The 57,671-nt window shown below is 35.5% G+C and carries 60 protein-coding genes, 1 tRNA gene, 3 rRNA genes, 1 other RNA gene and 1 riboswitch (2 of these 66 only partly in view); of the genes, 11 read left to right on the forward strand and 54 right to left on the reverse strand.

Annotated elements, in window-relative coordinates; genetic code table 11:
• The 12 genes from KFV12_RS12920 to KFV12_RS12975 form a co-directional block, all read right to left on the reverse strand.
• Positions 1-58, reverse strand: partial view of a GIY-YIG nuclease family protein gene (locus tag KFV12_RS12920; protein ID WP_111717432.1) — the beginning only. The gene continues 197 nt to the left of window position 1, outside the view; only the first 58 of its 255 coding nucleotides appear in the window; its start codon is at positions 56-58; its stop codon lies beyond the left edge, outside the window.
• A complete protein-coding gene (locus KFV12_RS12925) occupies positions 51-779 on the reverse strand; it encodes a tRNA1(Val) (adenine(37)-N6)-methyltransferase (RefSeq protein ID WP_254256923.1) in 729 nt (242 codons plus the stop codon). The genes KFV12_RS12920 and KFV12_RS12925 overlap by 8 nt, the downstream gene beginning before the upstream one ends.
• 37 nt (positions 780-816) lie before the next feature.
• Complete coding sequence (gene yabA, locus KFV12_RS12930) at positions 817-1,149, reverse strand: DNA replication initiation control protein YabA (protein WP_254256924.1); 333 nt, start codon at positions 1,147-1,149, stop codon at positions 817-819.
• Between the two features lie 10 nt (positions 1,150-1,159).
• On the reverse strand, positions 1,160-1,960 hold the full coding sequence (locus KFV12_RS12935) for a PSP1 domain-containing protein (protein WP_111717437.1): 801 nt from the start codon (positions 1,958-1,960) through the stop codon (positions 1,160-1,162).
• Positions 1,960-2,880 carry a DNA polymerase III delta subunit-related protein gene (locus KFV12_RS12940; RefSeq protein WP_111717439.1) on the reverse strand — a complete coding sequence of 307 codons (921 nt, stop codon included), beginning with the start codon at positions 2,878-2,880 and terminating at the stop codon, positions 1,960-1,962. The genes KFV12_RS12935 and KFV12_RS12940 overlap by 1 nt, the downstream gene beginning before the upstream one ends.
• 48 nt (positions 2,881-2,928) lie before the next feature.
• Positions 2,929-3,258 (reverse strand): cyclic di-AMP receptor DarA, encoded by a 330-nt coding sequence (gene darA, locus KFV12_RS12945; RefSeq protein ID WP_099577248.1) that lies wholly within the window; start codon positions 3,256-3,258, stop codon positions 2,929-2,931.
• Positions 3,259-3,292: 34 nt separating this feature from the next.
• Complete coding sequence (gene tmk / locus KFV12_RS12950; RefSeq protein ID WP_254256925.1) at positions 3,293-3,907, reverse strand: dTMP kinase; 615 nt, start codon at positions 3,905-3,907, stop codon at positions 3,293-3,295.
• 9 nt (positions 3,908-3,916) lie between these two features.
• Positions 3,917-5,269, reverse strand: a complete 1,353-nt coding sequence (locus KFV12_RS12955; RefSeq protein ID WP_254256926.1) for an Orn/Lys/Arg family decarboxylase — start codon at positions 5,267-5,269, stop codon at positions 3,917-3,919.
• A 195-nt stretch (positions 5,270-5,464) separates the two neighbouring features.
• Positions 5,465-5,579: ribosomal RNA gene (gene rrf / locus KFV12_RS12960) — 5S ribosomal RNA — on the reverse strand.
• A 93-nt stretch (positions 5,580-5,672) separates the two neighbouring features.
• Positions 5,673-8,598 (reverse strand): 23S ribosomal RNA (locus KFV12_RS12965).
• A 242-nt stretch (positions 8,599-8,840) separates the two neighbouring features.
• Positions 8,841-10,394, reverse strand: a 16S ribosomal RNA gene (locus tag KFV12_RS12970).
• The 16S, 23S and 5S rRNA genes sit together here, the layout of an rRNA operon.
• Before the next feature lie 323 nt (positions 10,395-10,717).
• The gene (locus KFV12_RS12975; RefSeq protein WP_254256927.1) at positions 10,718-11,569 is read right to left on the reverse strand and encodes a patatin-like phospholipase family protein; all 852 of its coding nucleotides are present in this window, start codon (positions 11,567-11,569) and stop codon (positions 10,718-10,720) included.
• Positions 11,570-11,698: 129 nt separating this feature from the next.
• Here KFV12_RS12975 and KFV12_RS12980 point away from each other — a divergent pair, with 129 nt between their 5' ends.
• The 5 genes from KFV12_RS12980 (at position 11,699) to phnE (KFV12_RS13000) (ending at position 16,087) form a co-directional block, all read left to right on the forward strand.
• Positions 11,699-12,586: a phosphate/phosphite/phosphonate ABC transporter substrate-binding protein gene (locus KFV12_RS12980; RefSeq protein ID WP_111717015.1), complete on the forward strand. Its 888-nt coding sequence runs from the start codon at positions 11,699-11,701 to the stop codon at positions 12,584-12,586.
• Positions 12,587-12,723: 137 nt separating this feature from the next.
• The gene (locus KFV12_RS12985) at positions 12,724-13,653 is read left to right on the forward strand and encodes a phosphate/phosphite/phosphonate ABC transporter substrate-binding protein (RefSeq protein ID WP_254256928.1); all 930 of its coding nucleotides are present in this window, start codon (positions 12,724-12,726) and stop codon (positions 13,651-13,653) included.
• 78 nt (positions 13,654-13,731) lie between these two features.
• On the forward strand, positions 13,732-14,505 hold the full coding sequence (phnC, locus tag KFV12_RS12990; RefSeq protein ID WP_111717012.1) for a phosphonate ABC transporter ATP-binding protein: 774 nt from the start codon (positions 13,732-13,734) through the stop codon (positions 14,503-14,505).
• Positions 14,505-15,284 carry a phosphonate ABC transporter, permease protein PhnE gene (gene phnE / locus KFV12_RS12995; protein ID WP_239242241.1) on the forward strand — a complete coding sequence of 260 codons (780 nt, stop codon included), beginning with the start codon at positions 14,505-14,507 and terminating at the stop codon, positions 15,282-15,284. Before phnC ends, phnE (KFV12_RS12995) begins: the two co-directional genes overlap by 1 nt.
• Positions 15,281-16,087 (forward strand): phosphonate ABC transporter, permease protein PhnE, encoded by an 807-nt coding sequence (gene phnE / locus KFV12_RS13000; protein ID WP_111717008.1) that lies wholly within the window; start codon positions 15,281-15,283, stop codon positions 16,085-16,087. Before phnE (KFV12_RS12995) ends, phnE (KFV12_RS13000) begins: the two co-directional genes overlap by 4 nt.
• Positions 16,088-16,161: 74 nt before the next feature.
• On the opposite strand, the gene recR is transcribed toward phnE (KFV12_RS13000), so the two are convergent.
• The 8 genes from recR to treP form a co-directional block, all read right to left on the reverse strand.
• Positions 16,162-16,758, reverse strand: coding sequence for a recombination mediator RecR (gene recR, locus KFV12_RS13005; RefSeq protein ID WP_096077803.1), 597 nt, complete (start codon positions 16,756-16,758; stop codon positions 16,162-16,164).
• Between the two features lies 1 nt (position 16,759).
• Positions 16,760-17,080, reverse strand: a complete 321-nt coding sequence (locus tag KFV12_RS13010; RefSeq protein WP_096077802.1) for a YbaB/EbfC family nucleoid-associated protein — start codon at positions 17,078-17,080, stop codon at positions 16,760-16,762.
• Positions 17,081-17,098: 18 nt separating this feature from the next.
• Positions 17,099-18,760, reverse strand: a complete 1,662-nt coding sequence (gene dnaX / locus KFV12_RS13015) for a DNA polymerase III subunit gamma/tau (RefSeq protein WP_254256929.1) — start codon at positions 18,758-18,760, stop codon at positions 17,099-17,101.
• Positions 18,761-18,878: 118 nt separating this feature from the next.
• Positions 18,879-20,579 carry an immunoglobulin-like domain-containing protein gene (locus KFV12_RS13020; protein ID WP_254256930.1) on the reverse strand — a complete coding sequence of 567 codons (1,701 nt, stop codon included), beginning with the start codon at positions 20,577-20,579 and terminating at the stop codon, positions 18,879-18,881.
• Between the two features lie 181 nt (positions 20,580-20,760).
• An RNA gene (ffs, locus tag KFV12_RS13025) (signal recognition particle sRNA large type) lies at positions 20,761-21,026 on the reverse strand.
• Between the two features lie 47 nt (positions 21,027-21,073).
• Entirely contained in the window at positions 21,074-21,811 is a 738-nt protein-coding gene (gene treR / locus KFV12_RS13030; RefSeq protein WP_111717003.1) for a trehalose operon repressor, read from the reverse strand.
• 48 nt (positions 21,812-21,859) lie between these two features.
• Entirely contained in the window at positions 21,860-23,497 is a 1,638-nt protein-coding gene (gene treC, locus KFV12_RS13035; protein WP_239242237.1) for an alpha,alpha-phosphotrehalase, read from the reverse strand.
• A gap of 96 nt (positions 23,498-23,593) precedes the next feature.
• Positions 23,594-25,066 (reverse strand): PTS system trehalose-specific EIIBC component, encoded by a 1,473-nt coding sequence (treP, locus tag KFV12_RS13040; RefSeq protein WP_111717000.1) that lies wholly within the window; start codon positions 25,064-25,066, stop codon positions 23,594-23,596.
• Between the two features lie 180 nt (positions 25,067-25,246).
• Between treP and KFV12_RS13045 the strand changes: the two genes are divergently transcribed.
• Positions 25,247-25,975, forward strand: a complete 729-nt coding sequence (locus KFV12_RS13045; protein WP_254256931.1) for a serine hydrolase — start codon at positions 25,247-25,249, stop codon at positions 25,973-25,975.
• On the opposite strand, the gene KFV12_RS13050 is transcribed toward KFV12_RS13045, so the two are convergent.
• The 4 genes from KFV12_RS13050 to KFV12_RS13065 all read right to left on the reverse strand — a co-directional run bounded on the left by KFV12_RS13050 (position 25,954) and on the right by KFV12_RS13065 (position 28,594).
• Positions 25,954-26,862: a C40 family peptidase gene (locus tag KFV12_RS13050; protein ID WP_111716997.1), complete on the reverse strand. Its 909-nt coding sequence runs from the start codon at positions 26,860-26,862 to the stop codon at positions 25,954-25,956. The two genes, KFV12_RS13045 and KFV12_RS13050, sit on opposite strands and share 22 nt — an antisense overlap.
• The gene (locus KFV12_RS13055; RefSeq protein WP_254256932.1) at positions 26,846-27,943 is read right to left on the reverse strand and encodes a dipeptide epimerase; all 1,098 of its coding nucleotides are present in this window, start codon (positions 27,941-27,943) and stop codon (positions 26,846-26,848) included. Before KFV12_RS13055 ends, KFV12_RS13050 begins: the two co-directional genes overlap by 17 nt.
• Before the next feature lie 116 nt (positions 27,944-28,059).
• Positions 28,060-28,152, reverse strand: a tRNA-Ser gene (locus tag KFV12_RS13060).
• Positions 28,153-28,225: 73 nt separating this feature from the next.
• Positions 28,226-28,594, reverse strand: coding sequence for a nuclear transport factor 2 family protein (locus KFV12_RS13065; RefSeq protein ID WP_111716993.1), 369 nt, complete (start codon positions 28,592-28,594; stop codon positions 28,226-28,228).
• Positions 28,595-29,101: 507 nt separating this feature from the next.
• On the opposite strand from KFV12_RS13065, the gene spn reads away from it, so the two are divergent.
• Complete coding sequence (gene spn / locus KFV12_RS13070; protein ID WP_111716991.1) at positions 29,102-29,410, forward strand: SPIN family peroxidase inhibitor; 309 nt, start codon at positions 29,102-29,104, stop codon at positions 29,408-29,410.
• 194 nt (positions 29,411-29,604) lie between these two features.
• Here the strand turns inward: spn and KFV12_RS13075 are convergent, their stop codons facing one another.
• The 12 genes from KFV12_RS13075 to KFV12_RS13130 all read right to left on the reverse strand — a co-directional run bounded on the left by KFV12_RS13075 (position 29,605) and on the right by KFV12_RS13130 (position 37,663).
• Complete coding sequence (locus tag KFV12_RS13075; protein ID WP_254256933.1) at positions 29,605-30,651, reverse strand: hypothetical protein; 1,047 nt, start codon at positions 30,649-30,651, stop codon at positions 29,605-29,607.
• The gene (locus tag KFV12_RS13080; RefSeq protein WP_254256934.1) at positions 30,641-31,084 is read right to left on the reverse strand and encodes a Panacea domain-containing protein; all 444 of its coding nucleotides are present in this window, start codon (positions 31,082-31,084) and stop codon (positions 30,641-30,643) included. The genes KFV12_RS13075 and KFV12_RS13080 overlap by 11 nt, the downstream gene beginning before the upstream one ends.
• Positions 31,085-31,475: 391 nt before the next feature.
• A complete protein-coding gene (locus KFV12_RS13085; RefSeq protein WP_254256935.1) occupies positions 31,476-31,847 on the reverse strand; it encodes a hypothetical protein in 372 nt (123 codons plus the stop codon).
• Entirely contained in the window at positions 31,834-32,322 is a 489-nt protein-coding gene (locus KFV12_RS13090; RefSeq protein ID WP_254256936.1) for an encapsidation protein CP3, read from the reverse strand. The genes KFV12_RS13085 and KFV12_RS13090 overlap by 14 nt, the downstream gene beginning before the upstream one ends.
• A gap of 95 nt (positions 32,323-32,417) precedes the next feature.
• Entirely contained in the window at positions 32,418-33,116 is a 699-nt protein-coding gene (locus tag KFV12_RS13095; RefSeq protein WP_254256937.1) for a hypothetical protein, read from the reverse strand.
• A 2-nt stretch (positions 33,117-33,118) separates the two neighbouring features.
• On the reverse strand, positions 33,119-33,676 hold the full coding sequence (locus KFV12_RS13100; RefSeq protein ID WP_254256938.1) for a terminase small subunit: 558 nt from the start codon (positions 33,674-33,676) through the stop codon (positions 33,119-33,121).
• 321 nt (positions 33,677-33,997) lie between these two features.
• A complete protein-coding gene (locus KFV12_RS13105) occupies positions 33,998-36,304 on the reverse strand; it encodes a VapE domain-containing protein (RefSeq protein WP_254256939.1) in 2,307 nt (768 codons plus the stop codon).
• A 25-nt stretch (positions 36,305-36,329) separates the two neighbouring features.
• Complete coding sequence (locus tag KFV12_RS13110; protein WP_254256940.1) at positions 36,330-36,611, reverse strand: hypothetical protein; 282 nt, start codon at positions 36,609-36,611, stop codon at positions 36,330-36,332.
• A gap of 71 nt (positions 36,612-36,682) precedes the next feature.
• Positions 36,683-36,979 (reverse strand): hypothetical protein, encoded by a 297-nt coding sequence (locus KFV12_RS13115; RefSeq protein WP_254256941.1) that lies wholly within the window; start codon positions 36,977-36,979, stop codon positions 36,683-36,685.
• Between the two features lie 12 nt (positions 36,980-36,991).
• A complete protein-coding gene (locus KFV12_RS13120; RefSeq protein ID WP_254256942.1) occupies positions 36,992-37,267 on the reverse strand; it encodes a hypothetical protein in 276 nt (91 codons plus the stop codon).
• On the reverse strand, positions 37,268-37,429 hold the full coding sequence (locus KFV12_RS13125) for a hypothetical protein (RefSeq protein WP_254256943.1): 162 nt from the start codon (positions 37,427-37,429) through the stop codon (positions 37,268-37,270).
• Positions 37,430-37,444: 15 nt separating this feature from the next.
• Positions 37,445-37,663, reverse strand: coding sequence for a BetR domain protein (locus KFV12_RS13130; RefSeq protein WP_254256944.1), 219 nt, complete (start codon positions 37,661-37,663; stop codon positions 37,445-37,447).
• 188 nt (positions 37,664-37,851) lie between these two features.
• On the opposite strand from KFV12_RS13130, the gene KFV12_RS13135 reads away from it, so the two are divergent.
• Both KFV12_RS13135 and KFV12_RS13140 read left to right on the forward strand, forming a co-directional pair.
• Entirely contained in the window at positions 37,852-38,229 is a 378-nt protein-coding gene (locus tag KFV12_RS13135) for a helix-turn-helix domain-containing protein (protein WP_254256945.1), read from the forward strand.
• 3 nt (positions 38,230-38,232) lie between these two features.
• Positions 38,233-39,468: a tyrosine-type recombinase/integrase gene (locus KFV12_RS13140; RefSeq protein WP_254256946.1), complete on the forward strand. Its 1,236-nt coding sequence runs from the start codon at positions 38,233-38,235 to the stop codon at positions 39,466-39,468.
• A 707-nt stretch (positions 39,469-40,175) separates the two neighbouring features.
• On the opposite strand, the gene guaA is transcribed toward KFV12_RS13140, so the two are convergent.
• The 4 genes from guaA to xpt form a co-directional block, all read right to left on the reverse strand.
• Positions 40,176-41,717: a glutamine-hydrolyzing GMP synthase gene (gene guaA / locus KFV12_RS13145; protein WP_254256947.1), complete on the reverse strand. Its 1,542-nt coding sequence runs from the start codon at positions 41,715-41,717 to the stop codon at positions 40,176-40,178.
• A gap of 62 nt (positions 41,718-41,779) precedes the next feature.
• Complete coding sequence (gene guaB / locus KFV12_RS13150; protein ID WP_239242230.1) at positions 41,780-43,249, reverse strand: IMP dehydrogenase; 1,470 nt, start codon at positions 43,247-43,249, stop codon at positions 41,780-41,782.
• Between the two features lie 45 nt (positions 43,250-43,294).
• Positions 43,295-44,563 carry a nucleobase:cation symporter-2 family protein gene (locus KFV12_RS13155; protein WP_254256948.1) on the reverse strand — a complete coding sequence of 423 codons (1,269 nt, stop codon included), beginning with the start codon at positions 44,561-44,563 and terminating at the stop codon, positions 43,295-43,297.
• Position 44,564: 1 nt separating this feature from the next.
• A complete protein-coding gene (xpt, locus tag KFV12_RS13160) occupies positions 44,565-45,140 on the reverse strand; it encodes a xanthine phosphoribosyltransferase (protein WP_111716985.1) in 576 nt (191 codons plus the stop codon).
• Between the two features lie 98 nt (positions 45,141-45,238).
• Positions 45,239-45,340, reverse strand: a riboswitch (purine riboswitch).
• A 369-nt stretch (positions 45,341-45,709) separates the two neighbouring features.
• Between xpt and KFV12_RS13165 the strand changes: the two genes are divergently transcribed.
• Together KFV12_RS13165 and KFV12_RS13170 are read left to right on the forward strand one after the other, a co-directional pair.
• Positions 45,710-46,729, forward strand: coding sequence for a YsnF/AvaK domain-containing protein (locus KFV12_RS13165; protein ID WP_111716983.1), 1,020 nt, complete (start codon positions 45,710-45,712; stop codon positions 46,727-46,729).
• A gap of 128 nt (positions 46,730-46,857) precedes the next feature.
• Positions 46,858-47,466: a GNAT family N-acetyltransferase gene (locus KFV12_RS13170; protein ID WP_111716981.1), complete on the forward strand. Its 609-nt coding sequence runs from the start codon at positions 46,858-46,860 to the stop codon at positions 47,464-47,466.
• Positions 47,467-47,527: 61 nt separating this feature from the next.
• On the opposite strand, the gene KFV12_RS13175 is transcribed toward KFV12_RS13170, so the two are convergent.
• The 14 genes from KFV12_RS13175 to mnmE all read right to left on the reverse strand — a co-directional run.
• Positions 47,528-48,076, reverse strand: coding sequence for a YfbU family protein (locus KFV12_RS13175; RefSeq protein WP_254256949.1), 549 nt, complete (start codon positions 48,074-48,076; stop codon positions 47,528-47,530).
• A gap of 230 nt (positions 48,077-48,306) precedes the next feature.
• On the reverse strand, positions 48,307-48,549 hold the full coding sequence (gene rpsR / locus KFV12_RS13180; protein WP_096077771.1) for a 30S ribosomal protein S18: 243 nt from the start codon (positions 48,547-48,549) through the stop codon (positions 48,307-48,309).
• 33 nt (positions 48,550-48,582) lie between these two features.
• Positions 48,583-49,113: a single-stranded DNA-binding protein gene (ssb, locus tag KFV12_RS13185; RefSeq protein ID WP_099581623.1), complete on the reverse strand. Its 531-nt coding sequence runs from the start codon at positions 49,111-49,113 to the stop codon at positions 48,583-48,585.
• A 24-nt stretch (positions 49,114-49,137) separates the two neighbouring features.
• Entirely contained in the window at positions 49,138-49,428 is a 291-nt protein-coding gene (gene rpsF / locus KFV12_RS13190; protein ID WP_096077769.1) for a 30S ribosomal protein S6, read from the reverse strand.
• Between the two features lie 123 nt (positions 49,429-49,551).
• The gene (locus KFV12_RS13195) at positions 49,552-49,875 is read right to left on the reverse strand and encodes a hypothetical protein (RefSeq protein WP_111716977.1); all 324 of its coding nucleotides are present in this window, start codon (positions 49,873-49,875) and stop codon (positions 49,552-49,554) included.
• A 21-nt stretch (positions 49,876-49,896) separates the two neighbouring features.
• Positions 49,897-50,997, reverse strand: a complete 1,101-nt coding sequence (gene ychF, locus KFV12_RS13200) for a redox-regulated ATPase YchF (protein ID WP_111716975.1) — start codon at positions 50,995-50,997, stop codon at positions 49,897-49,899.
• Between the two features lie 12 nt (positions 50,998-51,009).
• Positions 51,010-51,201 (reverse strand): DUF951 domain-containing protein, encoded by a 192-nt coding sequence (locus tag KFV12_RS13205; RefSeq protein ID WP_111716973.1) that lies wholly within the window; start codon positions 51,199-51,201, stop codon positions 51,010-51,012.
• A complete protein-coding gene (locus tag KFV12_RS13210) occupies positions 51,191-52,078 on the reverse strand; it encodes a mechanosensitive ion channel family protein (RefSeq protein ID WP_436970151.1) in 888 nt (295 codons plus the stop codon). The genes KFV12_RS13205 and KFV12_RS13210 overlap by 11 nt, the downstream gene beginning before the upstream one ends.
• Before the next feature lie 9 nt (positions 52,079-52,087).
• Positions 52,088-52,936 (reverse strand): ParB/RepB/Spo0J family partition protein, encoded by an 849-nt coding sequence (locus KFV12_RS13215; protein ID WP_239242225.1) that lies wholly within the window; start codon positions 52,934-52,936, stop codon positions 52,088-52,090.
• Positions 52,929-53,690: a ParA family protein gene (locus KFV12_RS13220; RefSeq protein WP_111716969.1), complete on the reverse strand. Its 762-nt coding sequence runs from the start codon at positions 53,688-53,690 to the stop codon at positions 52,929-52,931. The genes KFV12_RS13215 and KFV12_RS13220 overlap by 8 nt, the downstream gene beginning before the upstream one ends.
• Before the next feature lie 112 nt (positions 53,691-53,802).
• Complete coding sequence (noc, locus tag KFV12_RS13225) at positions 53,803-54,648, reverse strand: nucleoid occlusion protein (RefSeq protein ID WP_111716967.1); 846 nt, start codon at positions 54,646-54,648, stop codon at positions 53,803-53,805.
• Between the two features lie 47 nt (positions 54,649-54,695).
• On the reverse strand, positions 54,696-55,412 hold the full coding sequence (gene rsmG, locus KFV12_RS13230; RefSeq protein ID WP_254256950.1) for a 16S rRNA (guanine(527)-N(7))-methyltransferase RsmG: 717 nt from the start codon (positions 55,410-55,412) through the stop codon (positions 54,696-54,698).
• Positions 55,413-57,287: a tRNA uridine-5-carboxymethylaminomethyl(34) synthesis enzyme MnmG gene (gene mnmG, locus KFV12_RS13235; RefSeq protein WP_254256951.1), complete on the reverse strand. Its 1,875-nt coding sequence runs from the start codon at positions 57,285-57,287 to the stop codon at positions 55,413-55,415.
• 12 nt (positions 57,288-57,299) lie between these two features.
• On the reverse strand, positions 57,300-57,671 hold the end of the coding sequence (mnmE, locus tag KFV12_RS13240; protein WP_111716962.1) for a tRNA uridine-5-carboxymethylaminomethyl(34) synthesis GTPase MnmE. 1,011 nt of this gene lie beyond the right edge of the window; the window shows 372 of its 1,383 coding nt (coding positions 1,012-1,383); its start codon lies beyond the right edge, outside the window; its stop codon occupies positions 57,300-57,302.

Here is a 57,671-nt window from a genome sequence, read left to right on the forward strand (position 1 = left end):
AGCCTGTATACAGTGTACCATCACTACATTCTAATATATAAATATAATGACTACCCATAATAAACCTCATTCATCGATTTAGAATAAGTACCATCCGTATCATAAATATAAAACGGCGGCATAACCTTCACATCTGGTTTACCACCTTTTATACCAACGACAACAACTGTAATCGCATCGGGTTTAGTAGGTGATGAATAGATAGGATAAATAACTTTAGGTTCAATGCCAACTGTTCTCATATCAGAAAGCACATCAATCAACCGATCAGCACGTTGAACAACAATCATTTTTCCTCTTTGCTTCAGTAAATGGTTTGCAGACTGGACGCAATCTAAAAATGTACAAAGCACTTCAGTTCGAGCAATACGATGAGCTTCCTTTAAATGCTGATACTCCTGATTTGCTCTAAAGTAAGGAGGATTACATGTTACAACATCAAATTGACTGGGTATAAAATTTTGTTTCACGCACTTTATGTCCATCTCGTGCATACAAATCTGTTCTTCCAGTTTGTTATATTGAACAGATCGCCTTGCCATATCCACAAGTTGTGACTGAATTTCGATTGCTTCTATCGGCATGTTTGTACGATGAGATAATAATAAAGGAATAATGCCATTCCCTGAACAAATATCTATCACTTTGTCTTTTTTCTTTAAAGGCGTAAGGTGTGCAAGTAGCAGTGCATCTGTTGAAAAAGAAAACACATCATCATTTTGAATGATGGATAAATTTTCTTTAATTAATTGATCAAATCTTTCATTTTCTAACAACATCATAATTCCTCCAATAAAAAAAGGCTTACGCCTCTTTTTATTCTTTATCAGATAGTAAGCTTAAACAAAAAATACAGTCGCCACCACCACGGTGTTTGCCAAATAAATCTGTCGGACAAATATGAAAGCCTTCTGCGTAAAGCATCGCTAAATTATCTTTACTTTGAAGAACTTTATTATTCTTTTTAGGTTCCTCTTCTTCTTTAGGTACCTGAATGAAACGTTGCAAATTATCATTTTCTAACTTTAAAGCAACATTTTCTTCGACTAAAGCAACTGTCAGTTCTTTTAATGTTTCATAACTATCATTTATATTAATGATTTGTTTCTCCAGCTTAGTTAAAGCATTGAATAATTCATCGCGGTTCATGATAAACCTCCTAAACTTGTACCTCGTCGATATGATAAACGATTGGTGTTTCCATACTCTTTAATTTTACTTGCATCGTCACATCTAATATATTTAAACCGATAACACGACCAGGTCCTTCAGGTGTTTGAATTTCTTCCCCAATATCAGGTAATCTTCTTCTTGTTTCTTCGTAATAATCATTTTCGTATTTCAAACAACACATTAAACGACCACATGCACCTGAAATTTTAGTAGGATTTAATGATAAATTCTGATCTTTTGCCATTTTTATCGATACGGGTTCAAAATCACCTAAATAAGTTGCACAGCATAAACTACGACCGCAAGGACCAATGCCGCCTAGAATCTTCGCTTCATCTCTTACACCGATTTGACGTAATTCAATGCGTGTTTTTAGATCATAGGCTAAACTTTTAACTAATTCACGAAAATCTACACGCTCATTAGCAGTAAAGTTAAAAATAATCTTTGCTTTATCTAATGTATAAGTTGCATTTACTAAGCGCATATCGAGTTCATGATTTTTAACGTGTTGTTTACATAGCTCTAATGCACGGTCAGCGTCTAACATATTTTGTTCATACTTTAAAATATCATTTTCTGTTGCTTTACGACTAATCATTGGTACCGGCATCACTACGTCTTCAATCGGCACTTCTTTATTTGGAATAATAACACGGGCAAGTTCAACGCCACGCTTTTTATTATCAATTACTACTAATTCATTGACTGAAAATTGTTCATCACCAGGTTGATAATATTCTGTCTTACCTGATTTCTGAAATTTCACACCTATTATTTCTATCATTATTTCACCTCATTGAGCATTTGAATCGCTAAAGCTTCATACACTAATGTTATATTAACATATTGTAACAATTGCTGTTTCGCTGTAAGTGTATGGTCTATCATTGCTAAACATTTATCAATTGTCAGTAGATTTGCCTGCTGTTGAATATGTTCTTCCATTTCAGGATAACTTACTACATTATCACCAATGAGTACATACATCAAATCCTGTAGATACAGTTGAATCATGTCTATTCCCATCAATTGTTTCTCTCGCGAATCGAGTGTATCCAAAATGTTGACAATTTGAATTAATCCCATTGTATCACTGTTTAGTAAAGTTTGGCACCACTTAATTATTACACCCTTTAAATCATTAAATTGTTGTGTCTCATACCATTCCACTGCTTCTTCTTTACTTAAGTTAAGAGCATTCATCGTCGCCAGAACAGATTTTGGAATATCCAGATCACTATGCTTGGTCAAATCATCTTCACTAGCTTGTATAAAGATATGCTGACATCTTGAATGGATGGTCGGTAAGATGGATTTTGGTGCAGTTGTTACTAATATTGCTACAGTATTTACTGGGGGTTCCTCTAAAAATTTTAATATACTATTTTCACCTTGCACCGTTACTTTATCGAAATCCATAATAATATAGACTTTATGTGTGCCTTCAATCGGTTTTTGATTCATACGATGTAACAAATCTTCTATTAACTCTTTTTTTATCGTGGCTTCACTTGTTTCTAGAAGAATGAAATCCGCGTGATTTAAATTCTGAACGCGACTTTGACATATATCATTATTACTACAAAGTATTTGTGCCGCAAAACGCATTGCTTCATCTTTTAACTGGCCTCTATTTTGTCCATCAAACAAATATGCATGACTTAATTTATTATTATCGATAAGATGCTGCAGTTGCTTAAGCATTCAATCTACTCCTTTATATAATCAAAAAGCTGCACATGGCAGCTTATGTTAGAACTGATGAAATTGTTCAATCGGCATTACAAAGACTGTTGCGCCACCAACTTCGACTTCAACTGGATATGGAATATAAGCATCCGCATTGCCACCCATTGGCGTCACAGGTGTAACAACTTGTTCTCGGTTACCACAAGTACCATTGATTAAAGTTAATAGTTCATTTACACGTTCATCTTCCACACCACATAGAAATGTCGTATTACCAGCCCTTAAAAATCCGCCAGTAGAAGCGAGTTTTGTTGTTCTAAAATTATTTTTAGTAAGTACATCAGATAGACTTTGACTGTCCTGATCTTGTACAATTGCAATTATCATTTTCATATGAAACACCTCTTATCATCAATTATATCACAAACTAGTTAATGCTCTTATTAATTGCTTCTAAACAATCATTAACTACTTCCAACAAAGGTTTCGAAGCATCGATCAATTTAATTCTCTCTGGATGTAAATGAAGTAATTCATCATATCCTTTTACAACACGTTGGTGGAAATCAATCTGTTCTTTGTCTAATCGGTTTGTTTCACGTGAATTATCTTTAATACGTAATAAACCAATTTCAGGTTCAACACGCAAATATAACGTTAAATCCGGATATTTACCTTCAATCGCAAATTCATTGATAGCACGAATTTCATCAACCCCGATACCGCGCGCATAACCTTGGTAGGCTAATGAACTATCAATAAAACGGTCACACAATACAATCTTACCCATTTGAAGTGCTGGTAATACTTTTTCTACAAGATGTTGTCTACGGCTTGCAGCAAACAATAACGCCTCTGTTCTGTAATCCATTGCACTCGCATCATCTAAAATGATATTACGGATATCTTCACTAATTTTTATACCACCAGGTTCTCTCGTAGTAACTACTTCAAAATCGTTACTTAATTCATTCGCTAATGCTTTAATAACCGTACTTTTACCTGAACCTTCCGGACCTTCAATTGTAATAAAATAACTCATTATTTACTCCTACTCCCACACACGAATTTTATAATCATAGATACCATGTATTTTTCCACCATCAGAAATAAATGATTTTACATGTTGAACATGCACCTCCGTAATCATTTCTCCCTCTAATATGTAAGGAATACCTGGAGGATACGGAATAATATGTTCTGCACATACACGACCTATACTTTCATCTAACGTTATATTGATAATATTATTTGAAGTTTGGGCAATATAACTTCCATCTAATTGATTATATAACATCTCACTTTTAACTTCATTACTATCTCTGTTACTATCTAATTTTATATTATTTATTCTATCAATCAAGAACTCAAATAAATAACGATCATTCTCATGCCATAATGGCAATACACATAATACAAACTTTTCATTACTCAACTCAGTAAATATACCGTATCTCTCTAATAAATGCGCTAATTCTATACCACTATAATGCTCGTGCATCAACATTATCTTCAGTGGATCCTCCGCTTCTATAACATCAAAGACTTTGCGCAGTGCTTTTAGTAATGTCGTTCTACGCTTAAAAAATAATCTATCTTTATAATGCTTATAAAAGGTATCTGCGTGTTCTAAACCTAACATTAGCATATACGAAGGACTAGAAGATTGTAGTATCGAAAGTAAATGATTTATCTGGTGTTTTATATCTTCAGGAATAGCATGATTTATATGAATAACTGAACTCATTGTAAATGCAGGTAATGTCTTATGATAAGACTGTACTACGAAATCAGCTGCGTATTTTAATGAACTTACAGGAAAATGCTCTGAAATATTAAAATGCGCGCCATGCGCTTCATCAATTAATACAGGAATATGATAACGATGAAAATACTCAATTGCCGCTTTAATATCATATGTTTCACCAAAATAATTAGGATATGTTAATACCGCTAATTTAATATGAGGCAACACATCTTTATCAATAGCTCCTATATCAATTCCACTATACTCTTTTGTAGTATATGAAACATTTGTCGGTAAAATATATGCGCTACCTTTTCCCAATGCAATCGCATTATAAATTGATTTGTGCGCATTTCTCATAATAGCAACACTCGGAACTTCACCAGCCTCTATAAAGGAAAGAATCACTGCCAGTAAACCAACAGTTGTACCGTTTACTAAAAAACGTGAATCATATCCCTCTTTGTCAATCGATAATTGACTATTCTTTATAATATCATCAGGATGATGATAATCATCCATACCTGAAATTTCTGTAACATCGTATTTTAATTCTAAGTTATCAAGATGTCCTATCGTTTGATAATGGTGACCAGGAACATGCAGTGAAATTGGAATTTGTTTAAAATGTTCAATCATAGCATTATACATTTTCATAGAAAGAACTCCTTTAATTTTACAAATCATTTCTATATGTTAAACATTTTCATTACTTCTATCTATTATTGTACCAACATTTTTAAAACTAAGTATCTAATAATAAAAACACTTAAAAAAATGCAAAAAAAAGAGACCTTAACAGGTCACTCGTTTGCGGCTCATCGCATCCATTTAAGGTATTACTATAAATCTGCCCGGCAACGTCCTACTCTCGCGGATCGTAAGACCAACTACCATCGGCGCTAGAGAGCTTAACTTCTGTGTTCGGTATGGGAACAGGTGTGACCTCTCTGCCATCGTCACCAGACAAAGTATATTAAAGGTATTGTACCTTCAAAACTAGATAAACTTAAGAAGAAATATGATGTACCAAACATCACCGTGCAAAAAATCTATAAAATTGATTAAGTCTTCGATCGATTAGTATTCGTCAGCTCCATACATTACTGTACTTCCACCTCGAACCTATTAACCTCATCATCTTTGAGGGATCTTATAACCGAAGTTGGGAAATCTCATCTTGAGGGGGGCTTCATGCTTAGATGCTTTCAGCACTTATCCCGTCCATACATAGCTACCCAGCTATGCCGCTGGCGCGACAACTGGTACACCAGAGGTATGTCCATCCCGGTCCTCTCGTACTAAGGACAGCTCCTCTCAAATTTCCTACGCCCACGACGGATAGGGACCGAACTGTCTCACGACGTTCTGAACCCAGCTCGCGTACCGCTTTAATGGGCGAACAGCCCAACCCTTGGGACCGACTACAGCCCCAGGATGCGATGAGCCGACATCGAGGTGCCAAACCTCCCCGTCGATGTGAACTCTTGGGGGAGATAAGCCTGTTATCCCCGGGGTAGCTTTTATCCGTTGAGCGATGGCCCTTCCATGCGGAACCACCGGATCACTAAGTCCGTCTTTCGACCCTGCTCGACTTGTAGGTCTCGCAGTCAAGCTCCCTTGTGCCTTTACACTCTGCGAATGATTTCCAACCATTCTGAGGGAACCTTTGAGCGCCTCCGTTACTCTTTAGGAGGCGACCGCCCCAGTCAAACTGCCCGCCTGACACTGTCTCCCACCACGATAAGTGGTGCGGGTTAGAAAGTCAACACAGCCAGGGTAGTATCCCACCAACGCCTCCACGTAAGCTGACGCTCACGCTTCAAAGGCTCCTACCTATCCTGTACAAGCTGTGCCGAATTTCAATATCAGGCTGCAGTAAAGCTCCACGGGGTCTTTCCGTCCTGTCGCGGGTAACCTGCATCTTCACAGGTACTATGATTTCACCGAGTCTCTCGTTGAGACAGTGCCCAAATCGTTACGCCTTTCGTGCGGGTCGGAACTTACCCGACAAGGAATTTCGCTACCTTAGGACCGTTATAGTTACGGCCGCCGTTTACTGGGGCTTCAATTCGTAGCTTCGCGAGATGCTAACCACTCCTTTTAACCTTCCAGCACCGGGCAGGCGTCAGCCCCTATACGTCACCTTACGGTTTTGCAGAGACCTGTGTTTTTGATAAACAGTCGCTTGGGCCTATTCACTGCGGCTCTTCAAGGCTTGCACCCTAAAAAGCACCCCTTCTCCCGAAGTTACGGGGTCATTTTGCCGAGTTCCTTAACGAGAGTTCGCTCGCTCACCTTAGAATTCTCATCTTGACTACCTGTGTCGGTTTGCGGTACGGGCACCTAATTTCTAACTAGAGGCTTTTCTTGGCAGTGTGAAATCAACGACTTCGCTACTATAATTTCGCTCCCCATCACACCTTGACCTTAAGAGTACCGGATTTGCCTAATACTCAGTCTCAGTGCTTGGACGTACATAACCAACAGTACGCTTCGCCTATCCTACTGCGTCCCCCCATCGTTCAAACAATCTTAGGTGGTACAGGAATATCTACCTGTTATCCATCGCCTACGCCATTCGGCCTCGGCTTAGGTCCCGACTAACCCAGAGCGGACGAGCCTTCCTCTGGAAACCTTAGTCAATCGGTGGACGGGATTCTCACCCGTCTTTCGCTACTCACACCGGCATTCTCACTTCTAAGCGCTCCACATGTCCTTGCGATCATGCTTCGACGCTGCTTAGAACGCTCTCCTACCATTGTCCATTGGACAATCCACAGCTTCGGTAATATGTTTAGCCCCGGTACATTTTCGGCGCAGCGTCACTCGACTAGTGAGCTATTACGCACTCTTTAAATGATGGCTGCTTCTAAGCCAACATCCTAGTTGTCTGGGCAACGCCACATCCTTTTCCACTTAACATATATTTTGGGACCTTAGCTGGTGGTCTGGGCTGTTTCCCTCTCGACTACGGACCTTATCACCCGCAGTCTGACTCCCGTGTTAAATTATTTGGCATTCGGAGTTTGTCTGAATTCGGTAACCCGAGGGGGGCCCCTAGTCCAAACAGTGCTCTACCTCCAATAATCATCACACGAGGCTAGCCCTAAAGCTATTTCGGAGAGAACCAGCTATCTCCAGGTTCGATTGGAATTTCTCCGCTACCCACACCTCATCCGCTCACTTTTCAACGTAAGTCGGTTCGGTCCTCCATTCAGTGTTACCTGAACTTCAACCTGGACATGGGTAGATCACCTGGTTTCGGGTCTACGACCTGATACTCATTCGCCCTATTCAGACTCGCTTTCGCTACGGCTCCACATATACTGCTTAACCTTGCATCAAATCGTAACTCGCCGGTTCATTCTACAAAAGGCACGCCATCACCCATTAACGGGCTCTGACTACTTGTAAGCACACGGTTTCAGGTTCTATTTCACTCCCCTTCCGGGGTGCTTTTCACCTTTCCCTCACGGTACTGGTTCACTATCGGTCACTAGAGAGTATTTAGCCTTGGGAGATGGTCCTCCCGGATTCCGACGGAATTCCACGTGTTCCGCCGTACTCAGGATCCACTCAGGAGAGAACAACTTTTCGACTACAGGGCCTTTACCTTCTATGGCTGACTTTTCCAAAGTCATTCGTCTAAACTGTTCCTTTGTAACTCCGTATTGAGTGTCCTACAACCCCAGAGAGCAAGCTCTCTGGTTTGGGCTCTTCCCGTTTCGCTCGCCGCTACTAAGGGAATCGAGTTTTCTTTCTCTTCCTCCGGGTACTTAGATGTTTCAGTTCTCCGGGTGTGCCTTCTCATATACTATGTATTCATATATGGATAACATGACATAACTCATGCTGGGTTTCCCCATTCGGAAATCTCTGGATCAAAGCTTACTTACAGCTCCCCAAAGCATATCGTCGTTAGTAACGTCCTTCTTCGGCTTCTAGTGCCAAGGCATCCACCGTGCGCCCTTAATAACTTAATCTGTTATTAATAATTGTGATGTCTGCATAAATGCAGACGCGCGATTTTTTTAAGAATTCAAAAATGAACTCACTCGGTTTTGCTTGGTAAAATCTTTTATTTCTTCTTACTTTATCTAGTTTTCAAAGTACAATTTGAATGACTTACTGGACCGAAGGTCCGATAAACATTCAAAACTGAATACAATATGTCAATGTTAATCCCTATCAGACCTAAAGGTCTGATTTCCGTAATTATCCTTAGAAAGGAGGTGATCCAGCCGCACCTTCCGATACGGCTACCTTGTTACGACTTCACCCCAATCATCTGTCCCACCTTCGACGGCTAGCTCCTAAAAGGTTACTCCACCGGCTTCGGGTGTTACAAACTCTCGTGGTGTGACGGGCGGTGTGTACAAGACCCGGGAACGTATTCACCGTAGCATGCTGATCTACGATTACTAGCGATTCCAGCTTCATGTAGTCGAGTTGCAGACTACAATCCGAACTGAGAATGGTTTTATGGGATTTGCTTGACCTCGCGGTTTTGCTGCCCTTTGTACCATCCATTGTAGCACGTGTGTAGCCCAAATCATAAGGGGCATGATGATTTGACGTCATCCCCACCTTCCTCCGGTTTGTCACCGGCAGTCTCTCTAGAGTGCCCAACTTAATGATGGCAACTAAAGATAAGGGTTGCGCTCGTTGCGGGACTTAACCCAACATCTCACGACACGAGCTGACGACAACCATGCACCACCTGTCACTTTGTCCCCCGAAGGGGAAAGCTCTATCTCTAGAGTTGTCAAAGGATGTCAAGATTTGGTAAGGTTCTTCGCGTTGCTTCGAATTAAACCACATGCTCCACCGCTTGTGCGGGTCCCCGTCAATTCCTTTGAGTTTCAGTCTTGCGACCGTACTCCCCAGGCGGAGTGCTTAATGCGTTAGCTGCAGCACTGAGGGGCGGAAACCCCCCAACACTTAGCACTCATCGTTTACGGCGTGGACTACCAGGGTATCTAATCCTGTTTGATCCCCACGCTTTCGCACCTCAGCGTCAGTTACAGACCAGAGAGCCGCCTTCGCCACTGGTGTTCCTCCATATCTCTGCGCATTTCACCGCTACACATGGAATTCCACTCTCCTCTTCTGTACTCAAGTCTCCCAGTTTCCAATGACCCTCCCCGGTTGAGCCGGGGGCTTTCACATCAGACTTAAGAGACCGCCTACGCGCGCTTTACGCCCAATAATTCCGGATAACGCTTGCCACCTACGTATTACCGCGGCTGCTGGCACGTAGTTAGCCGTGGCTTTCTGGTAAGGTACCGTCAAGGTACGTTCAGTTACTAACGTACTTGTTCTTCCCTTACAACAGAGTTTTACGATCCGAAAACCTTCTTCACTCACGCGGCGTTGCTCCGTCAGACTTTCGTCCATTGCGGAAGATTCCCTACTGCTGCCTCCCGTAGGAGTCTGGGCCGTGTCTCAGTCCCAGTGTGGCCGATCACCCTCTCAGGTCGGCTATGTATCGTTGCCTTGGTGAGCCGTTACCTCACCAACTAGCTAATACACCGCAGGTCCATCTATAAGTGACAGCAGAACCGTCTTTCACTATTGCTTCATGCGAAGCTAAATATTATCCGGTATTAGCTCCGGTTTCCCGAAGTTATCCCAGTCTTATAGGTAGGTTACCCACGTGTTACTCACCCGTCCGCCGCTAAAATCGAGAGGTGCAAGCACCTCTGTCAATTCGCTCGACTTGCATGTATTAGGCACGCCGCCAGCGTTCATCCTGAGCCAGGATCAAACTCTCCATAATAGTTTGTTTGATAAAGCTCTTTGATTGCTTATGGCAATCACTCTTGGGAGTGAACGAAGTTCACTCAAATTATTGGAATTAACGTTGACATATTGTCATTCAGTTTTCAATGTTCATTTTGTTTGTCTTTCTGTCTCACAAGATTTAATTATACTCTCTTGTGTTTTGAAAGTCAACAACTTTTTTAAAAAAGTTTTTTTGTTGTCTTTCGAAGTGCTTGCCCCGTATGAGTTATCTCTACCGGACAAGATATAACTATACAGGGTTTCAAACACTATAACAAGCATAAAAATTACACTTTTGCTGCTTTTTTTAAACTTTTTTTAATTTTCTTTTGTATTAAGCCATTCTTTTATCTTCGGCAGTTGTTCTAAAGCATCTTGATAACCTAAATCATACATTGCTGAAAGCTTATCTCGATTCTTTTCCATACGATCAACTTTTAAATCTTTAGATGGACGAATTACAATTGCATGACCATTCTTTTCCTGGTTATCGACATATTGCAGTGTTTCATTATAAACTGCAGGACGTTTTTGCATCGCTTCATCTACTTTCTTATAACCCTTCACTTTAAAGTATTTAGAAAGTCGACTCGAACGTTTTACATATCCTTTCGGTCTCGTAAGTACAACAACATTATTGGTCATGCCATCACGTTGTGCTTTTCTTAAAGGTATCGGATCTGTAACACCACCATCCAGTAGCTTCTTACCATCGTATTCTACAATGGGTGCCATTAGCGGTAATGAACTTGATGCACGCAGAATCGTCATTAAGTCTTTCCTTAAATATGCTTTATTAAAGTATTCCGTTTCTCCTGTTTCACAGTTTGTGCACGCAATGACATATTCGCCTTTATATTGAAGAAAGTCTTCCATATTAAACGGCACATGCTCTCTCGGGATTTCATCAAAGATAAAATCCATTCCAAACATCTCTTTATTCTTTATATAGTTAGAAAAAGATAAGTAACGTTTATCATCTAAAAAATCTAAAGATACTTTCTTATTTCTTCCTTTCTGTTTAGAAAGATAAGATGCTGCCATGTTTCCCCCAGCTGAAACACCGATTACATAATTAAATTGAATATCATGTTCTAAAAAACAGTCTAATACTCCTGCAGTATATATCCCTCTCATACCGCCGCCTTCTAATACTAATCCAGTTGTCATTTTATTCACCTCATTATATTTAATAATTATAACAGGCTATATAGAAAATTTCTTATTGTAGAAGCAACAATTTTCTAATACATTAAAATAGCAATAAAAATATATCAATTAAACTCGAGGAGCAAATCAATGAAAAAATATTTATTATTACCGTTACTTATTTTAGTCCTATTTGGATGTAGTAACAACGAAACGCAAGAAACCTATCACCCAAAAACATTAAAGGTTCAGTTTGTACCTTCTCAAAATGCCGAAACTTTGGAAGCAAAAGCAAAGCCGTTAGGTAAACTACTATCTAAAGAACTGAATATGCCTGTAAAAGTATCGATCGCCACAAGCTATAATACTATAGTAGAAGCAATGCGTTCTAAACAAGCTGATGTTGCTTTCTTACCACCTACTGCATATGTTATGGCTCACGACCAGGGCGCTGCAGATGTGATTCTAAAATCACTCCACGAAACTGAAGTAAATGGTAAAAAATCAGTTACAGACTATTACAGAGGGCAATTTGTTGTTAATCGTGATAGTAAAATCAAGAATATTGAAGATATCAAAAATAAACGCATCGCATTACAGGAATCTACTTCAACATCAGGTTATCTTTATCCAGTTGGATTATTACAAGATAAAGGCATAGATATCGAAAAAGATTTAAAAACAGTGATGGTAAAAGGTCATGATAAAGCAATTACTGCACTTATCAATAACGAAGTGGATGTCGCAGCAACTTTCCAGGATGCGCGTGATTATTTAGAGAAAGACTATCCTCGTGTTAAAAAAGAAACACGTATCATTGCTGTAACGAAAAAAATTCCAAATGATACGATATCAGTGCAAGCTGATTTAGATAAAAAATTAAAAGAAGATATTAAAGGTGCATTTATCAAACTTTCAAAAGATAAAGCATCTAAAAAAATTATTAAAGAAATATATTCTCATGATGGATATGCACCAACGAATGATAAGTCGTACGACACAATTCGAAAATATGTTAAGGCACAAAGTAAGGAATAATATTTATGTATGTAAAAAATATATGTTTTGTTAATTTAGTGTAAATGGATTAACAAAAACTTAACTGTTCTCTTTTCTCATTTTTGCTAATATTAGTACTGTAGTTAAAAACAAAATTTCAAAGGAGCTTTAAAACTATGTTCACAAACACATTAAAGACAGCTGTTCCTGTAATTTTAGTAGCAACAGTACTAGGTGCATGTGGTGGAGAAAAGACAGCTGAGAATAGCAAAGAAGCGAGTAAAGGTTACACACCTGAAAAATTAACAGTTCAGTTCGTTCCTTCTCAAAATGCTGAAACATTAGAAGCAAAAGCAAAACCTTTAGAAAAATTACTTAAAAAAGAAATTGGTATTCCAGTAGAAGTTTCAGTTTCTACTAACTACAACACAATCGTTGAAGCAATGAAGTCAAAAAAAGTCGATGTTGGCTTCTTACCTCCAACAGCTTATGTATTAGCACATGATCAAAAAGCAGCGGAGGTATTATTACAAGCACAACGTTATGGTGTAAATGATGACGGTACACCGACAAAAGAATTAGTAGATTTCTACAAATCTCAATTTATCGTTAAAAAAGATTCTGATATTAAAAGCTTAAAAGATATGAAAGGCAAGAAAATTGCCATGCAGGATGTAACTTCAACAGCAGGTTACGTTTTCCCGGCAGTTGATTTAAAGAAAGAAAATATCGATCCACTAAAAGATATGGAAGTTACAACAGTTAAAGGACACGATCAAGCTGTTATCTCTTTATTAAATGATGATGTCGATGTTGCAGTAACTTTCCAGGATGCACGTAATATCGTAAAAGGTGATCAACCTAACGTATTTAAAGATACTAAAATCGTTAAGTACACAGAAAAGATCCCGAATGACACAATCTCTGCTCGCTCAGATATGACGGATGAGTGGAGGAAGAAATTAACAGATGCTTTCATCAAAATCGGTAAAGATAAAGAAGGTCAAAAAATCATTCGTGAAGTGTATTCTCATGAAGGTTATGTGAAGTCTGATGATTCTAAATTTGATATCATCCGTGAGTACGACAAAAAAGTTAAAGAATAACCCCTTCTTTAATTTGAATAATTAAATTAAGCTAAACTCAATTGATGAGTTTAGCTTTTTCTGTAAAGGAGCATTACAATGACACAAATTATTTTTAAAGGCGTAAATAAAGTTTATCCCAATGGACATGTTGGTTTGGATAACGTCAATCTAGAAATCAATAAAGGAGAATTTATTGTCATTGTCGGTCTATCTGGTGCAGGTAAGTCTACTTTATTGCGTTCGATTAATCGATTACACGAAATTTCATCAGGTGATATATCAATTGACGGTGTTTCCATCACTCAGGCAAAAGGCAATAAATTGTTAATGATGCGCAGGAATATCGGGATGATCTTTCAAAGTTTCAATTTAGTAAAACGTTCTTCTGTTATTCGTAATGTACTTAGTGGTCGTGTGGGATATCATCCAACATGGAAAATGGTGCTTGGATTATTCCCGAAGAAAGATAAACAAATTGCATTGGAAGCTTTAGATAGAGTAAATATCGTTGAAAAAGCATATAGTCGTGCAGACGAACTATCCGGTGGACAACAGCAGCGTGTCTCTATCGCACGCGCCTTAGCTCAAGAACCAAAGATTATATTAGCTGACGAACCTGTTGCATCATTAGATCCACTTACTACGAAACAAGTAATGGATGACTTAAAACGTATTAATCAAGAACTAGGCATAACTATTATCGTTAATCTGCACTTTGTAGATTTGGCAAGGGAATATGCTACACGTATTATTGGATTACGTGCAGGTAAAGTTGTGTTTGACGGACCGGTAGAACAAGCAACCGACAATGCATTTTCACATATCTATGGTAGAGACATTAAAGACGAAGAGTTGATGGGGGTTAAATAATGAAAAATCCCGATATCAAATCTACCGGTCACATAAAAGCGACATTTACAATACTATTGATATTATCATTGATTATCTGGAGCGGATGGAAGACCAACTTCAGTTTGTCCGTGCTAGCCTTAGGTGCGCCAGAAATGATGAACTTAATACGAGAAATGTTGCCACCAGATTGGAGTTACTTTAAAGAAATTGTTGATCCGATGCTGGACACTATTCGTATGGCGGTTCTTGGTACTACATTTGGATCATTACTCGCTATTCCTGTAGCACTATTATCTGCAAGTAATGTATTTAAATCAAAGTGGATTAATATACCAGTACGTTTAGTGCTCAATGTCATTCGAACAATCCCAGATTTATTACTCGCTTCGATATTCGTTGCAGTGTTTGGTATCGGCGCATTACCCGGGATATTTGCTTTAACCGTATTATCATTCGGTATTGTGGCAAAATTATTTTATGAATCTTTAGAGAATATCGATGATGGTCCGTTAGAAGCGATGACTGCTGTTGGTGCAAATAAATCAAAATGGATAACTTTCGGTGTTTTACCTCAAGCTATTGCACCGTATCTTTCATTTGTATTATTTACATTTGAAATTAACATTCGTGCTGCAGCTGTACTCGGTTTAGTAGGCGCTGGTGGTATCGGATTATTTTACGATAAGACACTTGGCTACTTTGAATATCCAAAAGTAACAACTATTATTATTTTCACTTTGTTTATTGTTATGGTCATCGATTACGTGAGTACGAGAGTAAGGGAGCGTTTACTATGAGCAAAAACTACGATTATTTGAAACCTAAATCATCCGTACCCACTATTATTCGTACAGTTCTTATTATCATAATATTACTTACTATCTATATTTGGGCGTTTAGTGGAATGCCTAAAATTGAAATTAAAGAAAAGTCTTTTGAAATTTTATCAAATATCTGGAATGGTATTATCCACCCTGATACAGGATACATCTACATGCCTGAAGGAGAAGATTTATTACGCGGCTTATTAGAAACGTTTGCTATCGCTTTTTTAGGAACGATGATTTCGGCTGTACTATGTATTCCTCTAGCTTTTCTTTCAGCCCGAAACATTTCGAATCGATTCTTATCTGAAGTAAGTAAATTTTTCTTGAGTTTAATTCGAGTATTCCCTGAAATTATTATGGCGCTACTATTTATTAAAGCAGTGGGACCAGGTGCTTTTGCCGGTGTACTTGCCGTAGGTATACATTCTATAGGAATGCTCGGAAAGTTATTTGCTGAAGATATGGAGAATTTAGATATGGGACCATCAGAAGCTTTAATGGCAACTGGTGCCAATAAAACAAAAACTTTAATGTTTGCCGTTGTCCCTCAAATATTACCTGCTTTCTTATCATTCGTGTTGTACCGCTTCGAGATTAACTTACGAAGCGCCTCTATTTTAGGATTAATTGGCGCAGGTGGCATTGGAACTCCACTAATATTTGCACTCCAGGGACGCACATGGGATCGTGTCGGAATGATATTAATCGGTATCATCATTATGGTTATAATCGTCGATACTTTATCAAGTGCTATTCGAAAAAGACTAGTTTAAGCATTAATATTAATAGATATAAAAATAAGCATCGTCAATCAATGATTGACGATGCTTATTATTTTGAATGAACGTTATATCTCTGTTCTACCAGATATCGCTTTAGATAAAGTTACTTCATCTGCATATTCTAAATCGCCACCAACAGGTAAACCATGTGCTAAACGCGTTGTTTTAATACCAATCGGTTTAACGAGTCTTGAAATATACATTGCAGTAGACTCACCTTCAATATTTGGGTTGGTTGCCAGAATTAATTCCGTTACTTCTTCATCTTTTAAACGCGTTAAAAGTGATGGAATATTAATATCTTCCGGACCTACACCTTCCATCGGTGAAATTGCACCATGTAACACATGATACATCCCTTTATATTCGCGCATCTTTTCCATTGCAATAACATCTTTCGTCTCTTCAACAACACAAATCATAGAACGATCACGTGTTGTATCACTACAAACGTAGCAAGGATCCGTATCAGTAATATGACCACAAACTGAGCAATATGTCAGTTCGCGTTTCACGTCTACTAATGCTTTCGCAAAATTCATCACGTCATCTTCTTTCATATCTAACACATGAAAAGCAAGACGACTTGCAGTCTTCGGACCTATACCAGGCAACTTCATAAAACTATCGATAAGTTTCGATATTGGTGCAGGATAATGCATATTACATCATTCCTGGAATGTTTAATCCTTTAGTATGTTGTCCTAAACGTTGTGCAGTAACATCATCTGCTTTTGCTAATGCATCGTTTGTTGCAGCTAATACTAAGTCTTGTAACATTTCGATATCTTCTGGATCTACTACTTCTTCTTTAATGATGACATCTAGTACTTCTTTATGTCCAGAAACAACAACAGTAACCATACCACCACCTGCTGTCCCTTCAATTCTTTCTTCTTTTAACTTTTCTTGCTCTTCAGCCATTTTCTTTTGCATCTTTTGCATTTGTTTCATCATTTGTTGCATATTTCCGCCACCGCGCATATTCATTTCCTCCTAAGTTTAATCAATAATATTAATTGCATCTTCACCAAATAAATTTGCTGCTTCTGATACAATATCAACTTCTACAGGTTTCTCTTCCTGTTTTGGTTGTTTTCTATTCTCAATATAAGTATGTCGAACTTGTAGCCATTGAGAATCTGGTACTCCTACCATTTTAACTTGTTTTTTAATAATTGTGTATACTATTGCTTCAATCTGTTCTCTTTTTGCATCATCATTATTGACCATATCACAATGAATCTCTTCTCCAAATTTAATAAGCACATGCGTACTACTTGCCGCGACAGGCTCTGAATGTTTCAGCAAGCTCACTAATGAACGCTGGCCTTGTGATTCAACGTGAGCAAGCAGCTCTCCCCAATTACTCTTCAAGAAGCTTAGATCCTCACGATTCGCATTATCAAGAACTGTTTCTATTTGACGCATTGAGAAAGCATTCTTGTTCTTCTTAGGCTCTTTCTTAGTTTTCTGAGGTGCTGATGCTTGGGTAGCACCTTGATTGATACGAGATTCTAAAGCATTGATACGCGCTTCAATATGACTTGTATCTACCACTGGTGTACCAGCATTGCTTTGTACACTTTGCTGAGATACAGCCGCTTCACTTTGTTTCACGAGCTCAGACAGTTTAACAATCAGTACTTCAAAATGTACGTTCGAATTGACAGAAAAACGCATCGCTACTAGCGTATCGTTAATCTTATCAATCATTTCATAAATCGTAGGTAATGCTAATGAATAAATTGCAGCATCACCTTTTTGATCTGTCGCAAATTCCACAATAACATCACGCAGAAAATAAATTAAATCATTTACTAGACGGGTAACTTCCTTACCATCCGCAAGTAATTGATGATACTGTTCAAAAGCACCTTTAACGTCATGTACAATCACTTTATCCATGAGTGACATTAAATCTTCACGACCGACACTACCCGTTACATTTAAAACATGATTTAACGTTAACTTCGCTTCACCAAATGCGATTGCCTGATCTAAAATACTTAATGCATCACGCATACCACCTTCAGCACTCGTAGCAATAAATTCAAGTGCCACATCTTCATATTCGATACCTTCCTTGTTACAGACAAATGCTAAGTGGTCTTTAATATCAGGTAAAGCAATTGCTTTGAAATCGAATCGCTGACAACGCGAAATAATTGTAGCAGGAATTTTATGTGGTTCAGTTGTCGCAAGAATAAATATGGCATGTGCAGGTGGTTCTTCTAATGTCTTTAACAACGCATTAAAAGCACCCGTAGTAAGCATATGCACTTCATCGATAATATACACTTTATATTTGGATTCACCCGGTGCATATTTGACTTTATCACGAATATTACGAATCTCATCTACACCATTGTTACTCGCCGCATCGATTTCTATTACGTCAGAATTCGTTCCATTTGTAATCGACACACAAGTCGGACAATGATTACAAGGTTCACCCGTATCACTTTCCGTACAGTTAATCGCTTTCGCAAAAATTTTAGCGATACTCGTTTTCCCTGTACCACGTGGACCATTGAAAAGATAAGCATGAGAGATTTTATTTTTCTGAATTGCATTTTTTAAAGTTGTCGTAACATGCTTCTGCCCCACAACTTCTTCGAAAGACTGTGAACGAAACACACGATATAAAGCTTGATAACTCAAGTGAGTCCCCTCCAACAAAAATTAGTACTCTTATTATAACATTGAACGGAAAACCGTCCTATTAAAAGCATCAAAAAAAGCTTGAGGAAAAACCTCAAGCCTTGAAAACTTTAAATTATTATTTTACAACGACATAACGCGTCTTTTTAGCAGTGTTACCTTTGCTGTCTGTAGCAGAGTAGTAAAGTTTGTATTTACCTTTTTTACTTGGATTAACCTTACCTTTATATGTTACTTTAACATATTTCTTATCTACATAGTCATAAGCTTTAATACCCTTAGTATAAGAGAAGGTCTTTTTGCTGTAAGTTGTATTTTTAACACCAGAGATTACAGGTGCTGAGTCTACAACGGTTGCAGTGTTAGAAACATAGATATAGCTTCTTTCTTTACCTTTATAGTCTCTTAATTTTTCTCCATTTTTACCACGGATAGCGAATTTAACTGTGTAGCTACCAGGTTTTGAGAATGTAAACTTATTATCTTTAACAGATAATTTTGTTTTACTTCCAGCGCGTGTAACGCTCATTACTTGAATATTGAAATCTTTATTATTCATTTGAACATTACTATTTGGTTGTTCGTATAACTCAACATATACAGGTAATGTATATTTTTGACCCGCTTTAAATTGATAGCCATTGAATGAAGACATACCTGGACCATCAATTACAGGCATTTCAGCCGGTTTCTTAATAAAGTTAATTTCAGCTGTTTGATAGAAATTATCTTTGCTGAATGTAAATTTAGAAGATGGATCTACAATATATCCTTCTTTTAAATAATAAGCTTTAATATCCTTTAATTGTTCATCAGTTAATTTAGTCGTTACATCTGAATAACGGTTATCGTAACCAGTCTCTTGTAATACAGTGAATGAAGGAATCGCTGATTTAATCACTTGGCCATCACGCTTTAATGTAAATGTCACTAAAGCTTCATCAAATTGGTAACCTGGTGTTTGTTTTAAATCAATATTCGTGATTTCTTCTGCATTTGCAGGTACTTTATCAGGATTATTAATTTCAAAACCTTGTGGTAAAGTTAATTGATATTTTTTTGTTAAGTCACGTAAATCATAAACTTCAATATAGTCTGTGCCTTTTTCTGCAGTAACTACACCTGTAGAAGTTAATTTACCAGTAGATTTAGGAAAATCAGTACGTCCGTCTACCGTTTTAAAGTTAATCGTTAATTTACCATCAGTGCCAGTTGATAATTTAATTACTTTAGGCGATTGAACGACTGCCTCACGTGCATTAACCAACGCTGTTTTTGCTTTATTTACATCTTCAACTTTAGAAGTAGCTTCTCCATATACTTTAACCGCATCTTTCTTCTTAGCAACATAATCAGCAACTAACTTAGTCGGTTTAGAATCTGTTGAAACTTTTACGTCAATTTCAGCATTCAATGCTTTTTTTGCATCACTCAGAGCTTTAGCATCTGCAGCTGTTTTTGTTAAACGCGCATCTTTTGTTTTTGTTGTTATTTCTGCTAATGATTTGCTTTCTGCAGCAAATGCTTCATCTTTAGTATCTGTAGCTTTTAACAAGCTTTCCGCTTTTGTGATTGCTTCTGCTAAAGACTTGTAAGTTGCATCTGTCTCACCTAAAATTGTTTTAGAATTTGTTAATTCAGTTTTTGCTTTTTCTACTGCAGATTCTAAACTTTGTTTAGCAGTAGGCGTAGTTGAAGTATCTCCAGTTGGTGTAGGTTGTGTTGTTTGTGTTTTATTAGCACTCGCTACCCCAGTTAAAATTGTTGTCGATAAAAGTGCAGCTGCGATACTTGTAGAATATAACTTTGATACTTTCATTAAATTCGCCCCTTTTTCAATAATATTGATATCTACCTCATTATAATCAAATTGATACAAAATATCCATATTATTTACAAGTACTACACAATATTTACAATTTTAATCATTTTTAATGAAATAAAAAAACACGCCATATGACGTGTTCATCTATAAAAATTCTATTAATTTATAATTAAAGCCGTGCACCTTTGCTTTGAATAACAAACACAAGCGTTACCCAAGTCGACAGCTCAAAACCGGCTACCCCAGTCACATACAAAGTACCACTTAATGCTGCTTCCTTCCGGACCTGACATGATTCATGGGTTTATATTGGCTAGGACCGATCTCTCAACACTACGTATTCGGGTCAGACCTCACAACTTGTTACCCGAGGCAAAGGGATTAGGTCTTGCCTAAGCGGATTGCAAGTACAGGGAACCGCTACCTCCCCACTTAGCACGGTAATATTTATAATACTAAATCTAACTATATAATGCAACAATAAACTTCTACTTCTCTTTACCAATCGTTCTTCTCGAGAAATCTACAAACTTAAATTCACTTGCTCTATGTTTAGAAACGTTGTATTGAAATGGTGTCGCATCAGCAAGATGTACAATTGAGCGCACGACTGCTGCATACGGTGGTGTTGCTTCAACAAATAAATCTATTTCATATTCAGACATTGGTTCAAACGTAATTACTTTATTAGAATATGCAATTTTTAATCCTAAGCGACGTTCGATATAATCATAAATTGATTGTTCAGCAATTTCCTTAGAAAGTGCTGGCATCATTTCTTGAATAAAATAATCAGTATCTACGATGTTAACAAGATCATTCTTTCTTCTTGAACGAACAACTCTAAATAACTTCGTATCTTCACTAATATTTAACGCTTCCTGTACTTTCGGGTGATCTTTTGCCACAACTGTTTCAAAACTTTCCACTACAGTATGATAATCCATATTAAGTGATTGTTTTATCTCTTCGAAACTAATCAATTGTGACACCGGAAAGTTCAATGATTGATCATAAATAACAACCGATCCTTTGCCTTTGAGCTTTTGGATAAATCCATTCGTTTGTAATAAACTTAATGCTTTTCTTACTGTTTCACGTGATACGCCATACTTTTTTACAAGTAAGTTCTCAGATGGTAACTGTTCACCATGCTTGTACTCATCATTAATAATCTTTCCACTTAACTCCTGATAAATCTTTCGATACTTATTACTGTTCACCATGTCACCCCTATACTTTATGAATCAATTAGCATCAAAAAACCGGAAAGTTTATCGAAGAATAGAGATTGCTTGATAAGGTTCCAGTACATTTGAATGATATGTTCCATTGTTGATTAAGATGCTACCTTCAATATCTATTGAAGATGGCACATCAACCGGTTCATCTGTAAAGTTCGCTAATACAAGGATAGACTTATCATCAAGCTTTCTTTCATACGCAAAAATTTGCGGATGATCTTCTAATAAAGGTTTCACCTCTCCGTATGTGATAATATCTAAGTTATGTCTTAATTCAATTAACTTTTGATACGTATAAAATACAGAGTTTTTATCTGCTAGTGCTTGTTTTACATTGATTTGTTTATAATTTTTAGCCACATCAATCCAAGGCGTGCCAGTTGTGAATCCTGCATTTTCACTATCATCCCATTGTACCGGACTTCTTGAATTATCTCGTGATTTATCTTGTAATATATCTAATATTGCACCATTTGTAAACCCATTATCTGACATGATTTGATAGGCATTTGTAGACTCTATATCACGGTATTGACTAATATCGTCCAAATAAAGGTTGGTCATACCTATTTCTTCACCTTGATAAATATAAGGTGTACCTTGTAAGAAATGTAATGTTATCGCTAACATCTTCGCACTTTTTACACGACGCTCTTCAGTAGAATCATCTCCGAAACGGCTCACAACACGAGGTTGGTCATGATTACACCAGAAGATTGCGTTCCAGCCGCCACCTTTAGAAATACCAACTTGCCATTCGAATAAAATACGTTTCAATTCAATAAAATCAAACGGCATTTTAGTCCATTTTTCACCATCTTTATAATCTACTTTAAGATGATGGAAGTTAAAGACACTACTTAATTCATGACGATCTTCGCGCGTGTAGTTAATACAATGCTCTAAAGTCGTAGAACTCATTTCACCAACGGTCATAAATCCTTCTTTATCACCAAATGTATTGCGATTCATTTCATTTAAGAATTCGTGAACACGCGGACCATCTGTATAAAACTCTTTACCAATCTTATCAGAATCTTTATATTCCGCTTTAGAAATCAAATTGATTACATCAAAACGGAAACCATCCATACCAAAGTCAATCCAATAATTAATCATATCGTAAATTTCTTTACGCAACTTTTCATTTTCCCAGTTTAAATCAGCCTGAGTAACATCAAATAAGCGTAAATAATATTGATTCGTCACAGAATCTAACTGCCATGCATTACCACCAAACTTTGATTCCCAGTTTGTCGGAGGCTGTCCATCTTTCCCGTCTTTCCAAATATAATAATCGCGATATGGATTATCTTTAGATTTACGTGACTCAACAAACCAGTTATGTTCAGTACTCGTGTGATTGATAACAATATCAGACATGATCTTAATGCCACGTGCATGCGCTTCATCTAATAAACGCTTGAAGTCTTCTTTCGTACCGAAATCTGGATTAATCTCATAATAGTCGCTAATATCGTAACCATTATCATTCATTGGAGAACGATACACCGGCGTTAACCATAAATAATCTACACCAAGCGTCTTTAAATAATCTAACTTTTCAATAATACCGTTAATATCTCCCTGACCATTGCCTGTCGTATCGTTAAATGACTTAGGATAAATTTGATATACAACCGACTTTCTCCAATCAGTAACTGCCATTATTAAAACTCCTAACGTTTTTTTGATAATATAATTTTACAACGAACAACCTGTAAGTACAAGTTGCTCGTTGATTAATTTATTAACTATGAAATTTTATATATTTTTGTCTGATACGATAGGCTCCGCTACATCTTCACCCATCTTTTTCTTAGCGAAGTTTGAGAAGATTAATGTTAATACGATAGGTAAGACGATTGCAATAATCATACCAATTAAGAATGTCATTTGGAATTGAGATTGGATACTCATGATACCAGGCAATCCACCTACTCCTACTTTACCTAACACTTGTTGTGAACCGAAGATTGCTCCTACTAAACCAGTCGTTAATACAGCTGCTATAAATGGGTACTTTAATGGAATGTTAACACCGAACATTGCAGGTTCTGTAACCCCTAACCAACCTGAGATACCAGAAGTTAATGCTAAACCTTCTTCTTTGACCATCTTTTTACGTTTGTATAAGAACCAAGCTGCAAATGCTGCCGAACCTTGAGAAATATTAGAGATTGCAAGGATTGGCCATAAGTATGTTCCGCCTAACGGAGAACTCATTAATTGGAAATCTACCGCTAAGAACATGTGATGTAAACCAGTAATTACAAGTGGGGCATATACTAATCCGTAAATTAATCCACCTAACCATCCAGCATTTTCAAAGATCATTTGAACAAAACCAGTGATTTGATTACCTAACCAGAAAGCAACTGGCCCAATGATAATGAATGATAAGAAACCTACTAATAATAATGCAACTGGTCCTACAACTAACATCTTAATAGAATCATGAACACGTTTATTCAAGAATCGTTCAACTTGAGCTAAACACCAAGTTGCGATTAAGATTGGTAATACTTGTGCTGCGTAGTTTAATTGTTGAACTTTTAATCCAAATACGTCCCACGTTGGGATTTCATTTAATTTACCAGTTTCAGCGTCTGCTAAACCGTATTGTGATGCTAGAGCTGGGTTAACCAACACTAAACCTAATACTAAACCTAAAATTGGACTACCACCAAACACACGCATCGCGCTCCAACCAATTAATGCAGGTAAGAAGTGGAATGGTGTTACAGCAATTAATTTAATAATTTCTGCTATACCTTTAAATTGTGGAAATACATCTACTACAGATTTTTTATCGTAAAACACACCTGGATCAAGTAATAAATTAGAAAGACCTAATAATAAACCGGCTGTAACGATTGCTGGCAATAATGGAATAAATACATCACCTAACGTTTTAATTGCACGTTGTAACGGGTTCATCTTTTCTGCCGCTGCTGCTTTTACATCGTCTTTTGAACTTTCACCGATCCCTGTTTCATCAACGAATACTTTGTAAGCTTCATCAACTGTACCTGGTCCAATTACGATTTGGAACTGGTTATTCGCCGCAAAAGATCCTTTTACTAAATTAATTTTATCTAAAGCTGCCTTATCTACTTTTGATTCATCTTTTAATGCTAAACGTAATCTTGTAACACAGTGCGTTGCTGCTGATACGTTATCCTTACCACCAATTGCACCAATAATGTCTTTTACTTCTTGTCTGTTGACTGCCATTCTGGTCAACTCCTTTGTTTTAATATGCATTCATTGTACACTGTCTATACAAGTATGTAAAGGTTTTCTGAAAAGGTTTTCAACATTAAAATTTTTATTTAAATATTATTTTTTTACACATTTTATCTTTATAAAGTTGTATTATATTGATATACAAGCAACGAAGGGGATGTGAAATATATGGAAAATGATCCAGTATTATTGCAGCATAATAATTTCAGCAGCACTTTAATGTCATTGAACGGTGATATAGTGTACAAATCCAATGAGAAGCAGGTTTATCCCTCTGCAAGTTTAATCAAATTACCAATCATGTTATATATCTTCGATCAGCGTTTGCATGATTTAGAGACAATCATTCCAATCGATGAAAAAGTGGAAGGTGCTGGTGTGTCTCCTTATTTATCACAAACTGAATATACTGTTCACGATTTAGTTACGTTAATGATTATTGTGAGTGATAATCGTGCAACAAATACATTGATTGAATGGATTGGCATGGATACTTTAAATGCATATTTCCTGCGCAATAATCTTGGTGATACGAAACTGCAAAGAAAGATGATGGATACAGAGCGTCGCGCACTTGGATATGATAACTTTATATCTGCACACGATATATTCCAAACGCTGTCACTCATAAAATCCCATGAACAATTTAAAGCGATGTTTCAAATTATGAAACAGCAACTTTTAAAAGATAAGACTTTGATGTATTTAACAGATGAAACAATAGAATTTGGAACAAAAACAGGTGACTTCGATAATGTGCATCACGATGCAGGGATTGTTCGATTTCAAGATAACGAAATTATCTTCGTTGTCTTAACAGATTATGATGATGCACAATTCATTCATCAGGCATTCCATGACCTAGGTTTATACTTTCAATCATTAATAAAGTCATAGACACGGCTTGCACCCACATATATATCTGAGTATAAACCAGATTCAATTGTTCTTTCTTCAATTGCGTTCGGTGTATTCGGTGAATGAATCATAAACCCGCTGCCAATATAAATGCCGATATGCGATATTTTATCGATATCTTTAACATCAGAGAAATATACTAAATCTCCTGGTATTAAATCTTGTTTATCGATTGCTTTCGTTGCTAAATATTGTTCATGTGCATCTCGTGGTAAGGTAAAACCAAGATGACGATACATATGATAAACAAAGCCTGAACAATCATAACCGTAACTAGACATGCCACCCCACAAGTAACCTAGATCAACATACATTGAAGATGCTCGATACAGTTCGCGAAAACTTGGGTTCTGCTCAGGAACCCTATGTTGCTGTATTGCGATGGCATCTTTTTTTAGTTTTAATTGACCGTCCGGACTATTAACATATACATCATCATCTTCTATGTAGTTAATAGGTAATGTTGTGTTGAATGATAGCACATAGAAAGGCATATCTTCTTTATAGCTTAATGTCTTCGGCACAATAACACGTGCATATTGAATATTATCTGTTACTTCTATTTCACCAATATGAGATTTTGGAATAAATCCAGGATAACCACGACTATCACTTTCTGATCCTTGTTCCACACACACAACTTTACACCATTCATCACTCTCTTCAATCACTTCAAGCGGCTCTCCGTACAAAAGTTGCGTATCAATTCTAGAATCATCACAAAACGATAATTTCTGTTCTAAATTTAATTTGAGTAACCACTTTTGAATGTTTACTGGATAATCCGTTGCCTCAGAATCGATATCTCTAGCTTTACCTATACTACGCCATACTGTACTTACCGGTACATTACAAACTTTCTGCATCTCTTAACGCCTCCAATAGTTTTTCATTATCGATACCTAAACCGTTTCCTTCACTCAAACTTACTTTCGGTCCATCATATGTGATACCGCCTGAGATTGTTTTTTCTTCCAACATAAAAGGTGCATCAAAATCTACCTTTTCTATATTAAGCGCGAGCGCTAAGTGCATTGCTGCTGTAAGTGCTATATGTGACTCCATCATCGATCCAAGCATACACTGAATACCTTTAGCTTGTGCCACTTGATGAATCTGAAGTGCACCGTATATACCTCCTGACTTCATGAGCTTAATATTAAACCACGATACACCACCAAGCTTTGCGATTAACGCTGCATCATAGACATCAAACAAACTTTCATCTGCCATAATGTGTATATCACTTGATTGTGCTATATTAGACATCTCTAAATAATCTTTTCTATACATCGGCTGCTCAATACAATCTACTTCAATATGTTCATACTTTAAATAATCAATGAAACGGGAAGTATCCTCTTTACTCCATCCCTGATTTGCATCAATCGCTAACTTTAAATCTGGCACTACATCGCGAATAGCATGTATCCTCGCCATATCTAGATCGACATCATTACCAAGCTTCACTTTTAAAGATTCGAATTTTTCTTCAGCATACATAACAGCATCATGCGTCATTTCTCCTACACCATTCAAACTTACAGTATGACTTGTAGTTAATTTATGTGCACTAGCACTTTTGTTTAAATATTGATAGAGTGGTAAATTTGCTTCTTTTGCCAGCAAATCATAAATTGCCATGTCCAGTGCCGCTTTAGCACTCGTATTATTTACAATACCTTTCTGTATTATTGGCAATAAATCTGTCGATACTTTTTGTTCAACGAGTTTTGGTCTTAAATACTGTATCGCTGCGACAATACTTTGAACCGTATCACCGGTAATAACAGGAGTAGGTACCGCTTCTCCTACTCCTACCAACCCAATATCAGTTTTAATAAACACAATGATACTTTCAATCACATCTGTTTCACGAAGTGCAGTTTTGAACGGCTTTTTGAGCTTTGAAATTTGTCGTTTAATATCGATATCTTCAATAATCATCCCATCACCTCATAAATTTTCTGAATATTCTATAATTATATCAGAATATAAAAAAAATGACTCAAAATTTATTGAGTCATTTAATATATATAAAATGATGTAATTAGTCTAAATAATGGCGGAGGAAGAGGGATTCGAACCCCCGCGAGCCGTTAAGCCCCTGTCGGTTTTCAAGACCGATCCCTTCAGCCGGACTTGGGTATTCCTCCAAATAAGACAATATCAATCTTATAATAAACTCATAATACTGTCAATAATATTTACTAAGAAATATTAAAAAAATTAATATGTAGAGGCTTCAACGTGTGAAATCTTCCAATCCTTTTCAAATTTCACCATACTCATCGTTAATTCAAGCGGCCATGTATTTCTTGAGCCATATATTCTTGCATCTACTTTATTTTGTGCTACCAATGTCGCTTTTTTCTCTTTTAATATAATTTCGATATTTTCTTCTTTTGTAGAATAATATTTCATCGACTCATCTTCTATCGCTTGTAACCATTCTCTTTTCGGCTGCCTGACACCTGTCATATGTACTAATACACTACCATCCATCATTAAATTATCAATTGTTTCAGTATCTCTTTCAATCATTGCTTCATACAACTTTTTATATACCGTATAAACTTCTTGTTCAGGAGTATCCATAACATCGCCCCAATCATTTCTTTTATAATTCTTATACCCCGAACATTTATACGTTACTCTATATATTTTGTTTTCATTTAAAAATTTATATTTTTTAATTATTCTAAAGATGAAATTTCACAATATAAATAAAAGAAGATGAGATTTAGAATCCCACCTTCCACCAAATTATATTAAGTTGTAAGTCGTTATTCTTCTGTTTGAATGTCTGTGGCAATTTCATTAATCGCTTCAGCACATAACACTGTACCGTAAGCAATTGCAGATGCACCAATTACTTTAAAGATACCGTTCATTTCAATCACTCCTCTAATAAATATAACGATTGGCTGAAATTACTTTAGTTCTCACAGTCAATATCAACTGTATTTTCTCTTTACCCCCTCTTCTATTATCGAAACAAATTGCTTAACTAAATCTCAATAATTCTTAAAAGCCGTTCATAATCCGCTTTTAAAAAATAAATCGTGCTAACATGTATGCATCAACTACAAAGGAGTGTTTTATATGAAATTTAAACATATTGTAATCGCAACAGTTGCAACAAGTGCATTATTTATAGGGGACGTTACTGTACATCAAGCTGAGGCAAGTGTCATTCAACAGAACGGTATAATATTGCATGATGATTCTAAGATGCTTGAGCACGAAGTGACATATATCGATTATTTAGTGAACCCTAACACAGATCAAGAAACTAAAGAGAGATTAGAGCAATACTTTGCGAATCAGGGTTTAAATAGTGTTGCTGAGATTGTATCGAAAGCAAAGCAAGATGGATTTGATGTGACTAAGTACGAATATTTACTGCATTAATGACAAAAGACCCTACAACCATTGTGGCTGTAAGGTCTCTTAAATTTATTATTCTATTCCCACTCAATCCCTAACTACACTAACTGTAATTTCTCACAGTCTCAAAACCTTATGTATCAAGGGGTTTAAGCATTCTATTTCTGATTTACTTCTCACAGTGTCGCTACTTTTATCAAAAGTTGGCTACTTTTTGGCTATTTCATATTTCTCTCAATTTGTTCATCGTCTTTCATTGGTGGATAAGACCACTTTCTATAGACTTCTTTAACATTTAATAACTTGATTGGATTAATTCTATTAAAAATAATAATCATAATACCCATATATATAATTGGTAATAAGTAAATCCACCCAATTTTATTGTATACAGGTGGATTCATAGTAACTTTAAAACATATACACACACCTACAATAGTACTCATTAATATAAAACTGTTAGCGATAGTTCTATGTCGTAAATACCAACTCATATACTTAGTACTATCTAATGATCTGTCCGTCAATTTAGCTATTGAGTTCATCAATAAAAATAACAACAACTGAACGCCTATAAATCCCACACAAGCTAATATAATAGAATCTACCAAAGAGAATGTACTTTTATATATAGCTGTAAAACCTTGTATTGATCCAAAAGCAGCCATTAATATACCTGCAAATATACCTAATATAGAAATGAAATTCGTAATCATTGATTCATAAGATACTTGAGCCTTTTGAAGTTCGCTATTTATATCATGAATTTTTTTCGATTGTTTCACAAAAAGTCCATTCTTTTGAGATATTGCTAATTTAATATGCTCAATTAATTTATAAACTATTTCAATTTGGTGTCTGTACTTAGAAATTTCATATTCATTTATTAAAATAGAACTTTCAGGGAAAAATGATAATTGAGAAACTTCAAATTTTTTCTCCAAATACTTTTCAAAATCTCTTTGAAATATCTCACCAAAATTACTCTCATTGATTTCTTCATTATTCATGTATTCATCGGACATATCATTATTAAAAATTATTTCTGTCAGCCTATTATATGGTATTAATTGAGGTTTTATTCCTTCACACGCTCTTAATAAGTTTTCGAAATAGCTTATATCTTGATTTTTAGATTCATAGGAAACAGGATTTTGGATATAAAGTTTATATTGACTACCAATAATACTTGAGATTGTCACCATATTTTTATCATAATCTAATTGCCAATCTTTTAATAATTCATTTAAAGTTTTAGCTTTCATTAAAGGCTTCCTCTAAATCCCTAAAATTATAAACCGGCTTTGAACTGAATGTTTTAATTCTATCTTTATTTTCATCCCAAAATTTGTGCTTGTGGCTAATCTCAACTAAATCAAAGGGATTTAAATTGATCATATGAGTAATTACATCATTGATTTCACTATAATCATTTAAATGCTGAGAAATTTGACCTTCATCTGAAATAGGACTACTTTTAAATTCTTTGTAATCATTATATATTTCAGGTACTACCGGCCCATATAACCAAGCTTCCATTTTAGTAGAGTCAAATAACTGCTTAGCAAAGTCTACTGATATATTTTCTTTAATCATGTATCCTAGTGTAAAGTACATTATTTTTTGCAACTGTAGATTAGTAATAGGATTATCACTTTCATGTGCAATATGTAATATATGCTTAGCTAGTTCTCTCATTGAAAAATCCCCCTTTCGACAACTGTTCCAAGTGTTCTGAATTCAGGCACAAAAATAGACAGTATTCAAACTGCCTTTTGTCATGATTGCGTCTGTATTCGGTATTAATATGACAAAAAGCTTTGCCAATAACTTTTTTGGAACATATGTTCTTCTTTATCTATTTATTATATACCCTTATTCACTCTTTAAACAATAAATTAACTAAATATCTGAAAATTCAAAATATTATAAGTTCACAATTTAGACATATTTATAACCATAATAAAAAAACCACCCACCATTATGGTGAGCGGTTCAGCACGGTGAAAGTGCTATTCCAAAAACATATCAGAAAAATTGTACTTCTAAATTTGATACTGCATCTAACACAATTATATCAATTATCGACTTACTTTGCACTATTAGAGTGAATACAAATCTTATCGAGAAGTTTATCAAACTTATAACGTATATTCCGTGGATCTAAATTGAATATTTCAGCTGTTCGATTAATACCATAGCCACGCAACAAACACAGAAATATATATTGTTCTTTAAGTGTGCCGTATTGCTCTACTTTCTCCAATAGAGTGTTAAGGAATGCTGTATCACCTGTGAGGGATATTTGGGTCATAGCGGTATTCATATCAACTTCTACAGGTCTCTCTATATCAAAGAAAACATCATCATCTAGTTCTAAATCTTTCTCTAGAGTTAATGAATGTGTTTTATGGTATTCCAGGATAAAGTTTCTTAGTTGTGCACGGTTAGACTGTTTCATATACACTCTCACGGCTTAGAGTCAAAGCTCTTTTAATCTTCTCAGCATGTTTATACTTTTCTATTAGGGCTTGTTGTTTAAACGCCTTATGTCGTTTTAATCGTTCATACTCAGATAGTTGAAATAAATCTTTTTTCACACGCTTCATTAATGCTATATCACCATACCTACCCTCAGTGGCTAAGTACCTTTTTATCTCTTTTTGTTCTTCTAATGTATACTGTTTTAAGCACTGCCTTAATATCTTCATGTTTCGGTCACATCTCTTTTTATATCGTGCCAATGCGTTTTTCTGATCTATAATCCATAAGGCTAAATCGGACACGCTACAACCTATGGTAACGAGTCCGACTGTTGTTGGAATTGGATGACTTACAGATAAATGATACATTTCATTGATTTGCTGAGTTAGAAAGGAAATTTTCATTCTAATATTGACTGGCGAGAAGTCTCTTAAAAAGATCTCCTCAGCCATTGTCAATTCCTCAATTACATAGTTATAATTTTTATTCAGTCGTATAAGCCTCAATTAACCACCTCATCACTAATTAATAGTTAAATTTAGTATCATTACATGTTACTGATGATTTTAGCTTTTACATTTTCCTCTTCTGATGGACTGATACGATACTCAACATCTTTATACTCATCAATCACTCTATTTAATGTTTGTTCAACATCTAACTGTTTAAAATCTGTTCCAGTATGATACCAAAGCACCTCATTACTAACAGGGATGTTATCTAACACAGTAATATCATTCTCTAACTGCTTATATTCCTGTGAAGCGGTGTAGGGTTGAGTGATAGCATACTTCAATTCAGTGATTTTCTCTTGTAATCCTGTACTCTCTAAGCCTTTATCGTTCACAGTGGCCACTAATCTATTAAACTCATAAGGTGTGATGTCCTCAGCGTTAACATTCATTAAGAAATCAATCACTTCTGTGTCTCTCATAGCATTTAACTTAACTTCAAAGTCTTGACGGTTTAAAGCCTCTTGTTGAGGATCATCATATACTTTCTTTTCACTTTCAAAATTATAGATCAGCTGTTTAAGTTCTTTTTGCTTATCCTCTTTCAAGCCTTTTAAATGTGCTGAATATTCATTTTGTGCTGTACTTAGAAGCGGTGTGATGTCTGATAGTACTCGGTGTACTCTATAACCTTTAATTAATAACAATCCGGCTGTTGCGATTGCGTCTTTCACGTTATTAACCTTTGCCATGTGTTCAGTGTTACTTAATACATCATAATTAAATTCTGTCATTTTTAAATTTCTCCTTTTTCATTATTATAGTTTTTATTATTTTCATTGCCTGGATCTAATTCATAATCAATATATTCCGGCTCACCATCTCCATAATCAACTGTGATATGAACCTGTAACATATCATCCACAACAGTCTTATCAGTCCATAGGGCATGATATTTACCGACTAATTCACGAGCTTTATTCTGATCAGCCATTTTAGGCTTTACCATTACTTTCTCGACCTTTTCTGTATAAACTAAATTATCTTTACCGGTTGTTTCATTCTTGATAAAGTGAGGCACTTTAATAACATGTGCCTGTTCTTCTTCTAAATTTCCGACTGCTGTCTCAGATAAAACAGTTAATAGCTGTTTGGCCGTTAATATTGTTTCATCTTCAATTTCAGACCTTAGCCCCTCCATATACTGCTTAACATCAACATTTTTCAACAATCTGTAACCTGTTGTACGTGCTGACACAGGGGAGTACCCGGCTTTAATGGCCGATTGTGTAGCATTAAAACATCTTAAATACTCATTGGCAAATTTCTTTTGTTTCTCTGATAAATTTGTCATATTTACCGCCTTTCTATTAGTTTTTCGTTGTTTTTTACGCTTGTCAGCGTTTTGATGACATTTTGCTGTTGACGGTCTGATACAGTTATATCAAGGGTTTCAGTCGTTTTTCAGCTGTCAGCAAAACTTTTCAAACTTTTTTATTCGTTCATGTGTATCTTACACGGAGGTATGCCCCCTATATGCTTATTACTTTATATACTTATATCTTATATATAATTGCTGACATAGCTGACAATAGAGAATTAGCCTACAGACTCTAAGTTTTAGACGTCATCGCCATTGACAGCACTATGTCAACATGTCAACAAAGTGCTAACATTAACGGTCTACCATATATCCTCGGGTTCTACCGTATTTCTTAGTAAAATCATATTTTGAAAATCTTATGGAGCTTTTAGGCTCTAACCATTCAATGCTGTTAAGAGCGTTGTTAATCTTCCGTTTTTGTGATGTAGTGGCCATTCCTTTACCGAAAATGATGTTATCCCAAACCATCTCCCAACAGATTCTATCCAGGTACTCATAATCATCTTCTTTTACATCTCCTAAAGTGCCATCTAACTTATGAAGCGGTGTATCAAGATAGGCAATAATCTTATCTGCTAGACCATCATCTTCAGTATGTTGCTTTTGTATAGCTTGTGCCTGTTCTATGATGTCTTTATCACTGTTAGGATCTAACACATTAGAAATACCTAATTTGTATTTTTCCACAGCCTCGGCCCAAATCTGATTGACCACCTCATCGGTTAAATCGCTAAACACATTGAATTTACTTTCTTGAGTACCAACCTCAATAGGATAGAAACGTCTTGCACCTGTTGAGTCATTTAAGAACTCTCGATTGTTAGTAGTACCGAAAAATACACATTGTCTTGGCTTTCTTGTTTGATGCCTTTGATATGGCTCACGATAAGTATCTACTTGTGAGGACACAAATTGTTTAACGTCCTCAACCTCTTTTTTATTCCAACTGGCCAACTCAGAAAATTCAATGATCCATGAACCCTGTAAAGCCATGTAACCATCTCGGTCAGAAATTTTTATAATTGAGTCATTAAACCATTCTATAGCTAATCGCTTAAGGATGTATGATTTGCCTACACCCTGTTGACCGTATAACACTATCATTGTGTCATGTTTGCTTCCAGGCTCATATATTCGCTTAACTGCCCCAATAAATGATAACTCAGTTATTCGCTTAATATAATCTGTGTTTGAAGCTCCTAGATAGTCATTAAACAATGTATTAAGTCGAGGCTCACCATCCCACTCAAGACTTTCTAAATAATCTTTAACAGGGTGATAGGTATTTCTATAGAATATCTCATTGAGTAAATCTCTTATTCTGTTATCCCCCTCGACACCATACACAGTACTGATATAGTTTTTAAGGGCTGAGTCATCACTATCAGTCCAATACACTAAATTGTCACCAGGTAGCCTCCAAAATGGCTTTTTGCCTATCTCTCGAGTACTACTAAACTCATTAAAGCGGAATATATCTTTTAACTTTGAATCGTTGTATATAATCAACTTCATATTACTTCTTGAATTAAGTATTGCACCTGTTTTACTGTGCCTATCTAATCGTTTAATCCATTCTGTATTATCCTCATCCTGTGACTCAGAAATTTCTTCAAATTCATCCTCAGCACGTTTTAAGTGATATGTGCTGTATGTCTTTTTATTTTGAGTTAGATACTGATCACAACATTTCACAATAGAATAATATCCGTATGATGTGTATATGTCGGGTTGAAGCGGATGCCGTCTAGGTGAGTGCCATTTTTCACGGTCACACAGTGGACTTTCTGACATCATTTCATAAACTAACTGATAATTTAGATCACTATAGAAAAGTAAATCATTTATGAGTGAATAATCAGCGTTACTATGTGATTCAAAACCTAGAAACTGATAATCACCTGTATCAAGTAACGTCAATATCCTGTCTTTCTTTTCTTCCTTAGAACCTTTTTTAATACGTCTGATTACTTCTTTAGAGGTCATCGTTTCATCAATAGGTATATTTAATATCGCTTGTAGATTGTTCATAGGCTCTAATTTAGTGCCATAACTTTCATATAACCTATTAGCTAAATCTTGTTGTTGTGTGACTTCTACACTGCCTAACACATGGCCTGTAACAGTAAAGAATCGAGCCACGCTATATGCCTCTATGTTGTTATCCCTGTTATTAAAACCAGGATGAAATTGGTCGGGGACATCTGCTATAATATATAAGTGAACACCGTTTCCGGATGGTGATAATTCTGTGTAAGTTCTATCTTTCCAATTATCAATAAATTTATGATCACTTAGTTTGGCAGTATCAATGTTATCTAAATCAATACCTATGATTTTTGACTTTCCGTCAAATACAAAGCCAATACCGTCAAAACCCCCATTTTCATATAGGGACTTAGCCTTTTCAAAGGATAGCCATGTAGTGCTGTCAGTTGATGAGGCTTTTTTTGTTTTGGTGTAGTAAGGTACTTTTGTATAAGCACCTTTTTTTGTTTTTACTTTCTTCCATAACACCCAATTATCATGAGTTCTTAGCTCACCTGGGACATTATCGAATAAAGGTTTAAGTATTTCGGTATCTTTATTTAATGCCATTCAATATATTCACCTCACTTTATAATTAATACTGTTCTTGTGTTTCCTCTTTAAATAACACTGTAACCACATGCATTGTATGACCGTTATCATTATAGAAATTGACTTTCACATCTTGCACATTACACCATGGCTGTGACATGAATTGATTTACACGGTTATCAAAGTAAATAGGTAATTCGTCTTTTTGACATATAAATGTCTGCATTTGCAACAAAGGGAGTTCACCTCTATCCTTTTTTGGTTTTTTAGCTCGGAAAGGTAATATTTTAAGTATCCTCGGTACCAAAAATGTCATGTTTGTCATAGTAAATCTCCCTTTTAATGTTTGTATTATGTTAAAATAGCTATACTTTAATGCATTTTGCATTGAAGCGGTTATTCAGTCGGTAGTGTGTCGGTTTGGTCGCTGAGCATACTATCGGCCTTTTTATTATTCGTCAAAATTTCCTTAAGACTCTCAACCTCTTTTATGATGTCGCTAATAACTACATTAGTAATATATGAATCTTGCTTAAATTCATTCATTAAATAAAGGGCTAAGCCGTTCTCTTTTACCCACTCAGTTTCTAAAGCTTTATCAATTCCATCTAAATGTGTATAAGACTGCTGTGATACCGCCCTTAGTTTCATCTGTACAGCTTCAATATGCTGAATAACATCTTCATTTTTCATTTTGATTACCTCCTACAAATATTTTTTGTGTAGACTTCTTAAAAATTCTTCAAAAGTAGCTATATGTACTAATGTCATAGTTGCCGACACATCCACACATATACGACCTTTGAACTCATCTAATGATTCAGCTTCTTTAATGAATCGGTATGCTGTTGCCTTACTTATATTAAATAACTTTGGTAAAGTTGATACTTTACAATAAATCATGCTTACAGGTGCTACCTGGTCATCACTTAACACTGAATTACTTGGATGTGGCCTTTGCATTTCAACTACATTATTCATTTAATATCCCCCTCTCTTTTCATGTTTCAATAATTCATAACTACAGAACATAAGCATTAAGAAAAATGCTGTGCCATATACAATATGGTGTTCATGACTGAATTGAGTTGCCACTAACACACTAAACACTGAATAGAAAATTGTCTTAATGATCATCATCATTTTTATATCACCTCCTTAATCGTTAAAAAAGATATCGTGTACTTTCTGAGCATCTAAACCTAAAACTTTAGCAATTCCATTAATCTCATCTCTATGAAATTCTGATTCACCTCTCATTTTTCTGTAATAAGATTCCTTACTCATGTGAACACCTACACCCCCTAAAGTTTTTAAAAACTCAGCAATTTTAAAATTGTGGCGTACTACCTCAGCTTTTAATAATGAGACTTTCATAAATTATCACCTCCTACGACACTTTTTAAAGTGTCCTATATGCATAAACTATATTTTAATTTTATTGAGCTGTCAATATAAAAACTGCTATAAAAGACACTTTTCTTTTATTTCTTTATATATTTGTGGCTTTTTTGGCACTGTTAAAGTAATATATACACATAATCACACTATGAGGAGCTGATAAATTGAAAGAACATCTTAAACAAAGAAGAAAAGAGTTAGGACTAACTTTAGAACAAGTTGGCCAAAGCGTTGGAGTTGGTAAGTCAACTATCAGAAGATGGGAAAATGGTTTAATCACCAATATAGGTAGTGATAAAATACTACTTCTTGCTAAAGCGTTAAAAGTGTCACCCTCCTTCATATTAGGAGATAACGATATTCATGATCCTCTAATTGATTTTGACGACCGTGAACTGATTGATAAATTATTAAAGGATAACTTACCAGCATACTCAGAAGAACTCTCTGAGATAACCTATGAGGCTTCTAAAATGAAAAAAACAAACCAAAAACTATTATTAAGAATTATTGAAGCGGTTAACGAGGACAAGGTGGACTAGTCCATGTATTGCGTACCCTTTATTGATAAGCACGGTAAACAAAGATACCGCTTTTACGAAAGCTACAAAGATCCTCTCACTGAAAAGAAGAAATATGTATCCGTGGTTATGAATAAGGATACAAAGCCATCACAGAGGGAAGCACAGAAGCTATTAGATGAGAAAGTTAAACAGAAGATTACCGATAAGACACCTCAGTCACTTAAAACACTCACATTTCACCAGGCTTGTGATGAATGGTTTGATAACTATAAAACTGTTTCCGGTAGCAAACAATCAACCATTTCAACTAAATTCTATAAAATCAAACACATTAAAAGAAACATCAATAAAGACATCCTAGTTAAGAATATGAATACCGAGATAGTACAGGAGCTAATTAATTCAGCAAGTAAAGACAACCTAAGCCATAAAGTTATTAAAGATGCTATGAGTATCATTAGAAACATCATGAAGCATACACAAAAGAAATATAAACTTGCTGATATATCATACCTGGATGATGTAGTTATCCCTAAACAAGCCAAGACACGAGATGAAGTTAAAGCAAAGCGTGAAAACTATTTAGAAATGTCAGAGATACAGCTAATCATTGATAAGCTGAATGAGATGGCCACTCTTAAACGTGCTGGGTACATGAAGCTATCTTTTATTATGACGGCTTATATCGTTGAGTTTATGGCCTTAAATGGTATGCGTGTAGGTGAATGCTTAGCCATACAGCCAAATAATATTGACTTTGATAAGAAAACACTAGAAATAGACGGTACAATACATTGGATAGATGATGGTACTGGCCACGGTGTAAAAGATACAACGAAAACAGAAGCATCTTACAGAACAATATCTTTAACAACAAGAAGCTGTGATATTTTGCGTAAAGTCATGCTGGAGAACAAGAAAGCTTTACAGTGGGAACGTATGTATAAAGATAGAGGGTTTATTTTTACTAATCACTATGGCAATCCTATGGCTCTATCATCCATCAATCGCAATATACAAATGGCTGTAGGCTTGATTAAAGATAAAGACGGTAAACAAATTATTACAAAGCACGTAACAACTCACACGCTAAGACATAGCCATATATCATTATTAAGTCAATTAGGTGTATCACTTAAAGCAATTATGGAACGTGTTGGCCACACTGATCATAAAACAACATTACAAATATACAGTCATGTTACTGAACAGATGGATAAAGACATGATGAGTAAATTAGAAGCGGTGGGGAGATAATTGAAGAGAGTTAACTTTTCATTAGCATACTACGAAATATATAATAAAGTTTTTTCTTATTATATTCTTTCATGTTTTTTGTTCATAGTAATATACGTTTATATCAAAACTGACACGTCATTTTCAATTATTCTAATCGTTGTTCAAATGCTTTTTTCTAACAAAATGGAATCAGATTACTTGGTGCTCGTAAATAGTCCAGATAGTAGATATAACATAAAAGAAGAAATACAAACTTTTGAAGTAAATAAACTAAAACAGGATGCAAATGTTTTGTTTTTTATAATTGTCGTAATCACACTTATAATCTTCACTTTGGACAATAACTTCACAGAAGACTTGGATTTATATACAAAGCATATTTTTATAAGTATTATAATTTGGATTTTCATCAACTGGTACTATATAAATAAGATATTCATCTATAACAAAAGCCTTGAGAGAGACGAAAGAAATTTAACAAAATTTAATGATAAATATGTGAAAACATATAAAAAATCAATGAATACTTATCATAAAAATGATGTGAATAAAATTAAAAAATTATCTAATAAAAGGTGGCCATTAATTGAAAAACTTAAATACTTTGAAGATACCTTTAAGTAACCTCCTCACACTACGCTACTTTTCGGCTACTTTTTTAATAATCAAACACACAAAAAGACCTCACAACCATTATGGCTGTAAGGTCTTTTGATTTTATTATGCTATTCCCACTCAATCGTACTTGGGGGCTTAGATGTAATATCATAAACAACACGGTTAACGTGTGCTACTTCGTTTACGATACGACTAGATACTTTTTGAAGTACTTCCCAATCGATTCTTGCGAAGTCACTTGTCATACCATCGATACTTGTTACGGCACGTACACCTACTGTATAGTCATATGTTCTATAATCTCCCATAACACCTACTGAACGGATGTCAGGTAATACAGTGAAGTATTGCCAGATATCTCTTTCAAGACCTTCTTCAGCTATTACCTCTCTTAAAATCGCATCAGATTCACGTACGATTTCAAGCTTTTCTTCAGTAATTTCACCTAATACACGGATACCAAGACCCGGACCAGGGAATGGTTGACGCCATACTAAATGTTCAGGGATTCCTAATTCAATACCTAACGCACGTACTTCGTCTTTAAATAATGTATTGATTGGTTCAATTAACTCAAACTGCATGTCTTCCGGTAATCCACCTACGTTGTGGTGTGATTTAATCGTTTGTGCAGTCTTTGTACCTGATTCAATGATATCTGTATAAAGTGTACCTTGTGCTAAGAAATCCACACCTTCAAGTTTCGATGCTTCATCATCAAATACATATACAAATTCATTACCGATGATTTTACGCTTTTGTTCTGGATCAGATACACCTGTTAATTTACTCATAAAGCGTTCTTTCGCATCCACACGAATAATATTCATGTTGAATCCTTCACCAAACTGCTTCATAACCATATCGCCTTCGCCTTTACGAAGTAAACCATGATCGACGAAGATACATGTTAACTGATCTCCAATTGCTTTATGGATTAATACTGCAACTACTGATGAATCTACGCCACCACTCATCGCACATAATACTTTTTTATCTCCGACTTTTTCACGAATCTTCTCGATTTCGATATCGATGAAGTTCTCCATTGTCCATTCACCTGTACACTTACAGATTTCACGGATAAAGTTACGTAATAAGTCATTACCGTATTCTGAATGACGTACTTCCGGATGGAATTGAACTCCATATAAATTACGTTCAGCATTCTCAATCGCTGCGTATTTACAACTTGGAGAATTTGCGATCATTCTGAATCCTTCAGGAATATTAATTACTTTATCACTATGACTCATCCAGACAGTTTGTTCTTCTGGTAATTTTGTAAATAGTGAGTGTGTTTCTGCAGTAATGATTGCTTTACCGTATTCACGTTCATTGGCACGTTCTACAGTTCCGCCTAATAATTTTGTCATTAACTGCATACCATAACAAATACCTAACACAGGTACACCTAAATTAAAGATTTCAGGGTCAACTGTAAATGAGCCTTCTTCATAAACTGAATTTGGTCCACCAGAAAGAATAATACCTTTTGGATTCATCTTTTTAATTTCTTCGATTGAAATTTCATGATCGTGAAGTTCTGAATAAACACCCATCTCACGTATACGACGCGTAATAAGCTGGTTATACTGACTTCCGAAGTCGAGAACGAGAATCAGTTCTTGTTCTAATGCCATTTCCATAGTTTGTTCTCCTTTTATATAAGTTGTCTTTATTATAAATGATTTCAGTTATAAAAATATAATTACATTGAATAGTTTGGTGATTCTTTCGTAATTTGAACGTCATGTGGATGACTTTCGATTAAGCCGGCTCCTGTCATGCGAATAAACATTGCTTCTTCACGTAATGCTTCTAAGTCTTTAGAACCCGTATAACCCATTCCGCTTCTAAGACCGCCCATTAATTGGTATACACTGTCTTGTAATGCACCTTTATAAGCGATACGTCCTTCAATACCTTCAGGAACAAACTTTTTCGCATCTTTATCTTCCTGGAAGTAACGGTCTTTAGAACCTTTTTCCATTGCACCAAGTGATCCCATACCACGGTATACTTTGTATTGACGACCCTGGAAGATTTCAGTGTCCCCAGGTGATTCAGTCGTTCCTGCTAATAATGATCCTAACATTACTGCATGTCCACCTGCTGCTAATGCTTTTACGATATCACCTGAGAACTTAATACCACCATCAGCAATAATCGCTTTACCATGTTTTTTCGCTTCAGTTGCTGCGTCATAGATTGCCGTAATTTGTGGCACACCTACACCTGCTACAACACGTGTTGTACAGATTGATCCAGGTCCGATACCTACTTTAACAACATCCGCACCTGCTTCAATTAATGCACGTGTTCCTTCAGCAGTCGCTACGTTACCTGCAATTAAAGTCACTTCAGGGAAATGTTTCTTAAGTTCAGAAACCATCTCTAATACACCTTTAGAGTGTCCATGTGCTGTATCAATTACTAATGCATCTGTTCCTGCTTCAACTAACTTCGTTGCACGTGTAATCGTATCTTTTGCAATCCCTACTGCTGCGGCTGCTAATAGTCTACCGTGCTCATCTTTAGCGGCATTAGGGAACTCGATAACTTTCTCGATATCTTTAATTGTAATTAATCCTTTTAAATGGCCAGTTTCATCAACAATCGGTAACTTTTCAATTTTATGTTTCTGTAATATTTTTTCAGCCTGTTCTAAAGTCGTTCCAACTGGTGCAGTAACAAGTTCTTCAGTTGTCATCACTTCAGAAATTTTAATTGAATAATCTTCAATAAAACGAAGGTCACGGTTCGTCAAGATACCTACAAGTTTCATTTCTTCTTCACTATTAACAATCGGCACACCTGAAATTCTATATTTACCCATTAAATGTTCTGCTGCGAATACTTGCTCATCAGGTGTTAAGTAAAATGGATTTGTAATGACACCATTTTCTGAACGCTTAACTTTTTGTACTTCATCTGCCTGCTGCTCGATGCTCATATTTTTATGAATAACACCTAAACCACCTTGACGTGCCATAGCAATCGCCATTTTTGCTTCAGTTACAGTATCCATACCTGCCGAAAGTACCGGAATCTTTAAGTTTAATCTTTCTGATAAAGATACGCTTAAATCTACCGTGTGTGGTAATACTTCTGAATGTCCCGGAACTAATAATACATCATCAAATGTTAGACCCTCTTTTTGAAACTTGTTTTCCCACATAATTGACTTTACCTCCATATGATTTATTAATCTTTAGTAGCTCTATTATTTCACATTTTTCGAGATTTGTTTATCATTTAATCCATTAAAAAATAAATTAAGGATAATAGCAGTAAACGTACCAATAACAATCCCATTTTGTGTCAACCATTCATAGTCACTACCAAACTTGCTGAAAGCTTCCGGTACTGTTGTTATACCTAATCCGATACCAACAGATACTGCAATGATTAATAGATTATCTTGTCTTGTGAAATCAATAGCACCTAGCATCTTTACACCATATGCCATGACCATACCGAACATTGCAATCATTGCCCCACCTAGAACAGATGTCGGGATAATCGTCGCAATTGCACCAAGTTTCGGAATCGATCCACATAACAATAATAAACCGACCATGCCATACATCACTTTATTTGATTTCACACCTGATAATGAAACGAGTCCTACGTTTTGTGAATATGCTGTATACGGAAATGCGTTGAAGATAGAACCTAATACAATTGCAATTCCTTCTGCACGATAGCCTTTTGAAATATCTTTTCTATCAATCTTTGTTTTTGTAATTTCACTCAGTGCAGAATAAACCCCTGTTGATTCGATCAAACTGACAATCCCTACAATAACAAATAATAAAATTGAGCCTATTTCAAATTTAAATCCTGCAAATCTAAATGGTTTCGGTAATTCGAACCATTGCGATTCATGTACGGCATTTAAATTTACTAATCCAAAGAATGAAGCAATTACTGTACCGATGACTAAACCGAGTAATATCGCGATTGAACGGATAAATCCAGTAGATAATCTATGAATAACTAATATAATGATTAAAGTGATTAAACCTAACAAAATATTAAGCGGTGCACCAAAGTCTTTACTACCTTGACCCCCTGCAAGGTTATTCATCGCTACCGGCATTAACGTAATCCCAATAATCGTTACAACACTACCTGTTACTACTGGCGGGAATATCTTTACCAGGTATGAAAAGAATGGTGAAATAAGTACGATAATAATCCCTGAAGCAAAGAGTGATCCATAAAGGACATCTATTCCGTGTTTTGAACCTACCATTATCATTGGGGTTACGGCAGTAAAGGTACATCCAAGTACTACAGGTAAGCCAATCCCGATACCTTTATATACTTGAAGGAATGTAGCAACACCACACATAAAGATATCGACAGAAACTAAATATGCCGTTTCTTGTGCACTAAATCCTAATGCATGCCCGACGATGATTGGAACAATAATTGCACCGGCATACATTGCAAGCAAATGCTGAACACTTAATAATAAATTTTTCATCTTATTCGCCTACCAATGTTACTTGATTATTATCTAAAGAAGCGATTCTACATAAACTTGTGACACTTAATCCTTTATCTATTAGTCTTTGGTATCCTTTTTGGAAGCTTTTTTCAACTACGATACCAATACCCACGCAACTTGCCCCTGCTTGATCTACTAAATCATATAATCCGAGTGCCGCCTCACCATTTGCTAAGAAGTCATCAATGATTAATACTCGGTCATTTTCATTTAAAAACTTTTTAGAGATAATAACATGATTCGTTTTATTCTTCGTATAAGAATGAATATCAGTCTGATAAACTTCTTCTGTTAAAGTACTAGGCTGTGCCTTTTTTGCAAATAAACAAGGAACATCAAAATGCAATGCAGCCATAATAGCTGGTGCAATACCTGATGCTTCGATAGTCAGGATTTTTGTAACATTCTCATCTTTGTACGTTTCATAGAACGTTTTACCGATTTCATGCATCAGTTTAGCATCAATTTGATGGTTCAAAAATGAATCAACCTTCAAAATTCCTCCATCAATTACTACACCGTCTTCTTTAACTTTTTGTTGTAATAATTCCATAATGACCTCCATCACTTTATTAAAAATTGAAAAAGAATATAAAAAAAACTCATCTTAAATAAAATTTAAGATGAGTAATACGTGTATTTATATAAATAAATACAACTTTTATTACTCATAGTCACATCATTTACGGTAATGTGGTAGAAACGCTAAAGCCATATCCTTTAATTTATATGAGTTATTCTTATTAATAATATTTTATAGATAATATCAAAATTATGAGCAATTAGCAATACCACTTCAAAATGACGCATTATTCAAAATAATCAGTATGTATTTATATTGGATTAGTTATTTTATTTAATATTTTAAATGGTCATATAACCGTGTTAACTATGAAATTCCCACTAAAACTTAATATTTTTTAAAAGATTTTTAATTTTTTCGTTAATTTTTTTATGAAAAAAGTATGCTTTTCTTCTATATATATGTCATTTATAATTCTCTAAATTTAGAAAAAATTCTTTTTTATTTGTGTTTACCTTTTAAGTTCACGGGTATCTATTTAGCATAACAACAAAACAACAGTCATCAAGCAACGACAATACAAACAATTTGGAGGTACGATGAAAATGAGAAACTTAGAAACATTTTTAAATGAAGAAAGTTTATTACGTAGAATCGACCAATTAAAATCACAAGGTATTGCAGAGCATGACTTACATGTCATTTCTAAAAACAAATTAGATGGTTCAGCTTTAGATTACACAGATGTACAATTTAAAGATGCTGAAGGTTCTTTCGGTGATAAAGTAGCAGCATTCTTCACTGGAGAAGACCCACAACATCGAGTGTTTGACAAATTAGAATTAAGTGAATCAGAACGTGTCGAGTATGATAATGCTGTAGACAGCGGAAAAATCTTATTATATGTAGATAATGATGCTTACACTACAGATGAAGGCGACACATTAAGACACAACGATGTTCCAGGTCACCTTAATGAAACTGACCATACTGGTCTTGGGTATGCAGCAAGTACAAATACTGAGACTGATGCACAATATGCTGAGAAACACAGAACAAACAACTTAAACAATGGAGAGGAAGTAGTAAATATGAATAACAATAACAATTACAATAACAGTGGATTAAGCTATGAAGAGTACAACAACTTATCAAGAGAAGAGCGTTTAAACTATTTAGATAGCGATTTAAGAGACCGTAACGACATTTCAGATGACGAAAAAATTCAATTACACGAAGAACGTTTACGTGTTAACAAAGATGTAGTTCAATCTGGTGAAGTTACAATTGACAAAAATGTAGTATCTGAGCGTCAAGAATTTGATGTACCAGTATCTCACGATGAAGTTACAATCGAACGTCGTAAAGTTAACGAAACAGTAGCTGATGGTCACTTCGATAACGATTTAGACGAAGAAACTATCCGTGTCCCTTTAACTGAAGAACGCGTATCTATCGATAAAGAAAACGTAGTATCTGAAGAATTATTAATCAAGAAAAATCGTGTAACTGACACTGAACACGTTTCAGAAGAAGTTCGTCGTGAAGAAGTTGAAATCGACGATACAAATGCACACCGTCGTAATGATTTAGATAATGACTTAACTGACCGTCGTTAATTACAACAAATAAACCTTTAGAAAAGCCCTTCAGGGCTTTTCTTTTTTTATGTAGAATTTCTAAAAGTGCTTTAAATGAGATGAAGTGATACAATAAGAATATTAAATAATGTAAATGGAGTATTAAAATGAAATTTTTACATCTTACAGAACCGGATCATTATTTTCAGCAATGTATGGATTTATATAATGCTGAATTTGATTATGAAATCCGAGAACCTATTGAAGTATTTACACAATCTTTTAACGTTAAAAGAAAAGATGAAGAACGTTATCATTTTATCGCCGCTTATGAGGATGATACATTGTATGGGTTTATTGCATTCCATTTAGAAGTGACATATCGTATTGGCTACATCGTATATCTTGTCGTAAATCCAGAAGTACGTGGTAAACAAATAGCCCGTCAGCTTATGGATGAGGCTGAAGATATTATGGTGAAACTTTGTGAGAATAATGGTACTGTACTCGAACATATTATGCTCGAATGTGAAAAAGATGGCGATGGTAATAGCCCACTTGACTCATTTTATAAGAAATTTGGTTTTTCAAAAACAGACTTCAATTATCATCAACCCGGTCTACATGAAGACGATCCTGTACCAATGAATTTGTATTTAAAAACAAGCAATAAAACAGAGGCACGAACAGCAATCGAACATATTTATCGTGTTAAATATATTCAATGTAATAATATTGACCCTAAAACAATCGATCATTTATTAGCTGAAATGTAATAAGAGATATATAGACAACACCTATATATCTCTTATTTTTATTTTTTATGATTATGTATAGCTACTTTAATATTTTACATAGCACTTCAAATGAAAGGTACGAGTTTATTTTGTGATGCTCATAAACATCTAACATACCTTGATAAGCTTTGATGCTTAACGGTTTTTTTGGAAGCGTGCTAAATAGTGATAAATCTAGCTTTCCTTCATAATAGCGCATTTCATGAAGATAAAAGAATGCGTATAACTCGTAATCCGTTTCTTCGTTAAGATTAAATCCTAAGAAAGAAAAATAAGGATGCTCTTTTAATACTTCAATCTCACTTTTTGTAAGTGCCATATATGACTTTGTCATATGTGCATACATAGAAATTACTGCTTCCACAAATTCTGTTACATAAGAAGGTATTTTTTCATATTCTAATGCCAGTTCTTCCAGCAGAATATGATTTTGAGTGTCAAGACCATCTCTCACAATCTTCTGATGTAATCGATGCATTTCAGCATTAGGTGGATCAAGCTTTTCTAAGATTTGATAGATTTTGTACAAAATCAATCGGTTAAATGGATTCAATTCAAATGAATGATTTGTATCCAGCCAATTGTTCATATCGGTCAACCTCCCTCCTAAATTTTATGTAATTATCAAAAGATATTAATAATTACAAAATTTATTATATTTACTTTTTATAACAATTTCAACATTTTAATTGTAAAATGACACTACAATTTACATTAAATTTTTATAATAAATATGAATTAAATATAAATTTTTTGAATATTTGATGAACATAAAAAATAAGCTGCAATCCTAATGGATTGCAGCTTATAAATTATATCTTATTGCTCATCTTTAACATATGGTAATAATGCCATATGACGTGCACGTTTGATTGCTACAGTTAACATACGTTGGTATTTAGCTGAAGTTCCTGTTACACGACGTGGTAAAATTTTACCGCGTTCAGAAATAAATTTTTTAAGCATTTCTACTTCTTTATAGTCGATATGTGTAATTCCGTTTGCTGTGAAATAACAAACCTTTTTACGACGACGACCGCCTCTTCTTGGTCCACCTGCCATGATTGTTGCCTCCCTTACTTACAATTTTCTTTATTAGAACGGTAAATCATCATCACTAATATCAATCGGTCCAGTTGCATTTGCAAATGGATTCGTTGATGGTGCTGATGTATTAGACTGTTGTTGATTGTTGTTATTATAATTTGATTGATAATTTTGACCTTGAGATTGTTGTCCATAATCACCTTGATCATAACTTGAATAGTCTTGACTCGGATCATTATTTGAACGGTTTTGATTTGCATTCTTCGGTTCTAAGAACTGTACTGAATCACAAATTACTTCCGTTACATATACTCTACGGCCTTCTTGATTATCATAACTACGTGATTGCAATCTGCCATCTACCCCAGCTAAACTACCTTTGTTTAAGAAGTTATTCACATTTTCTGCTTGTTTACGGAAAACGACACAATTGATAAAATCAGCTTGTCTCTCTCCTTGCGCATTTGTAAATGTGCGATTAACTGCTAATGTAAATGTAGCTACTGACACGCCTGATGGTGTGACTCTGTATTCTGGATCTTTTGTTAAACGACCTACTAATACAACTCGGTTAAGCAAATAAATCGCCCCCACATGTTAGGTTTATTTTTCTTCTTCGCGTATAACGATATGACGGATAATGTCATCGTTGATTTTTGCTAAACGATCGAATTCGTTTGTAGCAGCATCAGTTGAGTTTACTTTAACGATTTGGTAGAAACCTTCTTTAAAATCGTTGATTTCGTAAGCTAAACGACGTTTACCCCAATCCTTTGATTCGATGATTTCCGCTCCGTTAGAAGTAAGAATTTCTTCGAAACGCTCGATTAAAGCTTTCTTAGCATCTTCCTCAATGTTCGGACGTACGACATACATAATTTCGTATTTTCTCATCTTTTACACCTCCTTATGGTCTATGCGGCTTTATTATTTAATAAAGCAAGGAATAATTTTCATTACTCACAATAGAGAATTATAGCATAGTTTACTTTTTTCATCAATCATTTGTTTTATAAATTACTGATGAACTTCATTTAATTGATAAGTCACCAGTTCTTTTGAATAGAATAATTTAATATCACCAGTGCGATGCAAATATACATATTCTTCATAATCTGAATCATCAGGATTTATTTCATCTGTTTCAATAATGTCTAAATAGCGTATCGCAGTCCTTGGAAACGAGACTTTATTATAGATTGAATCATTTAGTTTCACCGGTTCAGATAATGATACTGCCTGTACTAAATAATGATATGTAACATGGTACATCGGGTTTACTTTATCTTCAGACTTAATAATAATTTTGATACAGTATATGATTCGTTTTAATGGTTGCATGCTATGCTCCTGTTTGTTTAATTATACGTTAAATCTAAAATGAACAACGTCGCCATCCTGCATGATATAGTCTTTTCCTTCTAAACGTACACGACCCGCTTCTTTTGCAGCAGTCATACCATTATGTTCAATTAAATCATCATAGCTTACAGTTTCTGCTCTGATAAATCCACGTTCAAAGTCAGTATGAATGATTCCTGCACATTGTGGTGCAGTCATACCACGTTTAAACGTCCACGCACGCACTTCTTGTACACCAGCTGTAAAGTAAGTAGCAAGACCTAATAAATGATATGAAGCTTTGATCAATTTATCTAACCCAGATTCTTCAATACCCAAATCTGCTAAATATTCTTTTTTATCTTCTTCATCTAATGCCGCTAACTCTTCTTCAATACGCGCACTGATAACAATGACTTGTGAACCTTCATTATCAGCATATGCTTTAATTGCTTTTACATGTTCATTTTCTTCGCCTGCCACTAAATCATCTTCAGATACATTTGCCACATATAACATTGGCTTTGCAGTTAACAAGTGCATACCTTTAACAATTTTCTCTTGTTCCGGAGAAAATTCAATACTTCTTGCAGGACGTTCATTTTCTAGAGCTTCTTTAATAATTGCTAAGATTGATTCTTCAACCATTGCATCTTTATCTTTTTGTTTTGCCATCTTCTGAACACGTGCGTAACGTTTCTCAACAGATTCTAAATCCGCTAAGATTAACTCCATATTGATAACTTCGATATCATCAACAGGATTTACTGTTCCTGATACATGCGTGATATTCTCATCTTCAAATGCACGAACAACTTGACAAATTGCGTCAACATCACGGATATGAGATAAGAATTTATTTCCTAACCCTTCACCTTTAGAAGCACCTTTAACGATACCAGCGATATCAGTAAATTCAAATGCTGTTGGTACTGTCTTTTTAGGTGTTACTAATTCAGTTAATTTATCTAAACGTACGTCTGGTACTTCAACGATACCAACGTTAGGATCAATCGTAGCAAACGGATAGTTCGCTGCAAGTGCTCCTGCCTTTGTAATTGCATTAAATAATGTTGATTTTCCTACGTTTGGTAATCCTACAATTCCTGCTGTTAAAGCCATAATTTCTTCTCCTTATTCGGCCTGTGCCGTTATCTTTTTAATTTTTTTATTGAATTCTTGTCTTGGCAACATAATACTACGACCGCAACCTTCACATTTAATACGGATATCCGCACCTAAACGAATTACTTTAAACAGTTTCTCTCCACACGCATGTGGTTTCTTCATTTCAACAATTGTATTTAATTCATAATCATTTTGCATTGTGATCATCCTTATTTGGTTGATTGTACATAACAACACGTGGCATAGGTACGTGAATGCCATTTTGATCTAAAAATTCTTTAATATCACCACGTAATATTCTTGAAACTTTCACATGATTATTCGGTAAAGTTTCTGCCGACATTCTTATTTTTGTTTCTCCTGCACTAACCATTTCAACACCTAACATTTCAGGTGCTTTTACTAAATCAGCATATTTCTCAGGTAATGTTAGTAAATACGGCTGCAATATGGATTCTATATGCGAAATATTTTCTTCACTTGATACGGAAATATCGAAGATTGCAATCGAGTTATTCACCGAGAAGTTTACAATTTCATTCATTGTGCCATTAGGCAAAATCGTAAGTTCACCTGTAAAAGATTTAATACGTGTTGAACGGAGACCAATAGATTGAACAGTCCCCTCTGCAACAGTAGTACCTGTTGTATTTATTCTAACATAATCTCCAACATCAAATTGATTTTCAAAGATAATAAAAAAGCCAGTAATAACATCTTTGACCAAAGTTTGTGCTCCAAACCCAATGGCGATACCCGCAATACCAGCCCCCGCAATAATACTTTCGACTTTCACACCAAAGTTACTCAGTATTGTCGTTAATACGATAAACCAAATCACATACGATGCAATATTTTGCAGTAGTTTAATCAAAGTTGTGTCACGCTTCGTTGATTGGGATAAATATGTTTTACGCCTTACTCTAAAAAATTGTTCAATGAATTTATGTACGACTCTAATGACAATAACGGCGAATAACAATAAAATAATCGACCATAAAATATCTGTCCCAATACTAATCCATAGTTTTGAATCAAAAAAGGTACTTTCTATTTCATTCATAATATCGTTCACTACATTCACCTACTGTGTATTCTCTAACAATGCAATAAGACGATTAAACTCTTCTTCAGAAGTAAACTCTATTGCAATTTTTCCTTTTTTACGTGATTTAGAAATTTCAACTTTTGTTCCTAAATGACGCTTTAAGTTTTCTTCATGTTTCACAAGAAACACTGGTTTTTTCTTTTCTTTCTTCGGCTTAGCTTCTGTATGATTTAAATCTTTAATATATTTTTCTAGTTCACGTACGCTCATCGATTCAGCGATTACTTTTTTAGCAACTGAAATCATTTCTTCTTCTGATTTTAGTCCAAGTAATGTACGTCCATGTCCGCCTGAAATTTTCTTTTGATCAATTAAATCTTTAACCGCCTGTGGTAAATTCATAAGACGCAGCATATTCGCAATATACGGTCTTGATTTACCTAAACGATCTGCTGTTTCAGCTTGTGTTAAATTCAATTTATCCATTAGAAATTGATAGCTCTTCGCTTCCTCCAGTGGATTTAAATCTTCACGCTGTAAATTCTCAATCACCGCAAGTTCCATCATTTGTGTATCAGTTAATTGCTTAACGATTGCCGGAATCTTTACTTTACCTGCTAATTTACTCGCTCTAAAACGTCTTTCACCTACAACAATGTCATAACCTTTCACTGACTTACGTACAACGATAGGTTGCAGTACACCATGCACCTTAATCGATTCACTTAATTCGTTCAATGCCTGCTCATCAAATTCATGACGCGGCTGATATGGATTTGGTCGTAATTCTGAAAGACTGATATCTTCTACTAATTCATCCTGCTGGTTTTCCTGGAAAAGTGCATCTAAGCCCCTTCCTAATCCTTTACCTAAACCTCTAGCCATGGCGTACAACCTCCTCAGCTAAGCTCTTATAAGTCTTAGCTCCCGTTGAACGGGCATCGTATACATTGATCGGTTGCCCGTGAGAAGGTGCTTCTGATAATCGGACATTACGCGGAATAATCGTATCGTATACTTTTTCACCAAAGTGGTCTTTTACTTCTGCAATCACGTCATTACCTAAATTCGTACGTGCATCCAGCATCGTTAATAATACACCTTCAATTTCAAGCGATTGATTTAAATGGCGTTGTACTAAACGAATTGTATTCAGTAATTGACTCAAACCTTCTAGCGCATAGTATTCACATTGTACAGGGATTACGATTCCATTCGCTGCAGTAAATGAATTGATTGTGAGTAAACCTAATGAAGGTGGGCAATCAATGATGATATAATCAAAATCAGTATCTAACTCTTTAAATGCATATTTTAAACGTACTTCTCTGCTCATCGCAGAAACTAACTCAATTTCAGCTCCAGCTAATGCAATATTAGCTGGAATGATATATAAGTTTTCAACCGCTGTTTCTAAAACACATTTATTGATATTTACATCTTCAACAAGCATGTCGTACACTGAATTTTCTACGTTATTCTTATCTACACCAACACCACTCGTGGCATTACCTTGAGGATCAGTATCTACTAATAAAACTTTTTTACCAAGTTCCGCTAATGCAGCACTTAAGTTAACTGATGTTGTCGTCTTACCAACTCCACCTTTTTGGTTTGCGATGGCCAATATTTTTGTCATCAATATTCTCTCCTACTCATGTTTTTCATATAGTAACGATTATAACAATTTTATCGAATTTCTGCACAGACAATCCGTGAACAGAAAAAAGCGGATGAAAGTATCATCCACTTTATTGATTCATATCATTCTTAAATACTTTTATAGAAATTTCATAGAAATTTTCATACTCGGTATCTTTACGTTTTACTTTTACGCCGCTTTTCTCAACTGCTTTTAAACTTTCACCGATTGTATTGAATGCAAGCTTTAAATCTCTCGTAAAGCCAATACGTTTAGGTTTCACATCTTCTCCACCCAACATACGCTTAACACGTTCTTCTGTCTGCTTCACATTTAAATTTTGGCTTTTAATAATGTCCAGCATCTTTTTTTGTCCAACTTCATCTAATGCAAGCAATGCTCTGGCATGTCGTTCTGTAATTTGCTGCTTGCTCAATGCATCTAAAATCGGTTGAGATAAGCGTAATAGTCTTAACTTATTCGCAATAAACGACTGGCTTTTACCTAAACTTGTCGCAAGATCCTGTTGCGTAATACCATCTAAGTCTAATAACTTCTTATAAGCTTCCGCTTCTTCAACAGCTGATAAATTTTCACGTTGAATATTTTCGATTAAAGCAATCGCAGCAGTTTCTTTGTCATTCATTTGTTTAACAATTACTTCTGTTTCAGCAGTGCCATTGAACTTTAATGCACGGAAACGTCTTTCTCCGGCAATAATTTCATACATACCTTCTTCAATTGGACGTACAACGATAGGTTGTAATAAACCATATGAACGAATGGATTCTGCTAATTCTTTAATCTTTTCTTCATCAAAAATTTGTCTTGGTTGATATCTGTTCGGTACAATGCGTTCTACTGGAACTGTAACGACATTACCGTTCTGACGTTGTACTTCAACATCTTCTTCTTTATCTTTTAGTCCAAATAATTTAGAAAAGGGTTTTTTCATATCAATCGACTCACTTTCACTTCAAAATACGATAACAATTTAATATCTTACTTTAATAAAGGCTCTTTATTCGGTGTGCCTGGTTTGCGTGGATATTTTTTAGGTGTTTGACGTTTCTTTTCAATATCTAAAATATAACGCATACTATCTTCTTCTGGTAGCGTTAAAGGATGATTATGAATGACTTCTCCACCTAAAATTGAAATTGCAAATAAACCTTCTTCAACTTCTATTTCACCTTGGGCACCTTTTAACGCTATAAAATGACCACCTTTTTTAACAAGAGGTAGACATAATTCACTAAGTACTGAAAGACGAGCAACTGCGCGTGCTGTTACAACATCAAATGATTCACGGTACTCACTCTTACCAAACGTTTCAGCACGATCATGAATAAATCGAACGTTCGTCAAATCAAGTTCTGCACTTAAATGATTTAAGAAGTTGATGCGTTTATTTAATGAATCAACGATTGTCACTTCAAGATGAGGGAACATAATTTTTAATGGTATGCTTGGAAATCCAGCACCTGCACCAACATCACAAATGGATTGAACCTTCGTAAAATCATAATAGAAACTTGGTGTAATTGAATCAAAAAAGTGCTTTAAATATACTTCTTCTTTTTCAGTTACAGCAGTTAAATTCATTAGCTTATTCCACTCTACTAAAGTTTCATAGTAAATTGCAAATTGTTTTTGTTGTTTTTCAGTGATAGTAAAGCCTTTTTCCTGTAATTTTTGTACGAATTGCATCTCGTTCATCTAGTTCACCCTTTTAATTTTTCCCTGTTCAATATAGACTAATAAAATTGAAATATCTGCAGGATTCACACCTGAAATTCTTGAAGCCTGAGCAATACTTAAAGGTTTAACTTCCTTTAATTTCTGACGAGCTTCTGTCGCTAATGAATGAATATCATCATAATCAATATTTTCTGGAATTTTTTTATTTTCCATACGTTTTACTTTTTCAACTTGTTGTAATGACTTTTGAATGTAACCTTCGTATTTCGTCTGGATTTCTACTTGTTCAGCTACTGCTTCATCCACTGTAATATCACTGTCAATAAGTGACACAACTGAATTATAATCCATTTCAGGACGACGTAATAAATCAATCGCTAAAATACCATCTTTTAAAGCAGTTCCACCACGCGATGCAATCATACTTTGTGTCAACGCATTTGGTTTAATGCGCGTATCAGTTAAACGTTTTATTTCCTCGGAAATAGCAGCTTTCTTTGCAATAAATTTAGCATAACGCGCTTCATCTATCAAACCAATTTCTTTCCCGATTTCCGTTAAGCGTAAATCAGCATTATCATGACGTAATAATAAACGATGTTCTGCACGACTTGTAAGTAGTCGATATGGTTCATTTGTACCTTTCGTTACTAAGTCATCGATTAATACACCAATGTATGCTTCGTGACGCCCTAAAATTAACGGTTCGTGATTTAATACTTTTGCTGCAGCATTAATACCAGCCATCAAACCTTGACCTGCCGCTTCTTCATATCCACTCGTTCCGTTAATTTGTCCCGCAGTAAATAAGCCATCTATCTTTTTCGTTTCAAGTGTTGGCCATAATTGTGTAGGAACGATTGCATCATACTCAATCGCATAACCCGCACGCATCATGTCTGCTTTTTCTAGCCCAGGAATGGATTGTAACATTTGAAGTTGCACATGCTCAGGTAAACTTGTAGATAAGCCTTGTACATAGACTTCTTTCGTATTGCGTCCTTCCGGCTCTAAGAAGATTTGGTGACGTGGTTTATCATTGAAGCGCACGAATTTATCTTCAATCGACGGGCAATAACGTGGACCTGTTCCTTTAATCATGCCTGAATACATCGCTGATAAATGTAAATTATCATCAATCACTTTATGTGTTGCAGCATTCGTATATGTTAACCAGCAAGGTAACTGATCTAAGATGAACTCAGTCGTTTCGTAACTGAATGCACGTGGTACTTCATCACCAGGCTGAATTTCAGTTTTAGAATAATCAATTGTATTGCCATTCACACGAGGTGGTGTTCCCGTTTTAAAGCGCACAATATCAAACCCAATTTCACGTAAGTGATCTGCTAATGTGATTGATGGCATTTGGTGATTTGGTCCTGAAGAATATTTAATGTTACCTAAAATAATTTCTCCACGTAAGAATGTCCCTGTTGTTAATACAACAGCATCTGCATAATACGTTGTACCAATAATTGTTTCGACACCTTTTACTTTATCGTCTTCTATAATTAAACGCTCAACCATACCTTGCATAATATCTAGGTTGTCCGTATTCTCAATAACATCCTTCATTTCTTGTTGGTAAAGTACTTTATCTGCTTGAGCACGTAATGCACGCACTGCAGGACCTTTACCAGTGTTTAACATACGCATTTGAATATGCGTTTTGTCGATTGTTTTAGCCATTTGGCCACCTAAAGCATCTATTTCTCGAACAACAATCCCTTTTGCTGGTCCACCTACCGATGGATTACATGGCATAAAAGCGACTGAGTCCAAATTAATTGTTAGCATTAAAGTCTTTGCATCTTTTCTCGCTGCAGCGAGTCCCGCTTCAACACCTGCATGACCGGCACCAACAACAATTACATCATATCTTTGTTCCAAAATGTTTCCTCCTTATTTTCCTAAACAGAACTGGCTAAATAACTGATCGATTAAGCCGTCTGCAACAGACTCTCCAATCACTTCTCCAAGCAATTCCCAAGTTTTTATTAAATCAATTTGAATCATATCTATTGGCACGCCACTTTCAGCAGCCATAATAGCATCACTGATTGATTGTTTAGCGTCTTTTAATAAACTAATGTGTCGTGCATTTGAAACATACGTCATATCTTGATTCGATACTGTACCTTCAAAGAATAGATCACGAATCTTTTCTTCTAACTGTTCTATACCACTTTGGTCAACCATCGATGTCATCACAATTGGTGTATTTACACCAACCATTTGTTTCACCGCTTCAATGTCTAATGCTTGTGATAAATC

The sequence above is a fragment of the Macrococcus epidermidis genome (assembly GCF_024205965.1).
Classification (GTDB): Bacteria; Bacillota; Bacilli; order Staphylococcales; family Staphylococcaceae; genus Macrococcoides; species Macrococcoides epidermidis.

What these genes read in the sequence shown, in the direction of transcription:
- KFV12_RS12925 (WP_254256923.1), bottom strand. Translation starts at nt 779, where the DNA reads ATGTTGTTAGAAAATGAAAGATTTGATCAATTAATTAAAGAAAATTTA.
- yabA (WP_254256924.1), bottom strand. Translation starts at nt 1,149, where the DNA reads ATGAACCGCGATGAATTATTCAATGCTTTAACTAAGCTGGAGAAACAA.
- KFV12_RS12935 (WP_111717437.1), bottom strand. Translation starts at nt 1,960, where the DNA reads ATGATAGAAATAATAGGTGTGAAATTTCAGAAATCAGGTAAGACAGAA.
- KFV12_RS12940 (WP_111717439.1), bottom strand. Translation starts at nt 2,880, where the DNA reads ATGCTTAAGCAACTGCAGCATCTTATCGATAATAATAAATTAAGTCAT.
- darA (WP_099577248.1), bottom strand. Translation starts at nt 3,258, where the DNA reads ATGAAAATGATAATTGCAATTGTACAAGATCAGGACAGTCAAAGTCTA.
- tmk (WP_254256925.1), bottom strand. Translation starts at nt 3,907, where the DNA reads ATGAGTTATTTTATTACAATTGAAGGTCCGGAAGGTTCAGGTAAAAGT.
- KFV12_RS12955 (WP_254256926.1), bottom strand. Translation starts at nt 5,269, where the DNA reads ATGAAAATGTATAATGCTATGATTGAACATTTTAAACAAATTCCAATT.
- KFV12_RS12975 (WP_254256927.1), bottom strand. Translation starts at nt 11,569, where the DNA reads ATGACAACTGGATTAGTATTAGAAGGCGGCGGTATGAGAGGGATATAT.
- KFV12_RS12980 (WP_111717015.1), top strand. Translation starts at nt 11,699, where the DNA reads ATGAAAAAATATTTATTATTACCGTTACTTATTTTAGTCCTATTTGGA.
- KFV12_RS12985 (WP_254256928.1), top strand. Translation starts at nt 12,724, where the DNA reads ATGTTCACAAACACATTAAAGACAGCTGTTCCTGTAATTTTAGTAGCA.
- phnC (WP_111717012.1), top strand. Translation starts at nt 13,732, where the DNA reads ATGACACAAATTATTTTTAAAGGCGTAAATAAAGTTTATCCCAATGGA.
- phnE (WP_239242241.1), top strand. Translation starts at nt 14,505, where the DNA reads ATGAAAAATCCCGATATCAAATCTACCGGTCACATAAAAGCGACATTT.
- phnE (WP_111717008.1), top strand. Translation starts at nt 15,281, where the DNA reads ATGAGCAAAAACTACGATTATTTGAAACCTAAATCATCCGTACCCACT.
- recR (WP_096077803.1), bottom strand. Translation starts at nt 16,758, where the DNA reads ATGCATTATCCTGCACCAATATCGAAACTTATCGATAGTTTTATGAAG.
- KFV12_RS13010 (WP_096077802.1), bottom strand. Translation starts at nt 17,080, where the DNA reads ATGCGCGGTGGCGGAAATATGCAACAAATGATGAAACAAATGCAAAAG.
- KFV12_RS13020 (WP_254256930.1), bottom strand. Translation starts at nt 20,579, where the DNA reads ATGAAAGTATCAAAGTTATATTCTACAAGTATCGCAGCTGCACTTTTA.
- treR (WP_111717003.1), bottom strand. Translation starts at nt 21,811, where the DNA reads ATGGTGAACAGTAATAAGTATCGAAAGATTTATCAGGAGTTAAGTGGA.
- treC (WP_239242237.1), bottom strand. Translation starts at nt 23,497, where the DNA reads ATGGCAGTTACTGATTGGAGAAAGTCGGTTGTATATCAAATTTATCCT.
- treP (WP_111717000.1), bottom strand. Translation starts at nt 25,066, where the DNA reads ATGGCAGTCAACAGACAAGAAGTAAAAGACATTATTGGTGCAATTGGT.
- KFV12_RS13045 (WP_254256931.1), top strand. Translation starts at nt 25,247, where the DNA reads ATGGAAAATGATCCAGTATTATTGCAGCATAATAATTTCAGCAGCACT.
- KFV12_RS13050 (WP_111716997.1), bottom strand. Translation starts at nt 26,862, where the DNA reads ATGCAGAAAGTTTGTAATGTACCGGTAAGTACAGTATGGCGTAGTATA.
- KFV12_RS13055 (WP_254256932.1), bottom strand. Translation starts at nt 27,943, where the DNA reads ATGATTATTGAAGATATCGATATTAAACGACAAATTTCAAAGCTCAAA.
- KFV12_RS13065 (WP_111716993.1), bottom strand. Translation starts at nt 28,594, where the DNA reads ATGGATACTCCTGAACAAGAAGTTTATACGGTATATAAAAAGTTGTAT.
- spn (WP_111716991.1), top strand. Translation starts at nt 29,102, where the DNA reads ATGAAATTTAAACATATTGTAATCGCAACAGTTGCAACAAGTGCATTA.
- KFV12_RS13075 (WP_254256933.1), bottom strand. Translation starts at nt 30,651, where the DNA reads ATGAAAGCTAAAACTTTAAATGAATTATTAAAAGATTGGCAATTAGAT.
- KFV12_RS13080 (WP_254256934.1), bottom strand. Translation starts at nt 31,084, where the DNA reads ATGAGAGAACTAGCTAAGCATATATTACATATTGCACATGAAAGTGAT.
- KFV12_RS13085 (WP_254256935.1), bottom strand. Translation starts at nt 31,847, where the DNA reads ATGAAACAGTCTAACCGTGCACAACTAAGAAACTTTATCCTGGAATAC.
- KFV12_RS13090 (WP_254256936.1), bottom strand. Translation starts at nt 32,322, where the DNA reads ATGGCTGAGGAGATCTTTTTAAGAGACTTCTCGCCAGTCAATATTAGA.
- KFV12_RS13095 (WP_254256937.1), bottom strand. Translation starts at nt 33,116, where the DNA reads ATGACAGAATTTAATTATGATGTATTAAGTAACACTGAACACATGGCA.
- KFV12_RS13100 (WP_254256938.1), bottom strand. Translation starts at nt 33,676, where the DNA reads ATGACAAATTTATCAGAGAAACAAAAGAAATTTGCCAATGAGTATTTA.
- KFV12_RS13105 (WP_254256939.1), bottom strand. Translation starts at nt 36,304, where the DNA reads ATGGCATTAAATAAAGATACCGAAATACTTAAACCTTTATTCGATAAT.
- KFV12_RS13110 (WP_254256940.1), bottom strand. Translation starts at nt 36,611, where the DNA reads ATGACAAACATGACATTTTTGGTACCGAGGATACTTAAAATATTACCT.
- KFV12_RS13115 (WP_254256941.1), bottom strand. Translation starts at nt 36,979, where the DNA reads ATGAAAAATGAAGATGTTATTCAGCATATTGAAGCTGTACAGATGAAA.
- KFV12_RS13120 (WP_254256942.1), bottom strand. Translation starts at nt 37,267, where the DNA reads ATGAATAATGTAGTTGAAATGCAAAGGCCACATCCAAGTAATTCAGTG.
- KFV12_RS13125 (WP_254256943.1), bottom strand. Translation starts at nt 37,429, where the DNA reads ATGATGATGATCATTAAGACAATTTTCTATTCAGTGTTTAGTGTGTTA.
- KFV12_RS13130 (WP_254256944.1), bottom strand. Translation starts at nt 37,663, where the DNA reads ATGAAAGTCTCATTATTAAAAGCTGAGGTAGTACGCCACAATTTTAAA.
- KFV12_RS13140 (WP_254256946.1), top strand. Translation starts at nt 38,233, where the DNA reads ATGTATTGCGTACCCTTTATTGATAAGCACGGTAAACAAAGATACCGC.
- guaA (WP_254256947.1), bottom strand. Translation starts at nt 41,717, where the DNA reads ATGGAAATGGCATTAGAACAAGAACTGATTCTCGTTCTCGACTTCGGA.
- guaB (WP_239242230.1), bottom strand. Translation starts at nt 43,249, where the DNA reads ATGTGGGAAAACAAGTTTCAAAAAGAGGGTCTAACATTTGATGATGTA.
- KFV12_RS13155 (WP_254256948.1), bottom strand. Translation starts at nt 44,563, where the DNA reads ATGAAAAATTTATTATTAAGTGTTCAGCATTTGCTTGCAATGTATGCC.
- xpt (WP_111716985.1), bottom strand. Translation starts at nt 45,140, where the DNA reads ATGGAATTATTACAACAAAAAGTTAAAGAAGACGGTGTAGTAATTGAT.
- KFV12_RS13165 (WP_111716983.1), top strand. Translation starts at nt 45,710, where the DNA reads ATGAAAATGAGAAACTTAGAAACATTTTTAAATGAAGAAAGTTTATTA.
- KFV12_RS13170 (WP_111716981.1), top strand. Translation starts at nt 46,858, where the DNA reads ATGAAATTTTTACATCTTACAGAACCGGATCATTATTTTCAGCAATGT.
- KFV12_RS13175 (WP_254256949.1), bottom strand. Translation starts at nt 48,076, where the DNA reads ATGAACAATTGGCTGGATACAAATCATTCATTTGAATTGAATCCATTT.
- rpsR (WP_096077771.1), bottom strand. Translation starts at nt 48,549, where the DNA reads ATGGCAGGTGGACCAAGAAGAGGCGGTCGTCGTCGTAAAAAGGTTTGT.
- rpsF (WP_096077769.1), bottom strand. Translation starts at nt 49,428, where the DNA reads ATGAGAAAATACGAAATTATGTATGTCGTACGTCCGAACATTGAGGAA.
- KFV12_RS13195 (WP_111716977.1), bottom strand. Translation starts at nt 49,875, where the DNA reads ATGCAACCATTAAAACGAATCATATACTGTATCAAAATTATTATTAAG.
- ychF (WP_111716975.1), bottom strand. Translation starts at nt 50,997, where the DNA reads ATGGCTTTAACAGCAGGAATTGTAGGATTACCAAACGTAGGAAAATCA.
- KFV12_RS13205 (WP_111716973.1), bottom strand. Translation starts at nt 51,201, where the DNA reads ATGCAAAATGATTATGAATTAAATACAATTGTTGAAATGAAGAAACCA.
- KFV12_RS13215 (WP_239242225.1), bottom strand. Translation starts at nt 52,936, where the DNA reads ATGGCTAGAGGTTTAGGTAAAGGATTAGGAAGGGGCTTAGATGCACTT.
- KFV12_RS13220 (WP_111716969.1), bottom strand. Translation starts at nt 53,690, where the DNA reads ATGACAAAAATATTGGCCATCGCAAACCAAAAAGGTGGAGTTGGTAAG.
- noc (WP_111716967.1), bottom strand. Translation starts at nt 54,648, where the DNA reads ATGAAAAAACCCTTTTCTAAATTATTTGGACTAAAAGATAAAGAAGAA.
- rsmG (WP_254256950.1), bottom strand. Translation starts at nt 55,412, where the DNA reads ATGAACGAGATGCAATTCGTACAAAAATTACAGGAAAAAGGCTTTACT.